Here is a 57,671-nt window from a genome sequence, read left to right as displayed (position 1 = left end):
GAGCTGATGCGGACCGAACTGTTCAACGACTTTCTGCGTCGTGACGGTTTGCACTGGGGCATGAACGTTTATGCGTGGGCCGGCGATTCCAATATTGGCGACTTGCGTATCTGGCGAGGCAAACATCGGGATGACTTCTCCGATCATGACCTCGCCATGGCCGAGTTCATTCGCCCGGCTTTTACCGCAGCGCTCGCGCGAGCACGCACCGCAGCAGGGTTGACAGAGCCGTCCGGCCCGCAAGCCAGGCCGATTTCAGAAGACGTGCTGAAGAACCTGACGGCGCGCGAGCGGGATGTGGTCCGGCTGGTGGTGGAAGGCTTGCTCGACAAGGAAATCGCGTTCCGGCTGGGCATTTCTTATACAACTGTCCGTACGCATATTGACCGTTCTTTCCACAAGCTGGGCGTTGGAAGCAGGTCCAAACTGATTCGCGCAGTGCAGACGAACGGCCGATAACGCGCCGCGCAGTCTAAAATCACTCCAATAAATAGCCAATGGCCAGAAAATAACCCGCGCTGAATGCTGTGCGCAGTCGACGCGTTGCTTTAATTAGAACATGGTGTTCGAATAACTGCTTCAGCAAAAATCCGATGATAATGCCATCCTGGCATACAAACGCAATTGAATTCAGTTTGCTTATCTCCCGTTCTGGACAGCATTCCGCTTTTCCCTATAATGGCCCTTTGTGACGCCGGCGCGGTGCGCCTATGCACCCTTGCTTATCGGTTTTGGCCGAAAATAATTACTAGAGGTTACCGTCTAGTTAAAATCCTCAAAATTGGGGATTCGCTGTAGATAAAGTCACGGTAATGTCGGGTGCTTTGTCTTTGTTACTGGAGCATGAGCCGTGAGCTTTGACCAGACCTTCCCAAACGCCGGCCGACATCCGTTATTGATTGAGCAGGAGATTGCACACCTGGCGCGGATTGTTCCGCGCTGGAGTGAAGGGGGCCGCGGTTCGGTACTCGGCCAGGCTTATTGGCGCAAGCGTGTAATTGATCTGGCGCGTTTTCCAGAACTGACGCCAACCCAGCACGCCATCGTGCAGCGAATACTCGAACGCGTGAACACGGCAGTTTGATCGTGGCGCTTGAGTTGCGGGACCGCTCGAATTGAAAGGACGGGTGCACGCAAAATTCGATTACCCGGGCTTTGGTTTACGTTTTGGCATATTGATTCGTATGCGCTGCGCATCGATGCCTCGACATCGGGAACGTCTCTGGTTTTTTTCCTGGTTCCATTGCCTCAAACTAAGTTGAGAGAGTTGAATATGGAAATGCAATACCGAGGATCGACCATACGGCCCGTGGTTGCTCCCGCCCAAGGCGCCTTCGATTCATTCGTGATCATTCGGGACGAGCATGGAAATCAACGTTCGCACGGCACGCTTGGCCGTTTCGCTTCGCATAATGCCGCCACGAATTTTGCGGTCACCTGGGCAATAGCCAGCGTGGACGGAGAGGCAGTACCGAGGGCGCCGTTTCAGCTCATCTGACAGCGGCAATCATGGAAGGCTTGATAAGGCTGCTGCCCCGTTGGTAGCGGCCCGCTTCTACGGTCTCGCCGCAAGGCGCTGCGCGCGGCGGCGCAAATAAAGGTTGTTGCGAATCAGCGCGGCGCCGGTCATGCAAGCACCTGCAATCTGCATGTGTGTCGGGATCAATCCGCTGATCGCCGACACAACAAATGTGGTCACGGGAAGCACATCCATGAACAGCACGCCATTGAGCGGCGTAAGGATCCTGTTCCCCATGTTCCAGAACAGAATGGCGATAAAACCCGCTACAGGTCCCATATAAAGCAGGTGCGGGAGAATGGCGATCAGCGTGGCCGCTGTCGGAACGGGCACCGCATGCAGCGCAAATAACAGCAGGTTGAGCCCCATGATCGTAGTCAGGCCGAGCCAGGTTGTCATGGTCGTGTATTTGAGCGCGGACCATGTCTTGAAGTACGACGCACTGAACGTGTAGATCACCCAGCACAGCGCACCCGCCACAATCAACGCGTTCGCCGAATAGTGCCGAGGCTCGCTCAGGAGCGCAGCGATATCGCCCTTCGTCACCACCAGCGCGACCCCGGCAAACGACATCAGGATAAACAGGAACGAATACAGCGGCGGCAGGACGCCGCGCACGACGGAATTCACGATCAAGCCCATCATAGGCTGGGTTGCCATCATGATCGATGCAGTCAGCGCGCCGTCGCGTCCGGCCAATTGCTGCCCAAGAAAAACGAAGGAACCGAATCCGCAAAAGCCGATCGAGCCCAGCAACCAGGCAAGCGCGACAGGTTCTCCTTTGAACCGGAATGCGCTTCGACCCTCCTTCATCCGCAGCAGGATCAGAAACGCGCTGCCGGCAATCAGGTAGCGCAACGACGTGAACGTGAATGGATCGACGTGCCGCAGTGCGCTTGTCATGATGGGAAACATGACGCCCATCAGAACGGTCGCGCTCATGCATAGCAGCACGCCTTTCAGGTATCCGGCGCGCATGGCGGCAACGGGAACGCGTGGGACCGGAGCCGGCTGACCTGCGGCAGTCGCTTGATGCTCGAATAATTTATTCATGACTTATCGTTCAAAAATTATGGAAAAATTTTTAGAGCAGCGCGCGCAGGGTCATGTCGACGATGCCGACCAGCTTCTTTTCACTTACTTCGACTTTGCCCAGCACCCGCAGCCCCTGCACGATGCATAGCAAGAAAGTGCCAACGGCGTTTTCGTCGAGATCCGCATTGAAATCTCCCGCTTGCTGGCCGCGGATCACGGCTGCAGTCAATTGGGCACCGATGCGCTGCAGGGTAGTTTCGATGTAAGGCCGCAATACGTCGTCGGCGGGAAGCAGTTCAAGCGCCGCGTTGGTGATGAAACACCCGTGGCGCCCGGCGAGGTCGGCGCTGAGCCGGGTGTAGTGGAGCAACGCCTCCCGCAGGCATTCACGCGGCGGCAGATCGGCTTCAAGACGCTCCTTGAGCCGGGCAACCGCGCCGTCGGCATAACGTTCGAACGCGACAATCAACAACCCGTGCTTGTCGCCGAATGCACCGTAGAGGCTGCCGCGCAGCAGCCCGGTTGCATCGCATAAGGTCCCGACCGAGGTCGCGTGATATCCCCCCTCCCAGAACACCCGGCCGGCGGCAGCAACGACTTCGTCGAGATCAAATTCACGGGGTCGCCCGCGCTCTTGTGAGCGCTCGGCGGCCTGTGGCAGGGAGGCAGGTTTTGTCATGCGTGGATATTATGACCTATCGTTCAACAAATCAAGGCCGCACTGAAAACGACTTGAATCCCGGCACCTCTCAATCGTTCATCGAGGCAGAACGGCGCAGACGGACCCGGCGAATTGCACGGTGACGGTTTGCTCATTTCGCGTATGCCGCTGGACGAGGCCGATTTCGCGAGCGAAGGTCTCGTCTCCAAGAGACAAAGCACGGACGGTCTCCGGCATGTGCAACGCGGACGACTGCGGGATAAGCGCAATACCTACCCCGTGCGCCACGAGCCCGACGATCCCCTGCAATTCATCGAGTTCGACCACGTCCTGCACGGTCACGCGAATCCTCCTGAGAAAGCGGTCCACGAGGCGGCCGCCAAAGGAACTCCGGTCGTACCGGATAAACGGCTCCGACTTGAGCAGCGAGCGCCACGGCCGGTCCGCCAGCTCGCTCGGGACCAGCAGCACGAAGGTTTCGGTGAGCAGGGTGCGCCAGTGCAGTTCGGCGGGCAACGCGAAAGGGGGCTTGATGATCACCGCGACATCGACTTCGCCCGAGTCCACCTGCGCCAGCAGGTTGAGCGACACCCCGGGAACCACGCGGATTCGCCACCCGGGCGAGGTCTGCCGGAACAATTCGATGGCACTGACCAGAAACGACGCCTGAGCCGAAGCAATAGCCCCAACCCGCAGCAGGCCGGACTGTTCCGCTGTGCCGCCGCGTGCGGCGAGGCGGGCGTAGACCGACAACAATTCTTCGGCCGATTCGACCGTCTGCCTGCCCGCTGCGTTGAGCGTGGCCGAGCGGCCCGTCCGGTCGAACAGGGGAAAACCCAGGTCTTCCTCCAGCCGCTGGATCTGCGCGCTGACAGCCGATTGCGTCAACCCGATATGCGCGCCCGCACTCGCGAACGTTCCGAAACGCACCACGGCCAGAAAGGTTTTCAGCTCTCGCATCATGGTTTTATCGACCGGCTCAAGGGTTTTAATTGATCGATTTTAGTGATGCTGAGCCAAAAAAACTATCGCTATTCAACTATTATCGTTGCCCCTACACTGTCTTTTCGTGGCGTGACATTCATTTTTCACACGCCATGAGGGCGGCGCGGACAGAACGTGTCCGTGTCGTCGAAGACGACTTACTCAATCGATATCCGGACCCCGCCATGAGCAATACCACTGCTGCCATTTCCCCTTTTCATCTCGCCTTTCCGGTTCACGACATCGCGGCCGCCCGTGCGTTTTATGGCGACCTGCTTGGCTGTCCGGAAGGCCGCAGCGCGCCCGACTGGGTGGACTTCAATTTCTACGGGCACCAGATCGTCGCTCACCTTGCACCGGACGAAATCGGTCATCGGAAGACGAGCGAGGTAGACGGCGATGCAGTGCCGGTCCGGCACTTCGGCGTCGTGCTGCCGATGGACCAGTGGCAAGCGGCATCGGACAAACTCACGGCGGCCGGGGTGGAATTCATCATCGAACCGCATGTGCGCTTCAAGGGCGAAGTCGGCGAACAGGCGACCATGTTCTTCCTGGACCCGTCGGGTAACGCGCTCGAGATCAAGGCGTTTGCGAACATCGCCTCGCTGTTTGCCAAGTAGTCCGGCAGCCATTCTCCCCACGCACTGAACTGCGGCATCCGCCGGTTTGCCGGCCGATGCCGCGTGGCCGTTCCCCGGTCATTTATCCGCGGATGTGGTCCAGCAGGCATACCGGTCAGCCGGGATCGCGGCAATCTACCGCCATTACCGGATACAGCCGCCTGGTCAGCGTTTCCCACGGTCGCGTTGCAGCTCGCCATTCCCGGCGAAGCGACCCGACGGCAACGCACAAGGCACAGCGGGACTCGTGACAGAGTCCGTTGCATTCAGGCGTATTCGCGTGAACCGGGGAGCAAGAGATGAATAACGAAAGCACCCGCAAGCTGTTTCGCGAGGCCATGGCGTACCTGTCTGCGGCGGTCAACATCATCACCACCGACGGCCCGCGCGGGCGCTGCGGCATGACCGCAAGCGCGGTGTGTTCGGTCACCGACACACCGCCGACCATGCTTGTCTGCGTGAACCAGTCAAGCTCGGCGCATGCCGTGCTTGCGGGCAACGGCAACGTCTGCATCAACGTGCTGCCCGCTGATCACCAGGAGCTGGCGCGCCATTTCGCCGGCATGACCAAGCTGCCGATGAACGAACGATTCGAGCAGCAGGCGTGGACCGCGGGACGCCTCGGCTTGCCCGTTCTCTGCGATGCGCTCGCTAGTCTTGAAGGCCGTATTGTCGATACGAAGACCGTGGGCTCGCACTCGGTGATGTTCGTGGAAGTAGCGGACATCGTGGTGCGGGGCGACGGCGACAGCCTGATCTATTTCGGCCGCCACTTCCATCGGCTGGCTCGTACGGCGCCCGCACTTTGCTGAGCCTGCTTGAGTACGTCGTGCTGTTTTATTGAGGCTCACAGACCACGCTGAACCTCACCAGCGTGGTGGCGCCGAAGGTGTTGCTCAACGCGACATCGGCGGCGTCACGGCCTCGCGCCATCAACACGCGGCCGGTACGCGGCGCGTTATTGCGGGGATCGAACGTGTGCCACGAGTTGCCCAGGTACACCTCGATCCAGGCGCAGAAATCCATGGGTGCATAGGGCGGCGGCAAACCGACGTCGCTGATATACCCCGTGCAATAGCGTGCCGGAATGTTCATCGCGCGGCATAGCGCGACGGCCAGATGCGCAAAGTCCCGGCATACGCCCACGCCTTCCTGATACGCCTGGAATGCCGTCTTGGTTGGACGCGCGCAGTTGTAATCAAAGCGGATGTGCCGATGAACAAAGTCGCAAATAGCCTGCACCCGGGCGCGTCCGAGCGGTGTATGGCCGAACATCTGCCAGGCGGCGTCGGACAGCAGGTCGGTCTCGCAGTAGCGGCTGCCGAGCAGGAACTGCATGCACTCGTCGGGCAGTTCTTCAACGGCGTGCTGATAAGCGTTTTGTTCCGGCAACTCCGGATAAGGCGGCACGTCGATCAACCCCTGCGTGGACAGCGTGAGCCAGCCTTGCGGCGCGACCAGCCGGCTGCACAGATTGCCGAACGAGTCGCGATACTGCGAGTAGGGTACGCCCGGGTCAACCCTCAGGATGTCGGGTACAAGGATGTTCTGCGCACGTGACGCGTGCATGTTCAGCATCAGCAGCATCGGAGTCGGCTGCACGCATTCATAGACCAGTTCGTAACCAACGCGGAGCTTCATCGGACTGACCTTTCTGGGTTGGGCGCGTGAGTGGCCGTGGAGCCACTGGCATCGTCCTGGCGTGTTTCACCATGGGCGATGGTTGAGACAGAGTCAAATAGCTCGAACTCCTGATTATTTGCCGATCAACTGGTCGCCGCAGACTGTTCCTGCGGGTCTTGGTCGATCTCCGGCTTGATTTCTTGCTGAACGTCAGCGCTCGGTTCGTTCGCTGGCTTCCGGGCACCGGCGCCTGCGATCACTTTATGCACGAAACGCAGCTTGGCGACGACCTTCGGCGAGAGCGTGAACGGGTATGCATCGGCCAGCCCCAGGCTTCGATTCAAGCTGTTCAATGCGTACATCAGCGGAAACCATTGCTTCATGAGTTTATCGAAACTGGTGTTCTCGATCGGCTCGATCTCGGTAAGCGACGGTTCGTTGTCGGACTTTGGATCGAGCTTGAATCCGCAGGCGGCAGCAGTGTCCACCGTATCGACGATATGCAGGTAATGAGCCCACGTCTCCGCCCAGTCTTCCCACGGATGCATGGTGGCGTAGGCGCTCACATAAGACTGGTCCCAGTCGGCCGGCGGTCCATTGTCGTAATGCGCCTGCATCGCCTGGGCGTAGTCAACGCGTTCGTCGCCGAACATCTCTCGAAACGGCGCTTCCCAGTTCGTATTCGTCACCAACCGGTCGAAATAGTAGTGGCCTATCTCATGCCGGAAATGTCCCAGCAGCGTGCGGTACGGCTCGTGCATTTCCGCGCGCATGCGTTCACGCAGCGCGTCGTCGGCTTCGGCTATGTTCATCGTAATGAGGCCGTTGTCGTGACCGGTCAGGACTTTCGGCCCCATGTCACCGTCCTCAAGAAACTCGAACTGCAAACCGGTGTCCGGATTGGTCCGCCTGGAATCCGTGTTCAGGCCGAGTGCCGAGAGCGCAAACAGCAAGCGCCGCTTGGCCGTCTCCAGCTTGTACCAGTAGACGCGATTGTCAGGCTGGGAAAGATTGGGGATGGTTCGCGTCAGGCTGCAAGCCGGGCACAATATGTCCGGCGAATCCGCCGGGATCATCCAGTTGCAGACATTCTCCAGCGCGTAGTTATTGCACTGCCGGAACAGCGCACCGTTCGCCGATGGATTCAACGCACGCCACAGCGCAATACCGGACGAATCGCCGGCCGTGTTGCCAGCCGGTTCGAACGCGCAAACTTCGGACAATTCAGGGACGAAGCCCAGCAACGCCGCACAGGATTCGCATTTCACGTTCTCGAAAAAAACGTGATGCTGGCAACGGCCGCAATGGAATGTTTTCATATTGAAGAGATAGGCTGGCAAGCAAGGCGCGGTGACTGCGATGCTGGCTTTCCAGCAAGGCACGTGCCGCCGCGAGAACGGTCCGGTCCAGACGCAAAGGGCGTTTTACGCGCCAGTTTGGTGCATCAGCGGATGCTGAGAACGGTTTAAACGCAGTATTGAGTGCATGGAAGTTGTCGGGAGCCTTGCCCGATGGTGCGTTCGACCAAACGGCATGGAGTTTGCTTTTGAACATTGCCAAAATTCGTCCAGGAGTCAGGTGTGTCAATCCGTGTCGCGTTGAACCATGTCACGCACTACCGTTATGACCGCCTCGTCGGCCTTTCCCCGCAGGTCGTGCGCCTGCGGCCTGCGCCGCATTGCCGTACCCCAATCGTTTCGTATTCGATGCGGGTCGAGCCAGCCGACCATTTCATCAACTGGCAGCAGGACGCGTTTGCCAACTATCAGGCGCGGCTCGTCTTTCCCGAGAAGACGAAGGAATTCAAGATCACGGTCGATCTGGTCGCCGAGATGGCGGTGTACAACCCCTTCGACTTTTTCCTCGAGCCCTACGCCGAGAAATTCCCGTTCGAGTACGAACCCCAGCTCGCGGCTGAGCTTGCGCCGTACCTGATCAAGCGCGAGCCCACGCCGTTGCTGGCCAGGTTTGTCGAGAGCATCGACAGGACACCCAAGATAACGGCCGATTTCCTGGTCGAACTGAACCAGAGGCTGCAGCACGATATTGGCTACGTGATCCGCATGGAGCCAGGCGTCCAGACGCCGGAGGAAACGCTCGAAAAGGCGTTGGGATCGTGCCGCGACACGGGTTGGCTGCTCGTTGAAACCTTGCGGCAACTCGGGCTCGCCGCGCGTTTCGTGTCGGGGTACCTGATCCAGCTCACGCCTGACCAGAAGTCACTCGATGGCCCGAGCGGTACCGAAGTCGACTTCACCGACCTGCACGCGTGGTGCGAGGTCTTCCTGCCCGGCGCGGGCTGGATCGGGCTCGACCCCACCTCCGGGTTGCTGGCAGGAGAGGGACATATCCCCGTCGCCTGCACGCCCGAACCGGGCAGCGCCGCGCCTATCTCCGGAGCGGTCGATGAAAGCGAAGTCGAGTTCGAGCACATCATGCAAGTGCAGCGCGTGCTCGAAACCCCGCGCGTCACGAAACCGTACACGGAAGAAGTGTGGTCGGCGGTGCAGAAGATGGGCGCCCAGGTCGACCAGCAACTGACCGACATGGACGTACGCCTGACAATGGGCGGCGAGCCCACGTTCGTCGCCGTAAGCGACCGCGATGCGGCCGAATGGAACACCGACGCACTGGGGCCGACGAAGCGTGGGTATGCCGTCTCACTCATGGACAAGCTGCGTGCGCGTTATGGCGTGGGTGGTTTCCTGCATCTGGGCCAGGGCAAGTGGTATCCGGGCGAGCAATTGCCGCGCTGGGCGATGTCGCTGTTCTGGCGCGCGGATGGCGAGCCGATCTGGGAAGACCCGAAGCTCTTCGCCGATGAACGCGATCCCGGCCAGTACACCGCAGAAGATGCGCGGCGGTTTATCGAACATCTGGCTGGCAAGGTCTCGCTGGATCCTTCGTATATCCAGCCCGGCTACGAAGACACGTTCTACTACCTGTGGCGTGAACGCCGCCTGCCGGTGAACGTGGACCCGTTTGAATCCGAACTCGACGACGAGATGGAGCGCATGCGCTTGCGTCGCGTGTTCGACGCGGGCTTGTCGCAAGTGACGGGCTACGTGCTGCCTATCGCGCGTGAACGCGATATCCCGATGCGAGAGCCGGCATGGGTCAGCGGCCCCTGGTTTTTCCGCGATGGCCGCATGTACCTGATCCCCGGCGACTCGCCAATGGGGTACCGCTTGCCGCTGGAATCGCTGCCGTGGGTGAGCGCCGGGGACTATCCGTATCAACATCCGCACGACCCGTTCGGGCCGCCCGCGCCGTTGCGTCAGGCGATGGAATTGCGCATGCAATATCGCGGCGAAGCGGTTCCAGCGGACGGTATGGAAGGAAGAGCGGGCGAGGGTGCCGGAGCGGGAGCGGGAGCGGGTACAGGCGCAGCAGCAGGCACCGGGCAACGGCCTGCAACCTCAACCCGCGAGCCGTCGCGCGGCGAGTCCGCTTCGTGGATCCGGCGTACGGCGTTGTGTGTTGAGGCGCGTGATCCGGCGCGTGCTGCGGGACCGGACGTCGAAGCGGAATCGTTTGGAAGCGGCAAGACCCTGCTGCATGTGTTCATGCCGCCGCTGACCGAACTCGATGACTACCTCGACCTGCTCGCGGCCATTGAGGCAACGGCCGCCGATCTGCGCATGAAGGTGGTGATAGAAGGGTATCCGCCGCCACGCGATGCGCGTCTCAAGATGCTGCAAGTGACTCCTGACCCGGGCGTGATCGAAGTGAACATTCACCCGGCTTCGAGCTGGGATCAACTCGTCGATCACACCGAGTTCCTGTATCAGTCGGCGCACGAAAGTTATCTCAGCACCGAGAAGTTCATGACCGACGGCCGTCACACCGGCACCGGCGGCGGCAATCACTTCGTGCTTGGCGGCGCGACGCCTGCCGACAGCCCGTTCCTGCGGCGTCCGGACCTGCTGGCCGGCCTGATTGCGTACTTCATCAACCATCCGTCGATGTCGTACCTGTTCTCGGGATTGTTCCTCGGGCCGACGAGCCAGGCGCCGCGTGTTGACGAAGCCCGCAACGACCAGCTTTACGAGCTGGAGATTGCGTTCAAGGAGATCGAACATCAGCTCGAACGCCTGGGCGGACGCGATAGCGCGCTGTTGCCGCCGTGGCTGATCGACCGGACGCTGCGCAACCTGCTGATCGATGTGACCGGCAACACGCACCGCGCGGAATTCTGCATCGACAAGCTCTATTCCCCCGATGGTCCGACCGGCCGCCTCGGCCTGCTGGAACTGCGGGGTTTTGAAATGCCGCCGCACGCGCGCATGAGCCTCGTGCAGCAATTGCTCCTGCGTGCGCTCGTCGCGCGGTTCTGGGACAAGCCGTACACCACGCGTCTCACGCGCTGGGATACGGAACTGCATGACCGCTTCATGCTCGGCACGTTCATCGAAATGGATTTCCACGATGTCATCGCGGACCTCAATGAAGCCGGTTATGCATTCGATGCCGCGTGGTTCGCGCCGCATTTCGAGTTCCGTTTCCCGATGGTGGGAGCGGTCCAGACGAACGGCATCGAACTGACGGTGCGCAGCGCGCTGGAGCCGTGGCACGTGATGGGCGAGCAGGGGTCGCCGGGCGGTACGGTGCGTTACGTGGATTCGTCGGTGGAACGGCTTGAAGTGCGGGTGCTCGGGCTCAACGACAACCGCCATGTGGTGACGGTCAACGGCGTGCCGCTGCCGTTGCAACCCACCGGGCGGGTGAGTGAACATGTGGCCGGCGTGCGCTTCAGGGCATGGTCCCAGCCGACGGCGCTGCATCCGTCAATTGGCGTGGATGCGCCGCTCACCTTTGACATAGTTGACACCTGGAGCAACCGGTCGGTGGGCGGATGCCGGTATCATGTAGCCCATCCGGGTGGCCGCAACTACGTGACCTATCCGGTCAACGCATACGAGGCGGAAAGCCGGCGGCGTTCGCGCTTTTTCAGGATCGGCCATACACCTGGACGGATGGTCGTGGAGGAACCAAAGCGCAGCCTGGAATTTCCGTTCACACTCGATTTGCGCCGACGGTAGCCTTATCAACGAAAACTACTCAATTTGGCCTTCCAATCCACGCTTCCGTTTGAAGCAATCACGAACCGCGCGAGTGTGTCGTCACACCTTCGCGCGGTACCGGCCCGGGAGGGCCATTGGGACGAACTGCGCGACGCGTCGGGCCAGTTGCGTGCTCCCTGGCAGCAATTCTTCGATCTGCTCGGCGACGACGGCATAGCCGACCTCGACCGGGCGACCGCTTCCATCGCGCAGCAGGTCCGCGACAACGACATCAGCTACAACGTCTATGCGGACGGGGGCGAGCCTCGCCCTTGGGCGCTGGACCTGCTGCCGTTTCTGATCGATGAAGGCGAGTGGGCAGTGATCGAGCGCGCGGTGACGCAGCGCGCGAAGTTGCTCAACGCCGTCGTCGCCGACATCTACGGGCCTCAGACCCTGCTGCACGACGGCCTGCTGCCGCCCGCGCTGGTATTCGGGCATCCCGGGTATCTGCGCTCGGTGAAGGGCTTCGTGCCGCCCGGCGCGCAGTATCTGCAACTGGTTGCCGTGGACCTGACGCGCGCTCCCAACGGCACATGGACCGTGATGGCGCACCGGACGGAAGCGCCGTCAGGACTCGGTTATGCGCTGGAAAACCGGTTGATCGTCTCGGATGTATTCGCCGAGCCGTTCCGCTCCATGAAGGTCCAGAGGCTTGCGCCGTTCTATTCGCAACTCATCGCCGCGCTGGTCCAGGGCGGCCGGGCGATGATGTCCGGCGAAGGCTCGCCGCACATTGCGCTGCTGACGCCCGGGCCGTTCAGCGAAACCTTCTTCGAGCATGCGTTCCTGGCTCGTTACCTCGGCGTTACGCTGGTTGAAGGCAAGGACCTGACCGTGCGCGACGACATGCTGTTCCTCAAGACCTTCGCCGGACTGGAACGGGTTCATGTGCTGATGCGCCGCCTGGACGATGCATTCTGCGATCCGGTCGAATTGCGCGCCGATTCCACCATCGGCGTGCCGGGTCTGCTGCAGGTAATGCGCGCCGGCAACGTGATGGTGTCCAACGTGCCGGGCTCGGGTTTTGTCGAGTCGCCGGCGCTGCATGGTTTCCTGCCCGCCATCTCGCGGGCGCTGCTGAACGAGCCGCTGGAACTCGCCAGCGTGCCCACGTGGTGGTGCGGTGAACAAGCAGCGCGCGAAGCGGTGCTGGCACGTCTGGACAAGGCTTTCGTGATTCCCACCTGGCCGGGCTTGCCGCTCAACGGCGGCGGCCCGCGCGGTTTCGGCGACGGCCTGCAACCCCTCGCCGGCTGGCGCGCGCGGATCGACGCCATGCCGGACGCGTTCACCATCCAGAACCTGTTTCCGAGTTCGCACGCGCCGCGTTATGAAGACAACACGCTGACCGGCCGGCCCTCGGTGCTGCGGGTTTATGCGATTGCGAACATCGACGGCGGCTGGTCCGTGATGCCCGGCGGGTTCACGCGGCTGGGGGCGGAGCGCCAACCCTCGGTATCGATGCAATACGGCAGCAGCAGCGTCGACACCTGGGTGCTGTCGAGCAAGCCGGCTTCAAGCCTCTCGCTGCTCCCCACGCCAATAAAACCGGCTGACCTTGCGCGCAAGCATCGGACGGTATCGAGCCGGGCAGCGGAAAACCTCTTCTGGGCCGGACGATACGGAGAGCGCGCCGAGAACAATGTGCGGCTGCTGCGCGTGATCCTCTCGTCGATAGACAACAACGACTCCGAGGGCATGCTGGAGACCATGGTGGACCTCGCGTGGCAATGTGGCCTGCTGCCCCCCGGCACGCCGCTGCAGGGGCACACGGCGCGCGGACTTGAGCGGTTGCTGGTCGCCAATATTGGCGAGAACGGCGCGGCGGCGAGTATTGGCCAGAACCTGGCGAGCCAGGTGCGCGCGAGCGGCGAGATTCGCGGACGTCTTTCGACCGATCACTGGCGCACGATCCTGGCCGCGCGCAACGATTTCCGCGACGCCATCCAGAAATTCAAGCCAGGACCCGGCGTGGAGCGTTACGACCGCGTGAAGCTGACGCGCACGCTCGAGACTCTGTCGACGCAACTGCTCTCGATCAGCGGTGCGCAGGGCGACCGCATGACGCGCGATGAAGCATGGAAGCTGGTGTTCGCCGGACGGCATATCGAACGCGTATGGACCATGACCACCTTCCTGCGCGTGGCCGCCGAGCATGGCCAGATGACGACGCCGGCCGGGTTCGATCTGCTGCTGCAATTGTTCGACAGCACGCTTACGTATCGATCGCTGTACCCGGGCCGTTTCGAGGTTCCCGCGCTGATCGACCTGCTGGTGGTCGAGCCGACCAACCCGCGCGGGCTGTACGGCGTGTACTCGCGCTTATGCACCAAGCTCAACGAGATTTCGATTGCAGCCGGCAACACGAACCACGGCGCATTCAGCGACGCAACGCAGCTGCTGAAGTCCCTGCGCGGACTCGAGCAACTGTGCACGACCGACGAAGACGGCAGTTATGGCGAACTCGTGCGGGCCTGTGAGGAACTCGGCGATCACGTCAGCGCCGCTGCGCATGAAATCAGCGCACGTTACTTCAGCCACGCGAATACGCAGGCATTGCAGGTGTCGTCGTGAAGATTCCGAAAACCGTGTTGTGGGTGTCGCACCGGACGACCTACCGTTATTCAACGTACGTGGAAACGGCTCAGCATCTCGCGACTATCCGGCCGCAGAACTGCGCGTGGCAGCGGGTGATCTCACACACCGAAAGCATTGATCCCAAGCCGCCTTACATCAACAGCCGCGTGGACACCTTCGGTAACGACGTACTGTATTTTTCGCTCGAGTCACCGCACCGCTCATTGCAGATGGTCAGCGAAACGACCGTCGAACTGACACCGCGATGGGCCTCGCTCGATCCGGCGACCACCCCGGCGTGGGACGAGGTCGCGAAGGGCATGCGTTTTAGCGCTCGTGCACCGTTTCGCCCTGAGGCGGAGTTTTGCTTTGCATCGCCGAATATCAGTCTCGGGCAGGACCTGCGGGATTACGCGCTGGAGAGTTTTCCCGCGGGCAAGCCCCTGGCGGAGGGGGCGATCGACCTGATGCACCGGATTCATGGCGAATTCAAGTACAAGCCCCTGGCGACGTCCTACGACACGCCGGCTCATCGCGCGTTTGAAATGCGCCGGGGCGTCTGTCAGGATTTTGCGCAGGTGATGATTGGCTGCATGCGCTCGCTCGGGTTGCCGGCCCGGTACGTGAGCGGATATTTGCGCAATGATCCCGCGCCGGGGCAGGAGAAGCTGATCGGTGCGGATGCATCGCATGCGTGGGTGTCGGTGTTTTGCCCCGGCAGCGGGTGGATCGATCTTGATCCGACCAACGACGTGCTCGCCGATCTCGAGCATGTGACGCTTGCTACGGGACGGGACTATAGCGACGTGTCGCTGCTGCGGGGGATGATTCTCGGCGGCGGGTCACATCGGGTCGATGTGGGGGTGACCGTGCTGGCGCTGGATCCCGAGTCTGACGCCGACGCTGATTAAGGGCGCGTTGTACATACGCGCCGGACGGGGTTCAGTCAGTCTGAGGCGGCTGCCCGTCTCCAACGTTCATTCCGGCGGCGTGCTTTCGAACGCGGGCTGCCGCTCGGCGAAAGCCGAGAATGATTGCAGGTTGGGATACTCTGCAGCGACAACAATCTTCGGCACCATCATCTGGGTGAATCTCCAGGCGACCGCGACTATCACGCCCGCCTGTCCAAGCCGTCCCGCGTCGAGGGGCAGGGTACCCAAGCCCAGTTCAGCTTCGAGCACCGCGTACGCCGCCAGCAATTGAGTGCTGACTCGATCGATCCATGGCTCGTGCTGTTTTTCGGCAGGACGCAAGTTGCGTTCATAAACAATCTGAACCGTCTTGTCACACGCGGCCAACGCGAGCCCGGTGAGCCTGGTTGCGCGCAAACGATCCTCAGCGTGCTCCGCCGCCGACGTGATGTCGGACTTCGCAATGGCTGTCACATAGTCGAGGATCAACGTGGAATCCATCAGGCTTTGACCATCGTCGAGGATCAGGGTTGGTGCTTTCACGACCGGGTTGAGCTTGCGGAATTCCTCGAAGCCACTGAATACCGAAACGGAATGATGTTCGAAATCAAGCTCAAGCAGCTTGAGGCCGATTGCCACCCGGCGCACATAAGGCGAGTCCAGCATTCCGATCAGTTTCATACGCTTCCCGTTAGAATATCTATCATGCAGCCGTTGTTGCGCCTTCGTCCAAGCGTGCTGATGCAAGGATATAAGACGGCTATTTCCATCAGGTTAAACATTTAGCCGGCGCATGAAAAGCGACATATACAAACGTCTTCGGTAAGAAAAACTTACATGAAAAACATCCCGCCCATGACCGCGCTCAAATGTTTCGAAGCGGCAGCCAGGCTCGGTGGCGTCACGCTCGCTGCCCGCGAACTCCACGTGACGCACTCGGCAGTCAGTCAGCAGATCAGGATTCTCGAAGACACCATGGGCGTTGCGCTCTTCGTGCGTGAAGCGAGAGGGTTGCGGCTGACGGAAGAGGGACGTCTCTATGCGCTCGAAATACGCTCGGCGCTTCGCGACATTGCAAACGCGACGCTTCTGGCCCAGGCCCGCCCGCAAGAGAGCGAACTGGTCATTGCAACGCTGCCGTCGTTTGCGTTGCATTGGCTGCTGCCTCGTCTGTCCGGTTTCCGCGAGCGCCATCCGTATTACCGTGTCCGCCTGCAGACGAGTCTTGAGATACAGGACATGCGGCACGGTCTGGCCGACGTCAGCATTCGAATGGGGCAAGGCCACTGGCCCGGTCTCGCCCAGAAAGAGTTGTTCAGCGACGAACTGCTGATCGTGGCTGCACCGCATTTCAACGGAGGTCAGCTTCCTCGCTCCGCTGAGGAGACCCTGGCGTGTCCATTGATCAGAAGCACCGATGCACCCTGGACCGACTGGTGCCGCGCGGCCAACGTGCGCGAACCTGACAATGCAAGCGGGCTCTTCGCGAACGATTCGAACGTCGTATTGGGCGCCGTGCGGCTGGGGCAGGGCATTGCGCTTGAACGGCGCACGCTCGTTGCAGATGCCATGAGTCGCGGCGAGCTTGTTCAGATCACCGATATCCACGTGCCATACCCGTATCCGTATTGGCTCGTCTGGCAGCAGCGTGAGGTGTTGAGCGTGAAGCAGGCCCATTTCATGGAATGGATCGACGCCGAAGTAAAGCGCTATCTTGCCCACGCCGCTTGATGGGAAACGGTGCGCTCGCCGATACTCCGACAATATCAATCGCAGACCTGAACGATGAAGAAAATCGAAACGATAGTCCTGGTAGCCGATCTTGCGGGCACGGCCGTGTTTGCCGCCGAAGGGGCGATCAGCGCCATGCAGGGCGGACTCGACCTGCTCGGGGTGATGGTCCTGTCGTTTGCCGTGGCGCTTGGCGGCGGCGTGATTCGCGATCTGCTGATCGGCGCGACGCCCCCTAATGCCGTGCGCGACTGGCGCTACCCGGCGCTTGCGTTCCTCACGGGCTTGCTGACTTTCATCTTTCATAGCGAGGCCCGCACCCTCTCGGCGCCCTTGCTCATGGCGCTGGACGCGGCCGGGCTTGCGCTATTCGCCGTCGCCGGCGCGCAGAAGGCGCTGAGCTACGGCATCGGGCCATTTATATCAACATTGATGGGTACGATCACCGGCGTGGGCGGTGGCGTGGTACGCGACATCCTGCTGGCCCGCGTGCCGATGGTCCTGGTCGCCGATATCTATGCGAGCGCCGCGTTCGCGGGAGCGGTCGTGCTGGTCGTCAGCCGCCGCTTCGGGCTTTCGCCGATGGCCGCCGCGCTCCTCGGTGGCGCCGCGTGTTTCATCTTGCGCGTGGCTTCTGTGACCTACGGGTGGCAGTTGCCGAAGGTCGCCCACTGGTGAAAGACATCGCTCGGCAGCTTCAACCCGCGATCATCCCGGGAATCTCGGCGACCAGTGCGTCAATAGCGCGGCGCGTCTTCGAAGGCAGGTAGCGCGTCTGCGGCCACACGGCATGAATATCCTGCGGCAGCATCCCACAGCTATTCATGACGACCACCAGTTCACCGGTCTTCTCGTAACGCGACAGCAGCCAGCTAGGCAGCCACGCCAACCCAAAGCCTTCGATGGCCGCCGCGGCTATTGCCTGCACATCACCAGGCTCACCTGCGGCTGGATGCGCGCCTGCCGCACCTGGCCGTCGACATCCCGAACCTGCCAGGGCGACAACGCGCCGGCGCGCGAGTAAGCAATGCCTGCATGTCCGTCCATCTCTTCGAGACTCGCGGGCAGCCCGTGCCGTGCCACATACGCCGGCGCGGCGCCAATGCTCGAGTACTGCGTACCCAGACGGCGCGCGGCGAGGCTCACGCTGTCGCGTAATTCGCCGATCCGAACGGCAAGGTCGAAACCTTCTTCCACCAGATCCATTTGCGGGCTGGCGCAGAGCGTTTCGGTATTGATTGTGAGCCGCTTTCTTCAAGGGATAGCCGGCGGGGCAATGCTGATTTGCCAGGTAGCGGTTTTATCGCATCAGTTCCAGGAAGGACAGGCCCGTACGAGAGCCTTTGGCGCCTGGGGAATCATATTCGGGATTGGCCTGGGTTTTGGGCCGATTGTGGGCGGGGTAATCGTGGCGGTATCGGATTGGCAGTGGGTATTTCTAATCCACGTTCTGATCGCAATGGTGACGTTGGCCCTCGTTTTCAAAGGGGTTAACGAATCCAGCGATCCGCAGGCCAAAAAACTGGACCTGCTGGGAATTGTCACGCTTTCCCTGTCGGTTTTCGGCCTGGCGCATTTCATTACGCAAGGGCCGGACCTTGGTTTTACCAGCATCACGGGAATTAGCAATTCTGATTGCGGCGGTGATCAGTTTTATCCTCTTTATATTCGCGGAGAAAATGAATGTTCATCCCATGTTCGATTTTTCCGTATTCAGGATACGCAATTTTTCGGGGGCGCTGTTTGGATCGATGGGCATGAATTTCAGCTTCTGGCCATTCATGATTTATCTGCCGATCTATTTTCAGAGCAGCCTCGGTTACGACAGCGTCACTGCCGGATCAGCGCTTCTGGCTTATACGCTTCCCACGCTGGTGATACCGCCGCTGGCCGAACGCCTCTCGTTTCGATACCACCCGGGTGTAGTCATTCCGCTGGGCCTGTTCACGATTGGCACGGGTTTTATCCTGATGCGGGCGGGCAGCGCCGCGGAGCATGCCAGCTGGCTGACCATGCTGCCGGGTTGCCTGTTGGCCGGCATCGGATTGGGACTGACCAATACGCCCGTTACCAATACGACGACCAGTTCGGTTCCGAGCACGCGCGCGGGCATGGCTTCGGGCATAGACATGAGTACCAGGCTCATCTCGCTGGCCATCAACATCGCCTTGATGGGATACATCCTGATAGAAGGGATCCTGTCGTCTTTGAGAAGCTCGTTGTCAGGATCTCTCGATGCACGGCAACTGCGCGCCCTGGCGGAAAGAATAGCCGCGGGCGATCTTGGGGTGCTTAGCCAGGGGTTTCCAGGATCAGGCTCCCTGGATTCTTCAGGAACGGCCGTTCATGCAGCGCTCGTGCATGGATTTGGTCTCGTGATGCTGTACGGGTGTATTGGCGCCTGGGTGTTGGCCGTGGCCAGTTTCGTGATGTTCGGTCCGAGAGAAAGGGTGCGCGAGATAAGTCCCATGGTTTGAAGTGCAGGTTGCGGTTCTTGGCTGACGGGCACTCAACGCGCACGGAACTGCCTGAGTTCGCCCGCAGAGGTCTTGGTCTTGATCGCCTCATTTTCACCTCGTCACCTGATTCTTAGATCATTTTTCGACATTTCGATCCCGTGGGAACGTCGAAATGGATGGTTAAAGAGCCCAAAAATTTGATGACGACCGCTTACTCTTAAGCCTCTGTTTACCTATCATGGAAATGCAAGGGCAGAAGACGTGGGAGGCATCATGGACGAGTTTGTCAATACGGTAATGGACATTGTGGGAACCGCGTCGCGATTGACCTTGCACAGTTCCGCCATCGATTTGATCAACGTTCTGGTTGGCCTTGGCGGCTTGGCGCTCGTAGCAATTATCCTGTTAGTTAACGAGTCGAAATCGCCAGATAAAAAACGCGGTCACACGGCCGATCACCACCGGCATTGGTGGATGCATCATCGGCACTGAGCAGGACCCGTGCCGTCGTTTTCGGCACGGGTTGAGCAGACCCCTGTGTCGGTCGCAGGAGCAGTGGATTTGCCACTGAAAAGCGCTCCGAATAATAATCAGGATACCTACTGTTTACCTCGGTGACTCTATCTCGCCAGGCGTCCATCTCTCGCGTCTAAATGCTTCCGTCCGTCGCAGTAAAAGCAATTCGGCATGCTTCGAATTCCCTGAGTGCGCGGCTGCACAAACAGGGTCTCCAACCTCCGGATAGTTGCGCTCCGGCCCCGCTCAGGGCAAACCCTCTTAATGAAAATACATTTTTTTTGAGAAAAATTTTGTGCAAATATACTTTCATTGTTACTTCTTCGGCTTCCCGCTGATTTTTCTTCATGGCAGATCGTCCGTCCGCGGCATCCGCTCCGTCCGGACTGAGCATCGCGGCACTTATCGTGGCGGCAATGCCGGGCCTGACGCCTATCCATCGCCGGATGGGCGCGTATGTGCAGGCCAACCTGTTCCGCGCGGCGACCATGCGTATTGATGAACTGGCAGATGCTGTCGGCGCTTCCGTGGCGACCGCAAACCGCTTCGCACGCGCGCTTGGCTTCGACGGTTACCCGGCATTTCGCGGCGCGCTGGTGCGCGGTTTCGAAGCGACGCTTGCGCCGGTCGAGCGCTTGCGTTCAGCGCAGGAATCACCCGCGAGCGGCGACGAGTTGCTCGGCGCGTCACTTGAACAGGCCGCGGTCAATTTGCGTTTGACACGCACTGACATTAACGGCGCCGCGGCGGATGCGGCAGTCGAAGCCATTCTTGCCGCGCGTCGCGTGTTCGTGCTCGGCGCAGGCTCGAGCGCGTTTCTGGCCGGGCTGATGGAGCACGGCCTGATGCCTTATCACGACAACGTGCAATCGCTTGCGTTCGTTGGCGGGCCGACGCACGCAGCGCGCCGCCTCTTCAGCGCAGGCAAGGGTGATCTTGTGATCGGCATTGCGTTTCCCCGTTATGTAGACGACACCATCCAGCTCGCGCGCCGCGCCGCGAGCCTGGGCGCGCGCGTGCTCGCGTTGACCGACAGCGTCAACTCGCCGCTTGGGCAATTCGCGGACCTCACGCTGTGCGTCCGCTCGGAACGGCGGCTCGCGGCGAACTCCGACGCAGCGGTGCTGGCCGTGATCGAAGCACTCTGCGACGCCGTTGCGTACCGCACCAAACGCTCGGCAAAAGCCGCCGCGGACATGACCGAATTCGTGTTGCCGTGGCTGACCGAGACACCGTCCGGCGAAAGCAACTCGTCAACGCCAGGCACGTCGAATCGTCCCGCGAGAAAGGCCCGGAAATCCAGTACTCCACGATCCAACAGGCAGCCGAAACGATGAACCAGACCGCAGTCATTGCCATTCATGGCGGCGCAGGCACGATCCTGCGCACGCTGATGGACCCGGACGCCGAGCAGCGCTACCACGCAAGCCTGCGCGACATCCTGGCGGCAGGCCAGAGCATCCTGGCCGGCGGCGGCAGCGCACTCGACGCCGTGAGCGAAGCCGTGCGTCTGCTAGAAGACAACCCGTTGTTCAACGCCGGGCGCGGTGCCGTTTTCACAGCCGATGGCACGCATGAACTCGACGCTGCGATCATGGACGGCAGCACGCTCGAAGCAGGCGCGATCTGCTGCGTGACGCGTCTGCGCAACCCGATCCTCGTCGCGCGCCGCGTGCTCGAAGCCAGCGACCATGTGATGTTCACCGGCGCCGGCGCGCAAGCATTTGCCGTGGCGCAGGGGTTCGAATTGGTCGACCCCGCATATTTCCATACCGACGCCCGTCACAAGCAATGGCTGCTCGCACGGGGCGAGCAGCGCGTGATGCTCGATCACGACGGCGCCACGTTGGCGGATGGCGAGACAGAGCCGACGCCGCACGAACCCATCGATCCGAACAAGAAGTTCGGCACGGTCGGCGCCGTCGCGCTTGACCAACGCGGGCATCTGGCAGCCGCCACATCAACAGGCGGTGTCACCAACAAGCAGGCCGGGCGGGTGGGCGATACCCCGTTGATCGGCGCTGGCTGCTACGCCGACGATGCAACCTGTGCGGTGTCCACGACGGGCTCCGGCGAGATGTTCATGCGGATGGTCGCCGCTTACGACGTCGCGGCGCAAATGGCGTATCGCGGAGTATCGCTGGAAGAAGCGGCCGCCGATGTCGTGATGAAGCGCCTGCCGCGTATTAATGGCCGAGGCGGACTGATCGCCGTCGACGCGCGCGGCAACGTCACGTTGCCGTTCAATACCGACGGCATGTACCGCGGTTTCGTGCGGGTAGGCGTTGCACCGGTTACGGCAATCTATCGCTGACGCTTGTTCGTCTGTTGCCCGGCACGGCGCGAATCATCGTCCGAGCCGCGTTCATTCCTTGAGGAAAACATCGTGGCGACTTCACCGCACATTGCGCACCCACGTCTGGACACCTTGCCGCCTCAACGCGTGCTGGCCGTCGACGATCTTTCGATCGCGTTCCGCCAGGGCGACAAGGCCTTCAACGCGGTGCGCAACCTGTCGCTGACAGTGGATCGCGGCGAGACCCTGGCGATCGTCGGTGAATCGGGGTCCGGCAAGTCGGTGACGTCCCTCGCACTGATGCGTCTGATCGAGCATGGCGGCGGCCGTATTGCCGGGGGTTCCATTGCGTTCCGGCGGCGTGACGGCCAGGTGCTTGATCTCGCGCGCGCTTCGTCCGGCACGATGCGTTCGATCCGTGGTGCCGACATCGCGATGATCTTCCAGGAGCCGATGACGTCGCTGAACCCGGTGTTCACCGTGGGCGACCAGATCGGCGAGGCGATCGCGCTGCATCAGCACAAGAGCCGGAGTGCCGCCCGCGCGGAAACCTTGCGTTTGCTCGAACTCGTGCGGATTCCCGAAGCGCGCCGCGTGGCCGCGCGGTATCCGCATCAGTTGTCAGGCGGCATGCGCCAGCGGGTGATGATTGCGATGGCGCTGTCCTGCAGACCGGCGCTGCTGATCGCCGACGAACCGACCACCGCGCTCGACGTCACGATCCAGGCGCAGATCCTGCAACTGATCCGCGGCTTGCAGGACGAGATGAACATGGGCGTGATTTTTATCACGCATGACATGGGTGTGGTCGCCGAAGTGGCCGACCGCGTGCTGGTGATGTACCACGGCGAGAAGGTGGAGGAGGGCGAATCCGGACCGCTGTTCGCCGCACCGTCGCACCCCTATACGAAGGCGTTGCTGGCTGCTGTCCCGCGTCTTGGCGCAATGTCGGGCACCGACTCGCCGGCCAAGTTCCCGATTCTCACGGTGGAACAGGCCGGTGCCGATGAAACACTGGTTCCGGCGCCGGCGGTCGCGCACGAAGCGCAGCCGCCTATTGCGAATACCACGCCGCCGATCCTCCGCGTGCGCGATCTGGTGACGCGCTTCCCGGTCCGGACAGGATTGTTCGGACGCTTGACGGGTCGCGTGCATGCCGTGGAGCGAGTCAGTTTCGACTTGCGCCCGGGCGAAACGCTCGCGCTGGTGGGGGAATCAGGCTGCGGCAAATCCACCACGGGCCGTTCGTTGCTGCGACTCGTGGAAAGCCAGAGCGGCTCCATCGAGTTTGACGGCAATGAGATCAGTTCGCTGACCGGACCCGCCTTGCAGGCATTGCGCCGCGACGTCCAGTTTATTTTCCAGGACCCGTTCGCGTCCCTGAATCCGCGCCTGACGGTCGGCTTCTCGATCATGGAGCCTCTGCTCGTGCACGGCGTATCGCAAGGCGCCGAGGCACAGGCGCGGGTTGCATGGTTGCTGGACAAGGTGGGTCTCCCGGCCGAAGCCGCGCGCCGCTATCCGCACGAGTTTTCCGGCGGGCAACGCCAGCGCATAGCCATTGCCCGTGCGCTCGCATTGAACCCGAAAGTAGTGATCGCCGATGAATCCGTGTCGGCGCTCGATGTGTCCGTGCAAGCGCAGATCGTGAACCTGATGCTCGATCTGCAGCGTGAACTCGGCGTGGCTTATCTGTTCATTTCGCATGACATGGCGGTAGTCGAGCGGGTCAGCCATCGCGTGGCGGTGATGTATCTCGGGCAGATCGTCGAGATCGGGCCGCGCCGAGCGGTGTTCGAAGCGCCACAGCATGCCTATACGAAAAAACTCATGGGCGCGGTGCCGGTTGCCGATCCGGCGCGACGTCACGCGAAGCGCGTGCTGGCCGCCGATGAAATGCCGAGCCCGATTCGCGCGCTCGACGACCAGCCGGTGTTCGCCCCGCTGGTCATGGTCGGTCCGGACCATTTCGTAGCCGAGCATCGCATTGGCGGTGCGTACTGAACGTTACTGATTGTTCGGCATGCAAACCGTTTCTGATTGCAACCTTGTTTATCCGCATTTATTACCAAGCTGCCTGGAGCCCACCCCTATGAACTCGCATGTCCCGTCTTCTCCGTTTCGTTTGCGCGCGTTGCTGGCCGGCAGCGCGGCAGTCTTCGCCATGCTCGCGAGCGGGGCGGCGCACGCCGAACAAACCGCCGTGATGGCCGTTGCATCGACCTTTACAAGTCTCGACCCCTACGACGCCAACGACACGCTCTCGCAAGCCGCCGCGAAGTCGTTCTATCAAGGCCTGTTCGGTTTTGACAAGGATATGAAACTCATCAACGTGCTCGCGACCAGCTACGAAGCCAGTCCCGATGCAAGGGTCTATACATTCAAGCTGCGCCAGGGCGTCAAGTTCCAGGACGGCACCGACTTCAACGCGGCGGCGGTGAAGGCCAACTTCGACCGGGTGACCGATCCGGCGAACAAGCTCAAGCGCTACAACCTGTTCAACCGCATCGATAAAACCGAGGTGATCGATCCGTACACGGTCAGGATCACGCTCAAGACGCCGTTCTCGGCGTTCATCAACGTGCTCGCGCATCCGTCTGCGGTCATGATCTCGCCGGCTGCCATGACGAAATGGGGCAAGGACATCGGCTTTCATCCGGTCGGTACAGGTCCGTTCGAATTCGTGAAATGGGACCCGGCGGGCGACCTGACGGTGAAGAAGTTCACCGGCTATTGGAAGACGGGGTATCCGAAAATTGATGCGATCGACTGGAAGCCTGTTGTCGACAACAACACGCGTTCCGCGCTGATGCGCACCGGCGAAGCCGACTTCGCCTTTCAGGTGCCCTATGAACAGGCTGCCATGCTCAAGGCCGACCCCAAGGTCGACCTGTTCGCGGGACCGTCGATCATCGTGCGTTATATCAGCCTGAACGTGATGAAAAAACCGTTCGATAACCCGAAGGTCCGCGAAGCGCTGAACTACGCGGTGAACAAGGACGCGCTCACGAAGGTTGCGTTCTCCGGCTACGCCACGCCGGCCGATGGTGTCGTGCCCCAAGGCGTGGATTACGCAACGAAAACCGGACCTTGGCCGTACGATCCCGCCAAGGCGCGCGCCCTGCTGAAAGAGGCCGGTTATCCGGACGGTTTCGAGTCCACCCTCTGGTCGGCGTATAACAACTCGACCTCGCAGAAGGTCATTCAATTCGTGCAGCAGCAACTCGCGCAGGTCGGCGTGAAGGTGCAAGTGGAAGCACTCGAAGCAGGGCAGCGTGTGGCGAAGGTCGAGAGTGCACCGGACCCGGCAACCGCGCCCGTTAGGATGTATTACGCCGGCTGGTCGTCGTCGACCGGTGAAGCCGACTGGGCGATCTCGCCGCTGCTGGCCTCGGTTTCAATGCCGCCGAAGCTTACGAATACCGCTTACTACAAGAACGACGCAGTCGACACCGACCTGTCGAAGGCGCTCGAGACTCCCGACCGCGCGCAGAAAACGGCGCTGTACGCGGACGCGCAAAAGCGCATCTGGGCCGACGCGCCGTGGATCTTCCTGGTCCAGGAAAAGCTGCTCTATGCGCGCAGCAAACGTCTGTCGGGGGCCTATGTAGCGCCGGACGGTTCGTTCAACTTCGACGAGATCGCGATCAAGTAAGGTTGTTTGCCCGGGTCCGGTAGTTTTTCTAGTTGTGCCGGACTCCTCCGTATTCTTTTTGCTGTTGTGCGCAGTGGCCGGCAACATCCTGCCACTGCGGCTGCATCACAGCCGGATCGCCGTCATGCTGAACTTTCTCGCCAAACGTCTGCTGGGCCTGCTGCCGACGCTTTTTATCGTCGCCGTGCTGGTGTTTCTATTCGTGCATCTGTTGCCGGGGGACCCGGCGCGTCTTGCCGCCGGTCCCGAAGCCGACGACGCCACCGTCGCCCTGGTACGCAGTGACCTCGGTCTCGACAAGCCGTTGCCGCAGCAATTCGTGCAATTTTTCTGGCGCATTGCGCATGGCGATTTTGGCGTCTCGACACGCAGCAAGCGGCCTGTCAGCGCCGAGATCGGTGAGCGGTTCATGCCGACCCTGCTGCTGACGCTGGTGAGCATGGTGTGGGCAGTAATCTTTGGAATGGCCGTGGGGATAACGTCGGCGGTGTGGCGTAATCGATGGCCTGACCGTCTCGGCATGACGCTGGCGGTGTCGGGCATCTCGTTTCCGGCGTTCGCGCTCGGCATGCTGCTGATGGAAATCTTCTCGGTGAAACTGGGCTGGCTGCCGGTGGTCGGTGACGGTTCATGGCAAAGCTACGTGCTGCCTTCGCTGACGCTGGGCGCAGCGGTCGCAGCAGTCATGGCGCGCTTCACGCGAGCGTCTTTCGTCGAAGTGATGCATGAGGATTTCGTGCGCACCGCGCGCGCCAAAGGCGTGCCGGAGTGGCTGGTGATCGTGAAGCACAGCCTGCGCAACGCAATGATTCCGGTCGTCACCATGATGGGGCTGCAGTTCGGTTTCCTGCTCGGCGGTTCCATTGTGGTCGAGGTCGTATTCAACTGGCCGGGACTCGGGCGCCTGCTGGTCGATGCCGTTGCCATGCGCGACTATCCCGTGATCCAGGCGGAGGTGCTGCTGTTTTCGCTTGAGTTCATTGTCATCAATCTGGTTGTCGACGTGCTGTATGCCGTCATCAATCCGACCATCCGTTTCAAGTGAGGTCAGCATGAGCACGACAGGCAGTGAGGCGAATATCGTGGCGCCGAGAACGCAGGCGGACAGCGCGATCCGCACGCCTTGGGGCGAGTTCTGGCGCAAGTTCCGTAAGCAACATGTGGCGCTTGCGGCGGGCGTGCTGGTGCTGCTGCTCGTGGTGGCGGCGATCGTTGCGCCGCACATTGTTCCGTATGATCCGGAAAACTATTTCGACTACGACGCGCTGAACGCGGGGCCATCGATGGCACACTGGTTTGGTGTCGACTCGCTGGGCCGGGACATTTTCAGCCGGATCTTGTCGGGTACGCGCATCTCGCTTTCAGCGGGTTTCCTTTCGGTTGCCATCGGTGCAGCGATCGGTACGTTCTTCGGACTGCTTGCCGGTTACTACGAAGGCTGGTGGGATCGCATCACCATGCGCGTGGCGGATGTCCTGTTTGCATTTCCGGGCATCCTGCTCGCGATCGGCGTGGTGGCCATTCTTGGCAACGGCATGGTCAACGTGATCTGCGCGGTGTCCATCTTCAGCATTCCGGCGTTCGCGCGGCTCGTGCGCGGCAATACACTGATGCTCAAGCAACTGACCTATATTGAAGCAGCGCGAAGCATAGGCGCGTCGGACTGGACCATCATCATGCGGCATATCCTGCCGGGAACCATATCGTCGATCGTCGTGTATTTCACGATGCGCATTGGTACCTCGATCATCACCGCAGCGAGCCTGTCGTTCCTCGGTCTTGGCGCACAACCGCCTACGCCGGAGTGGGGCGCAATGCTCAACGAGGCACGCGCAGACATGGTGACGGCGCCGCATATCGCGTTGTTTCCGAGCCTCGCCATTTTCGTGACCGTGCTTGCGTTCAACCTGCTCGGCGACGGCTTGCGTGACGCGCTCGATCCAAAGCTCGACCGGCAATGAGCGATATGCTCCTCGCACGCCGGCCCTCTATTGGGGCGTATTGCCGTGCGGGCCGCGACGGCCATCGACGTCTTTCATTACTCGACGCCGCGCCCGATCTCGCGCGGCTGTTGATCTGACCTGGTCTAAATTTTCCCGATGAACGTCCTGATTTCAGTCGATATAGAAGGCATTGCCGGTGTGTTCCATCCCGAGCAAACGCGTGCGGGCAATGGCGAATATGAACGCGCCCGCCGCTGGATGACGCTTGAAGCCAACGCCGCTATACAAGGGGCATTTGCCGGCGGCGCAACCCAGGTCCGGGTCAACGATTCGCATGGCGGCTTCCGCAACCTGCTGCCGGATCTGCTGGATGCCCGGGCGCAGGCCGTGCTCGGCAAGCCCCGGACGCTTGGCATGATGGCGGGGCTGGAATACGGAGCCGAACTCGTATTCATGATCGGATACCACGCGATGTCGCAGAGCCGCGGCATTCTCGCGCACACCATCAACAGCTTCGCGTTTGCGCGGGTGTTGCTGAACGGCGTAGAGACCGGTGAAGCAGGGTTGTATGGCGCGCTGGCGGCGGAATACGGTGCGAAGGTCGCGCTGCTTTCGGGCGACGATATTTTCGCCGAGGAAACGCGAGCGCAATTTCCCGACGCAAGCTTCGTCATTACCAAGAACGCGACCGGTCACGCGAGCGGCATGACACAGACGCCGGAAAGCGCGTGCGTGGCGATCGAGCGCGCGGCACGTGCGGTGGTTGAACGTCACGTCGCGGCCGGCGCAATCCGCGACTCCGACCGTGTGTTACCCGCACCGGTTGAATGCGAGCTGCGTGTGCAGACTACCGCGCTTGCCGATCTGTTTTGCCAGTGGCCGTCGCTTACGCGGATGGATGGCGTGACGCTGCGCTTTAACGCAGCGTCCGCCGAACATGTGGTGCGGATGTTGAACTGCCTGTCGGCGATGTCGTTCATGCTGAGATGAGTGCTCGGAGTCTCACGCAGGGCGTTACGGGGCGGTCCATGTGGTACTGACTGCACGCCTCGGCGGCGCGTCCGCCTGGTCCGCCTGGTCCGCCTAATCCGAAGAGGCGAGGCGAAACGATCCTTCCATTACGCTGACACATTTGCCGCCAATCCGGATCCTTGTCTTGCCGTGGTGCGTATCCACACTGGCGATCAAGACGCTCGGCCGCCCCATGTCTACCCCTTGACCCACGCGCAGCACCAGGTTCGACACGCCCCGGACCTGGGCAACGAGTGCGGCCATGGCCCCTGTCGCACTGCCCGTTGCCGGGTCTTCGGTCATGCGTGGCGTGAACATACGGGCTTGCAGATCGCAGTCGGCGTTGGTCACGTCCTGGCCTGCATCGCGCGTATAGGCGTAGATAGACACCGCCCCGTCGATTGGCAACACCCTTTTGTAAGCGCCCAGGTCAGGCGTACATCTGCGGAGTGCGTCCCGGGACCTAAGCTCGGCAATGACGAACGGGAGGCCGACCGAGGCCACTTGAGGCAGGTGAGCGTCGACCAGGATATCGGCGGGGTCGAGTGAAAGACAGGCTGCTACACGGTCTTGCGGCACGTGCGACAGCCGGGTTAGCGGCTCCGGCGCAACGAGTTCCGCTCCGACCAGCTTCCCGTCCTCTTTCAGTTGAGTGACCGGCACCAGGCCCGCTGCCTCCTCAAACACGAGTTGATCGGGTAGAGGTGTTGGACCCGATACCGCTCTTGCGGCCAGGACAAATGCCGTACCGATGTTCGGGTGCCCCGCGAATGGAATCTCGCGGCTTGGCGTAAAGATTCTTACCCAGGCAGTGTTGGCGGGATCGCGAGGCGGCAAGACAAAGGTTGTTTCGCTATACCCGAATTCGGCCGTAATCGCCTGCATCTGATTCGTCGACAAGCCCTCGGCGTCCAGCACGACAGCAATCGGATTGCCCTTGAATTTTTCGTCCGTGAATACATCTGCCGTGACATAGCGCCGGTTCATGATTACTCCCTGGGTTCGTTAAGCTTGATTGAGCTCGATTAAACTCACCAACGGCGACCCCCATTGTTACGCGATGAACGGTCAACGCGCCCTGTACAGATACGCAATGATGAATCGGGCCAGTAGCGCCAATTCAATGCGCTCATGCGCGACTGCCTTGCATGCTGCTCTTGAGACACTCCAGCCGGTCAATGATCTCTTTGGGCAGGCGCCTTGCCCGCGCGATGTCCACCGCATCGCGGCCCGCGGAATCCGCTATAGCCGGGTTCGCGCCCGCTTTGATGAGGAGGTCGAGTGTCTTGAGCCGCTTAAGCCGGGCGGCATAGAAAATGGGTGTCTCACCATGCGCTCTGAGATTGAGATCAGGCTGGGATTTGAGAAGCGCGCGACATAGAACATCGTCGTCGCGCCATACTGCCGCCCAAAGTGAATAGCTGGCGTTCGCGCCGCGTTGCAAAAGGAATTTGACCAGAGGCAGGTTCTCCCCTCGGGCGACTGCATACCATAGCGGCGTTGCCCGAAAATCCCCTTCGTCCTCGTTCATGGGCACTTCGCGTTCAAGCTCCGCACCGGCTTCGAGAAGGGTGGTCACGGTGCTGATCCCGTTCGGTTCGCGGAGTTGGGGACTACTCCCAGGCTTGACCGCGCAAGCACGATGCAGGGCGGTACGTCCCTGCGGATCGGTGACCCCGGCCAACTCCGGCGCCGAGGCCAGCGCCGCTTCGATCGAAGCGGCGTCCCACAGGCTGGCAGCGGTAAACAGTGATGTTCTGGAAGGCTTGGCCATCTCCGAATCCCGTATGCGACTGGCGCAAACATGACGCGCTGTATTTCCAGCAGAAGTGACTCGAGTCGTGACCCCGGTCGTGATCCTCGCTACTCTTTACGAAGCCTTCATTCCTCCCGCAGCAAACCCCGTTTGCGCAACATCGGCTGGGCGCGCGGATCACGTCCGCGAAATGCCTGGAACGCCGAGCGTTGTTCGCGGCTGTCGCCTGCGCTGTACACATACCGCTGCAGTTTGTCTGCCAGCGCGGAATCGAATGCGTTGCCGGCTTCTTCGAATGCATCGAATGCGTCGGCTTCGAGGACCTCGGCCCACATGTAGACGTAATACCCGGCCGCGTAATAAGCGCCGCTGAAGATATGGCCGAAGTGGGGCAACCGGTGGCGCATGCCCACCTCGCGCGGTACGCCGATACGCTCCCGCTCCGTCGCCTCGAAGCGGGCGATGTCGATACCCGCAGGTTCCCTCTGCAGATGCAGCGCCATATCGATCAAAGCCGACGACGTGTAGGCCACCGTCTCAAACCCCTGGTTGAAGGTCTGTGAGGCCCTTATCCGCTCGATCAGTTCAGCCGGAATAGGCTCGCCAGTCGTCACGTGAAGGGCATGCTTCGCAAGCACTTCCGGCACGGTGGCCCAGTTCTCCATCAACTGCGAAGGGAGCTCCACATAGTCTTGCGGGACGTTGGTACCCGACAGACGGCCGTAGTTCACATCAGAGAGCAAGCCATGCAGGCCGTGGCCGAATTCATGAAACAGCGTGCGCACGTCGTCGAAACTGAGCAGCGTCGGACCGTTGTCAGTGCGGGCAAAATTGTTGTTGTTCACCACGATCGGCGTCACCTTGCCGCCATTGCGTGTTTGCCTGCGATAGATGTGCATCCACGCGCCGCCCTGTTTGTTGGGCCGGGCATAGTTGTCGCCGAGGAAGATACCCACCTGTTCACCACCGCGGCGCACCTCCCACAGGCGAACGTCCGGGTGATACAGCGGCACGCCGGTTTGCTCGCTGGTTTGCTCGACAAACTGCAAACCAAACAAGCGTCCCGCGCAATCGAACATGGCGGCCAGCATCGCGTCCAGGCTGAAGTACGGTTTCACTTGTGCATCGTCGAGTGCATAGCGGGCGACCCGTACTTTTTCGGCCAGGTAATACCAGTCCCAAGGTTCGATCGATGTGGGTTCACCCAGTACGGCAGCTTGCTCCGCCAACGCCTGCCGCTCCTGCCCGGCGCTGGCCTTCGCCGGCTCCCATACCTGGCTAAGCAGTGCGTGAACCGCGGAGGCGTTGCCGGCCATGCGATCGGCGAGTGCGTAGTCGGCGAAGTTCTCGTAGCCTAACAAACGCGCCTGCTCCTGCCGCAGCATCAGTATTTCGCGAGCGAGCGGCCGGTTGTCGCGTGCCGGGTTTTCTCCACGGCTGGTCCACGCGCGCCATGCGGTCTCGCGCAGATCCCGACGGGTCGACCATGTGAGGAAGGGCTGCACCAGCGAACGCGAAAGCGTGATCACGTAGCCCTCCACACCGCGTTCCCTGGCGGCGCTCTGTGCCGACTCACGCAGAAAATCGGGCAAGCCGCCCAAGTCCGCTTCGGAGACCAGCGGCAACTGGTAGGTGGATTCGTCGGCGAGTATGTTCTGCGCGAACTGCGTCTGCAGCTCAGCAAGCCGCGTGGCGATGGCCGCGAAACGCTCGCGTGCAGCCCCTTGCAACGTGGCGCCCGTACGAACGAAATCAGTATGCAGGCGTTGCAGCAAGCGCTGCTGCTCCTCGCTGAGATCCAGCATGTCGGCTTGCTGGTGGACAGCGTCGAGCCTGGCAAAGAAACCGGCGTGCATCGCCACCTTGCTGTCGTAGGCCGCCAGCAGCGGCGCCATTTCGCGCTGCACCGCCTGCAACGCGGGTGGCGACTCGGAGGAGCACAGGTTTTCGAACGTCAGCCTGACACGATCAAGCCGGGCGCCGGCTGCATCGAACGCGGCTACGGTATTGTCGAATGTCGGCGCGGCCGGGTTTTCAGCCAGTGCATCGATTTCCGCCAGATGCCGCTCGAAGAGCACCGCGAAGGCGGGCGCGAAGTGTTCGCACCGGAGCTGCTGGAACGGCGGCAACTGATACGGCGTGTGCCAGTCCTGTAGCAGCGGGTTACCGTTGTCGGTCATGTCGATCCGCCTCGCGCGGTAGGGATGGTCGGGAAGTGAACATGATATGACATTGCCGATGAACGTTTTCGGCGCGGTCAGCCCGGCGCTTTGGAGGCCCAGGCTGCACGCCTGCTTCAAAAGTTGGATGATTGACCGTGGGGCATCATTCATGTTCACCTGGGATGCTCAGCGAGAATCTGCTTCAGGAACCGTTATCGGGTTGCCAATCACCTCGTGCTGCATTCTAATGCTCCGTTGCACCATTGCCGGGAGGCCGGCGCCGTCAAGATAATTGCGTTGTGTACGCTATTTATCCTGCGGTTTTCGCGGCCAGTTTGTTCGTGTATTTTTTTGATTCAGTAAACTGAAGAATGCCAAGTGAATATTGAAACGAAGCCTGGTTTCAAAGGGGTGCACCGGGCGATATCACCCGGCATGCTTCACGCATGAGAAATGAAAATAACAGGTGTACGCTCTTTTTGACTGTGTAATCTAAAGCAATTGATCCTCTCTCTATCCTGGTCCGGAGTAACCAATGAAGTCATTCATCACGCGTGCGGTCACGTCGTTTAGTGTGTCACTGCTCCTCGCAGCCGCTCCCGGGCGATTCAACGTCGCGCATGCTGATGAAATCTCGGTAACGCAATGGGGCAGCAGTTTATATGGGCTTCCGTATGCAGTCGCCATGCATGACGGACTCTTCAAGAAGGCGGGCGTCGACATCACCGGCATCCTCAGCTCCGGCGGCGGAGGCACGACCGTTCGCAATATTCTCGCCAGTAAGACACCCTACGGCGAAGTGGCTGTTTCGGCGGCGCTCGCGGCTCAGCGCCAGGGACTCGACCTCGTTATCGTGAATGTGGGGACACGCAGTGTCGCCGAGGCCTCGATGGTGACCATGCCCAACTCCGACGTCAAAAATGTAGGCGACCTCGCCGGCAAGAAGGTCGCCATTACATCGCCGAAAGGGGTATCTGAAATGTTGCTGCTGATGGTCCTCAAGGAAAAGGGCATAGACGCGAGCAAGGTCACGCGGATCGCATCGGGCGGGTATGTCAACGGCTTGACGCTGCTGGAGCAGGGTGGCGTGTCAGGAGCCGTATTGATCGAACCTCTTTCAATCATTCGCAACACTAAGTACCGCACGGTCTATCGCGCCGGCGATATCCTCCAGCCCATGACCACCTCGGTTGGCATCACTACCCGCGAGTTTGCAAAAGAACATCCTGATACCTTGCGTGCGATCATCGCCGGACGGCGCGCGGGTGTCGATGCGACCTACGCCAATCCAGCCGCCGCGGCAGCATTGCTGCAGGAGAGTTTCAAACTGACGCCTGAAGTGGCAAAGACAGCAGTGGACAACATGGTCAAGTCGCACATGTGGAGCACCGGCGAGTTCGATCGTACAGAACTCGATCGCATGACAGACGGTCTCAAGCTGATCGGCGAACTCAACGGTAACGTGGATTGGCCCAAGCTTGTTGACACAAGTTTCCTTCCCGCAGACTTGAAGGCCAAAGGAAAACTATGACCGCGGCGAACACATCCTTGAACCGGTCGGCGCCACTCAGGGTCCTGGACACGTTGCCATCGCAGACGCCTGAGGAGGTGCATGCGACGCTCACCGGCGTTACGCGGCATTTCACGAAGAATGGTTCCAAGGAACTTTTTCATGCGCTGGGCCCGATCGACCTGACCCTGATAAAGGGTGAATTCTTCTCGGTGGTCGGGCCCTCGGGCTGCGGCAAGTCCACCTTGCTCGACGCACTCGCGGGCCTGTCCGAACCGAGCAGCGGAACCGTCATGTTCGAGGGACGCCCGGTCAAGGGCGTACCGGATGGCGTGGGCGTCGTCTTTCAGGAAGACGCGTCGTTCCCCTGGCTGAATGTGCGCGACAACATTTCGTTCGGGTTACGCATGGCGGGCATGGACGGCGCCGAAATCAAGCGCAGGACCGACTACGCGATGGGCTTCATGGGCCTGAAGGATTTCGCGGGCGCTTATCCGGCGCAATTGTCGGGGGGCATGCGCCAGCGCGTGTGCATCGCCCGTACGCTTGTAACGCAACCGAGACTGATCCTGCTCGATGAACCCTTTGGCGCACTCGACCAGCAAACGCGGCTGCTCATGGGAGACGAATTGCTGCGGCTGTGGCGCGAGACTTCCGCCACCGTTCTGCTGATTACGCACGCGCTCGACGAAGCCGCGATGCTGTCCGATCGTGTCGGCGTGATGTCGGCACGCCCCGGTTTGTTTATCGACGTTGTGGAAACGGGTTGGAACCGGTCGCGCGACAGCCGCATTGTCTCAACGCCGCGTTTTGGCGAAGTCAACGCACGGTTGTGGGAAAAGCTGCGCGTTGAATCTATGAAGGTGATGGGCACGGCCGCCGCCGCGCACTAACCAACCGGAACTCAACGTGAAGACCGAGAACATTTTGCGGGCGGTGGTGGTCATCAGCTTCATCGCGCTGATCGAAGTGCTATGCCGCCTGGGCGTCATCCCGGCGAGCGTGCTGCTGGCCCCTTCGGCAATGGTGACGCACGGTGTCGAGTTGCTGCGCGCAGGCAAGTTCAATCACGACATAGGGATCAGCCTCCTGGAGATCGTGACGGCATCAGTCGTCTCGGTACTGCTGGGCTTTGTTGCCGGTTTGAGTATTCATGCGTTACCGCGGATGCGTCGGGCGCTTGAGCCCCTGTTGTCCAGCTACTACGCGGTGCCTACGTTCATATTTTATCCGGTGTTCATCGTGGTGCTGGGCGTGGGCCCGCTGCCGATCATCGCCATCGCGGTATTGCTCGCCGTGGTGACCATGATTACCGCGACCCTTGACGGCCTCGATCGCATTCCCCGTGCGCTTCACAAAAGCGGGCTGGTCATGCGCCTGCCGGCATGGCGCTCGGCTTTTTTCATCAAACTGCCCGCCGCGCTCCCGTATCTTTTCACGGGGGTAAAGCTGGCGGTGGCGTATTCGTTCATCGGCGTGATTGCGTCTGAATTCATCTTGTCCGGATCGGGCGTTGGGTATGCGATCGGCTACGCCTATAACAACTTCCAGAACGACGACATGTACTCGCTGATGTTGCTGATCCTGATTACCGTGACCCTGGTGAACATGGTGCTGAATCGCATCGATCACCGGTTCCAGTCCCGCCGTCAGCGCTAATCAAACCTCACGCCTCATGCCATCCGCCGGAGCGCCCATGAAACATACCTACGACCCGTTGATTGTTGCAGTGGTCATTGTTGCTTGCTGGCAAGTGCTGCATCTGACGGTTGGGGACGGTTCGCTGTCCTCGCCCTGGTCGACGCTGACCGAACTCGCGCATATGCTTGGCACTCAAGCCTTCTGGTCCAATGCAAGCGAGACCGCAAAGGCGCTTGGGCTGGCGCTCATTATTGCGCTCGCGGGAGGCATTCTGCTGGGTGTGGTGCTCGGCGTGAACCGCATGTCCGGCGTTGTCGCCGAGCCGATTTTGCTGAACCTCTATTCGCTGCCGAAAGTGACGCTTTACCCGCTGGTGCTACTCGTGTTTGGTCTTGGACTGTCGGCCAAGGTCGCGTTCGGCGTCATGCACGGATTGATCCCCATTTTGATGTTCACCATGAATGCGATCCGCCAGATGCGGCCGGTGTATCTGCGCACGTCGCGGACAATGCGCCTGCCGCTGCATCGAACGATCCTGCATGTGGTGCTGCCCGCTGTGTTCCCCGAGATTGTCTCGGGACTGCGCCTGGGATTCTCCCTGACGCTGCTGGGTGTGCTGATTGGTGAAATGTTCGCGTCACAGCGTGGGCTTGGCTACATGCTCACCAGCGCAATGAACCTTGGCGATATTCGCACCATCATGGCCGTCGCGTTGTTCCTTACCTTGTTTGCGCTGCTGTGCAACGGCCTGCTGTTGATGGCGAACCGCCGTCTGCATCATGGTTAACTGTCATGATTCATCGTCATCATTGAGGTTGACCATGATGTACAAGGTCCTCCCGACGGGACCCACGCTTTGCGTTTTCCACTCGACTGTTTATGCCGCGCCCGGAACAGGTGATCGGGCACGAAACAGCGAGTGCTACTCTGGATAAGTGACGATGCAAACTATCATTGTGTCGAGTTGGCAAGAGTTCATGGACCTGACCATTGAACTCGATGGTTGGGCGTTTCGGGGTCAGCAAGACGCCCGATGGCAATTGCAAAGCTCGTTATCGCGCTACCTGTCCGCGTTCGTTCCGGACCGCTCGGCGTGGCGCATTCAGGAACAGCGCGCCATTCGCATCTTCAGGCGCAAGGCGCACAACTATCTTTCCGATGTTCGCGCGCTGTCCGACGACCTGCGTTGCCTTGGCTTGATGCAGCATCACGGCGCACCAACCAGGCTGCTCGATTTCACCAAGTCGCCCTTTGTTGCCGCGTTCTTTGCGCTTGAGCGAGCGGTGTCCAACGCCGCTGTTTTTGCAGTCAATACGCCGGCACTGTGGACGGATCGCGCCGTTCCCGTTTCGGCGCCGCATCTGGTGCGCGAGATGATCGACCCGCGTCTGGCCGGGAACTTCGAAAAGTTTTATCTCAGCGACGAAAACCCGGTGATGTGGTTCGGGGAGCCCGCCGAAATGGATCAGCGGCTGATTGCGCAAGCAGGCACCTTTGTGTTGCCCGGCCTGTTGCGCCAGCCGCTGGACATGATCCTCGATCAATACACCTGCAGTGACGAACTGCTGCGCAAGATCGTGTTGCCGTCGGATCTACGGGACGAAGCCATGCGTTCGCTCTACAGGATGAACATCACGAACGCATCGCTGTTCCCGGACCTTGAAGGACTCGCGCGTTCAATTGCGCTTGAACTGGAGATCGTATGGCCTGCAATCGCGCGACAGCACACTGTCAGGAATCCTCCTTAAATTACTCGTGGGCTCACGGGAATGCCGGGGTGGCACTTTCGTCTCAACGCGCGCGCTCTGACGTTCTGCCCGATAGATAAAACCGAACGATTAATATAGAAAGCATTTCGTAATATTGCATCCTTGCAATGCATTGTGAACGACTGCGGGAACGCCATTAACCGCCCGCGTCGTAGCTCTAAAGTTTGAGCCGAGCACATTATATTTTTCGATAGATATTATGATTTGTTTGATAATTCGCTAATACCATTTATGATCCGGTCAACCTGTATCTCGCGCCGGCTGTGCGCTGAAAAGTGCCCTGGAGTAGAAGCAGCCGGCAAGCGAGGCACGTCGGCATGGTGAGTGCCACGCGCACGGCGGGCGCCTGAGCGCGACGTTTAATATCTGCGTTTTCACACGTTTCACACGATGTTGCGTAAGCATGCTGCAGTTGTGGTTTGAACCCAAACAATGCGTAGCGTGGAGACGAGAACACATGCCCCATGCTTGGCGCTCCCAAGCAAAACAAGAATTCCCCGCTGATCATCGGCCCAATGGCACAACTAATCGAGCTTCGCCAATCCAGCGACCTGAAAATATGCTTGGGGCGACGTGCGCCTCAATCGATCATTAAGTGTTTATCAGCTTATTCATCAGACAATATAACCAACACTCTTCAAGTGCTGCGCGACAGCAATTTAATGGATTCCAGCGGCCGTCTTCACGCAAAGACTGGTCTTTTGCGGAAATCCCGCTGCATCTAAAAATGCTGGACTCCCGCCGCACAGGCGGGGGCTTTCATCTTTCCGCACCGAAATGAACAATGATAAAACTCGATAAAGTTTCGATGTTTCTTGTGACCACCAGCGTGTTTCTAAGCGCATGCGGAGGCGGCGGAGGGGGCAGCGACGCCTCCAGCGCATCGGGTCAACCCAATGGCGTTTCCGGCTCGGCAAGTAGTCCGTCTGCCGCCAGCTCGCCGGCCAGCAGCGCAAGCAGCCCTGCCGCGGCTTCAAGTTCCTCAGGCGCTGCAACGGGGTCATCCAGTCCCGCGTCGGCGGCTAGCAGCCCGGCGGCATCAACGCCCGCTCAAACCTCGTCAGCCGGTTCGAGCACGTCGATGCCGGGCGCCATTGTCATGCCCCTGGAAGTGATGAGTGCCAGCAGCGGCAAGATCATCAGTGCAACGCTTAGTGTTCCAAACGGCGCGTCGGCTAAAGTCCTGACCATGCAGGTCAACAATCTGTCGTACGACGCTAAGGGGTCCATTCAGATAAATGGCGGAAACTGGATTGATCTGACCAATGCGAACGTCACGGTGCTGGGCAATGCAAAATTGTACGGCGGCATAGGAGGGGGCTACGACACAATCAGCTTGAATGTGCCCGTCTCCGGTGCGGTCAATGGCAGCAACGTGGTTAACTTCCGGTTCAACACAACGGATGGCGTCAGTTCCGGATACAGGGTTTTGTCGTTCAACCTGCAGGATGGCTCCGGGCAAAATTTAATCCCGGCCAGTGCTTTCACTCAAGACGATCCTACCCAATGGACTGCGCCACTTCCCGGAGCCAGTGACATCAGTGCAGGCCAGACACTGTGGCAAAGCGCCACGTTGATAGATTCCCCAATCAACGCGGGTCAGCAACTTAAGGCTCACTGCATGGACTGTCATTCCGCCAGCGGCAGTGACTTGTTCAAATTCAATTTTTCGAATAATTCGATTGTTGTGCGAAGCGAATATCACGGGTTGACTCAAAACCAGGGTCTGCAAATCGCCAGCTATATCCGGAGCCTGGCGAACCGGTACCCCACGCCGGGTCCCAAGTGCAGACCGTGGAACCCGCCTTATCAGCCGGGGCCGGGGTTGGACAGCGCTCCCGTGAGCGACTGGACATGCGGCGCCGGAATTGACGCGGTATCCGAGAATGACCTGGACACGCTTGCCGCGATCTTTCCGAGCGGGATAAATAAAGCCGCCATAGCGACCAAAGGTCAGATCAACATTCGCGAAATACCCATCGGTTTTCAGTTGCCAGACTGGAATCACTGGGTTTCGCACATTCATCCCAAGGACGCGTGGGGCGACTATTTCACCAACAGCAACTTGAACAAGTTATATGCGGGTGAGGGTACGGGGAACGGAACATACAATATGAAAACGCAGCTTGCGACGGGCGGGACGCCTTACGCGCAAGGCAAGACGGGCGATATTTTCAACGATCTCTATTACTGGGGAGTCGCGCTCGGCGAAAACTTCGCCCCACCCAATGCGGGGGTGTCAGGAAGCTATACCATTCCTCAACAAGAAAATCTCTATGGGACGGTGCAGTGGCAGCTTGTGAAGTCCTGGGAACTGGCCCAGGACTACTCCCTGGAAGTCAATTGCCCGGTCGCATGGGTCAATGAGGAGCAAGCTCCCAAGGCTGAAGCACGAGGCTGGTGCGGATATTGGCGGTTCATATTCAATGCCTCCCCGCAAATACAGAATTTTCCGGTTGCCAACAGCATGTTCGGTAGTCCCGTTGCCCATTACGTGAAGGCAAATCAATGGTACTACCTGCAGATTTTGCTGAACCCTGGATCGGGAGCTCACAACGTTCATTTGCCGACCGACTGGCAATATGCGTATGGCCTGCTTAACAACCTCTATCAGAGCAGCGGCAGACCCGAGCCGATCAGGAATTTCCTGTATGTCCTGAAGGGCGCCCAGGAAATGGATAACGGCGTAGGGGTCACCAACGTCGACCGTGGCTGGACCATTCGGGATTCCAGCCCCCTGGATGTGTGGAACGGCGGACAGACCGGCGTTTGGAAAGGCACCAGCCTCGCGACGGAGCAGGCGATTGTCGGTGCATTCCTGTCGAACTGGATGGATACGACTACAAGCTTCGGCATCAACACGTGGCAACGTGAGGGCCAGCCGAACGCTGTACCCGGTGAAACGACCTGCTACTGGAGCATGAGGAGCTTATGCGAGATCGGCTATGTCCACGGAACGCTGTCCGGCGGCACGGTCGAAAACTTCCCCACCTGGACGTGGAACCAGATCCCTCTGATGCAAGGCGAGGGAATCGACAAGGTGCAGGTGAACCGGCTGGCGACGTGGCTGAACACTGCCTATCCGAGCGGCAATTACCTGAGCCTGCTGCAGAACTGACTAGCCGCTGCGCGTCAGGTTTGAGGCTCGCGCGGCAAGACACGCGCAGGATGCCCGATCAGTTCTATCGGGCATCCTGCGGCATTGTCGTGCAGCGGCCATTGGCGAAAGGGCGCGTGTCCGGCAGTGCGCTTGACGAATCCGATCTGGGAGTTGCCAGGAATACGGTCAGGATGACGAACAGGCCTCCGGCTGGTTAGCCGGAGGCAATAAGCTATTCATGGAGCGCTATTTGAAAGGAGAGGATTGCGATGTAATCTCCGCAGGGACGAATTCTTGTCTGTACATTCCCCGGCTCTCCGATGGTCCCTTTGCGGCCGTTTGAGGCGTCTGTTGTTCAACGTAAGACCATAGCTGTTCCGCAGCTCGACCTCTCTGCTTGCCGGAACGGTACAGACGTATTTCCAGTTCGGTAGTCCACGCGTCAGAGCTTGCCCGGACAAGCGTGCCGTCGCTCAATTCCTTGGCAATGCAGCTCTCGGGCAGCCAGCCGATACCGTGACCAGCCACCACCATACCTTTCAAGGCTTCGGACATGTGGGTCTCGAAGCATCTGTACAGGGCGTACGGCTCGGTTGCATTCAGCAACAGCATTTCGACCACGTTCCCGAGGAACGCTCCGGACGAATAAGCCAGCAGAGGCAGGGGTTTGCTGCTTTTTCCAGGTAGCTCGAATAACGGTTTACCGTTGCTGCCCGCGGCAGAGACCGGCAGAACCCGCTCGACACCCAAGGTAAGGAACGGAAAGAGATTGGGGTCCAGTCCAATGGGAAGGTGCGGATGGTGGTAGCCCATCAGCAGGTCGCTGTCACCGGCGAGGAGATGTTGCACGCCTTCTGGGACATTGACCGCCTGGACCCGGGCCATGATGTCGCCGAACTTGCCATTAAGCCGCTTGAGCCAGTCCGGGAAAAGCGTGAACACCAGCGTGTGAGCAACCGAAAAATGAATCACATGATCACTGTCGGCAAACTGTTCATAACCGCCCACCATATTACGGGCAGCATACATACTCTTCAAAATGTCCGTTGCCAGGCTGCGGAATATCCGGCCCGCGGGCGTGAGCGAGATCGGGTTGACGCTGCGGTCCACCAGTTTCGTGCCCATCCAGGTCTCGAGGGCGACAATGCGCCGGCTAAATGCCGACTGCGTTAAATCCCGGTTGCGGGCTGACCGGGAAAAGCTTTTTGTCTCCGCAAGACTGAGGAAATCTTCCAGCCATTTCGCTTCCATAGTCATCGCTCTTTTAAGGACGTCGACCGCTGCCATGGGTCAATGAGTTTCTCTAGCGTGCCACAGGTCGACTAACTGCCAATATCTATTTTCGAATGGCGTTAGTCGAAAATTGCATAGGCATTGCACCCGCCAATTTGGCACCCTAATTTGGGGCTTCCCTGGCTAAGTCCCCATGTCGCCCGGCATGTCGATCAGGGTCTACGTCACTTGATAGCGTTTGCAAGACTGAGCCGGGAGGCTTTGGACAGGCACGACCATACCGCCAAAGCTCAGCGCCAGTCTGTCAAATTTTGAAAACCGTTCTTGAGCAGGAGATGATTATGGCTACAGCACCCGATCAATCATCGGTTCAAACGCCTGGTGAGTTGGATAAGCAAAGCTGGCTGGAATCCCATGAAGCGGGATACCACAAGACTTTAGGTAATCGTCAGGTTCAGATGATTGCAATCGGCGGCGCCATTGGCACCGGACTATTCTTGGGCGCGGGCGCGCGTTTGCAAATAGCCGGTCCGGCCCTGGCGCTGGTCTATCTGGTGTGCGGTGTCTTCTCATTCCTGATCCTGCGCGCTCTGGGCGAACTGGTCATGCACCGGCCGAGCAGCGGCAGCTTTGTCTCGTACGCGCGTGAGTTCCTGGGGGAGAAGGCGTCGTTTGTCGCCGGCTGGATGTACTTCCTCAACTGGGCAATGACCGGCATTGTCGACATCACCGCGGTCGCGCTGTACATGCATTATTGGGCGGCATTCAGCGCCGTTCCCCAATGGTTGTTCGCATTCCTTGCCTTATGTATTGTCGCCACGATGAACCTGATCGGCGTGAAATGGTTCGCCGAAATGGAGTTCTGGTTCGCCTTGATCAAGGTGGCGGCAATCTCGCTGTTCCTGCTGATCGGCGTCGCCATCCTGGGCACGGGTACACCCGTTGCCGGACACGCAACGGGCTCTCATCTGATCACGGAGAACGGCGGCCTGTTCCCGCACGGCCTGATGGCTGCGTTGGTCCTCGTTCAGGGTGTGGTGTTCGCATTTGCGGGGGTGGAACTGGTCGGCACGGCCGCGGGCGAATGCAAGGATGCCCGCAAGGTGCTGCCGCGTGCGATCAACAGCGTGATCTGGCGTATCGCGCTCTTTTACGTGGGATCCGTGGTCCTTCTCGTTTGCTTGCTGCCCTGGAGCGCCTACAAGGCGGGGCAGAGCCCGTTCGTCACGTTCTTTGGCGCGCTTGGCGTGCCTGGCGTCGGCTCGGTGATGAACATCGTGGTGCTCTCGGCGGCGCTGTCGAGCCTCAACTCGGGACTGTACTCGACCGGACGCGTATTGCGCGCACTGTCAATGGGCGGCTCCGCGCCGCACTTCCTCTCGCGCATGAGTTCGCAATCGGTTCCGTACGCCGGCATCCTGGTGACGGTGGCGATCTACATCCTGGGCGTGGTGCTCAACTATCTCGTTCCGTCGAGCGTGTTTGAGATCGTGCTCAATGTGGCGTCGCTTGGCATTCTCAGCACCTGGGGGTTCATCGTCGTCTGCCAGATGAAGTTGCGCCAGGCGGTGGCCCGCGGTGAAGCCGCGCCCGCTACCTTCAAGATGCCCGGCGCGCCGGTGACGTCCTGGCTGACACTGGCGTTTCTCCTGGGCGTACTGGTGTTGATGGCATTCGACTACCCGAACGGAACGTGGACTGTTGCGTCGATTCCCGTGGTGGTCCTGCTGCTGGTAGCCGGGTGGTACGGGGTGCGCCGCCGCGCACTGACCATGATGAAACCGACGATCCCGTCGGTCACCCTGACCCAGAGCATTCTCGAGGACAACCCGCGCTAGAGGCAGAGGCATGGCCGCGATCGCGGCGCCCAGATGCGCTGCGGCCGCGTGCTTTCCGATCGCGCCGGCTGATCTTCAGGCCACGCGAGCCCCCTCCAATCCAACAAAAACCGCGGAGAAGTTACGTGAAGCCATTCGACGAGATGCTGACAACCGGTGATGGAGTCCGCCCGCCGTATAACCTGCTCAAGCAATGGCTGGATACGCAGAACCCCATGAATCTCGCGCAGAAGGCGCGCGACGCAGAAAGCGTTTTCCGCAAAACGGGCATTACGTTCGCCGTGTACGGAGAAGCAGAGGCAGTTGAACGCTTGATACCGTTCGACATCATTCCTCGTATCATTTCGGATACCGAATGGAATCGCCTGTCGCAAGGGATTGAGCAGCGTGTCATTGCGATCAATGCGTTTCTTCACGACATCTATCATCGGCAGGAGATCGTGCGGGCCGGGATCATTCCCAAGGAACTGATTGCCCATAACGAAGCCTTCCTGCCGGAGATGATCGGGTTTCGACCGCCGGGGAATGTCTACACGCACGTCATTGGCGTGGATATCGTGCGCACGGCTGAAAACCAGTTCTATGTGCTGGAAGACAATGCCCGCACGCCATCGGGCGTCTCCTACATGCTGGAGAACCGCGAGACGATGATGCAGCTTTTCCCCGAGCTTTTTCAAAGGGTCAAGGTGCGTCCGGTCGAAACCTATCCGCAACTGCTGCGGCAGTCGCTGGCGGCCGTGTGTCCGCCTGGCGGTAACGAAGCCAATCCGGCCATCGCCGTGCTCACGCCCGGCATCCACAATTCCGCCTACTACGAACACTCGTTCCTCGCCGACCAGATGGGCGTTCATCTGGTCGAGGGCAGCGACCTTCAGGTGGTGGACGGCAGGGTAGTCATGCGCATGACGGAAGGCTTTCGCCCGATCGACGTGCTGTATCGCCGGCTGGATGACGCCTTCCTCGATCCACTGACCTTCCGGCCCGATTCGGTACTGGGCGTGCCGGGCATCATGGATGTCTACCGCGCCGGGAATATCACCATTGCCAACGCGCCCGGCACCGGGATCGCGGACGACAAGGCGATCTATTCCTACATGCCCGAGATTGTCGAGTTCTATACGGGCCGCAAGTCGATCCTGGTGAACGTGCCGACCTGGCGCTGTGCCGATCCGGACAGTCTTCGATACGTGCTGGACCATCTTGAAAAGCTCGTCGTGAAGGAAGTCCACGGTTCGGGCGGTTACGGCATGCTGGTCGGGCCGGCTGCATCGAAGCTGGAGCGGGAAGAGTTCGCCGTCAAGCTCAAGACCCGGCCGGGCAACTACATCGCGCAACCTACGCTTGCGCTCTCCACCACGCCGATCCTGACCGAACAAGGCCTCGCGCCGCGCCACGTCGATCTTCGTCCGTTTGTGCTGGTGTCCGACCGTATCCGCATTACTCCCGGTGGATTGACACGGGTGGCATTGAAGGAAGGCTCGCTCGTGGTCAATTCGAGCCAGGGCGGCGGCACCAAGGATACCTGGGTGCTGGCTGAATAAGCCGGTTGAATGAGCCGGCTTGCGCGGCGTTGCATGTCATTCGTGCCGGGACGCGAGCGGGCCTCGCAGAGGGTCCACGGCACTAAACAAATATTGGAGTTGGACAGGACATGCTTCTTGGACGTACTGCAAGCGGTCTCTACTGGATGCACCGCTATATCGAGCGCGCTGAAAACATGGCGCGGATTGTCGACGCGGGCCTACGCATGGCGCTGACCCGAACCTCCGATGCTCCCGCGGAATGGTCATCCGTCGTGGTGAGCGCGGGTACCGAGGACGGCTTCAGCAAGAAGCACGACGTCTATTCCGCCGGCACGGTCTCCGACTACCTGCTGCGCGACAGCGACAATCCGTCGAGCGTCCTGTCATGCATCGAGGCGGCGCGCTCGAACGCCCGCATGGTTCGCACGGCGCTGACTCGCGAGGCCTGGGAGAGTGTCAACGAAGCGTGGATGGTGATCAGGAGGGCACTGGGGAGCGCTGTGCCGGCCAGTGATCTACCGGTTGTGCTTGACCAGATCAAGCGCGAGACCGCGCTCATTTGCGGCACCTTCCACGGCACGATGCTCAGGAACGAAATCTTCGACTTCGCGCGCATTGGGACGTTCATTGAACGCGCCGACAACACGGCTCGCATCCTTGACGTCAAGTATCACCTGCTGTTGCCGTCGGTGTCATATGTAGGCACGACCCTCGACAACTATCAGTGGGAGTCGATCCTTCGTTCCGTCGCCGCGCACAGGTCGTACCGCTGGGTCTACGATGTCCAGTACAAGCCCGTGCATATAGCCGACTATCTGATGCTCAACGGGCGCATGCCGCGTTCGCTGCATTTCTGCTATCTCAACATTGTCGAGAACCTGGGCTATCTCGCTGAAGACTACGGTATCCGCCACGCTTGCCACGAGACAGCTGACGACACACTGGCCACGCTCAAGGGCAACACGACCCAAAAGATCTTTGCGGATGGCCTGCACGAATTCCTGACCCGGTTCATCGGCCAGAACAACCGTCTCGGCTTCGATATTGCCGAAACCTACAACTTCGATTGAGCCCGGCCATGCGTCTCGCGATCCGTCATATTTCCCGGTATCACTACGATCAGCCCGTGCCTTACGCGCTGCAGCTGCGGCTTCGTCCCCAGTCGGGTCCGGGGCAAAACGTCGTCGACTGGCAGGTGAGCGTCGATGGTATTGAGCCGACAGTGTCATATGTTGACGGGTTCGGTAATCGCGTCGATCTCGTCCGTCACGAGCGCAATACACGGAAGATCGTGATTGTGGCGGCAGGGACGGTGGAAACCGAAGACACAGCCGGAATATTCGGCACGGCGGATGGCGTCGCACCGCCCTGGATCTTCGAGCGGGTGACTACGCTGACGCGTGCCGGAGAATGTATCGAGGCGCTCACGGCTTCCCTTCGTTCCGGAGGCACGCAGCTCGACTTGCTGCATGAGTTGATGAGCGGATTGCACAGCCGCATCGCTTACCGGCCCGGTACAACCGAAGTCGGCACGGACGCGGAGACGGCGTTACGCAACGGGCAGGGGGTTTGCCAGGACCACGCGCATGTCTTTATTGCCGCTGCGCGTCTTCTGCGAATTCCCGCGCGCTACGTTTCGGGCTATCTGCTGATGGACGACACGCCGGCGCAAACAGCGAGCCATGCGTGGGCCGAAGCGTACCTCGACGGACTTGGTTGGGTCGGGTTCGACGCAGCGAATGACACCTGTCCGGATGAGCGTTACGTGCGGATCGCGACCGGCCTGGATTATCGCGATGCAATGCCCATTTCGGGTGTGCGCACGGGGAAGGGTGCGGAGACGTTGTCAGTTGAGATCGAAATCGTGCGTTCGCCGGTTTGACGCTGACGGCGGTTGAGGGCTCGGAGCCATGACGCTCCCTTGGAACGATTGCTTTAGATGTTGTGTTTTCCTAACCATGAGTATGGAGGTACTAGCGTGTCAGATTCCTACAATGCGGTGAACGATGTGGATAAAACTCTGGAAACGGGGACACTTGACTCTCGCAAGGTACGTGCACGTCTTAAGCACGCCCGGAAAAAGGTGGCCGATGCCCAGGTCGTGGTCATCACGCGCGGGCGGGAATCGGCGAAGCTGGCGGACAGCTACGTGCACGAACGTCCATGGGAGACGGCTGGAGTGGCCCTGGGTGTCGGGTTACTCATTGGGTGGCTGGCCGGCCGGAAATAGCGGCCGGTGATGGAACAGTGACAGGCGCGCTCGGCCATCGGTTCAGCGGGGGGCGGGGTTGCCGAGCGCCAACCTGCGTCCAGCACCGCCCGTCTATCTGAAGCTCCCCACGGGCCAGGAAGCATGCCGCTCTCGTCTTGCATGTGCGCCCCGGAGCAACGGCGCATACTGGTGCAGCTCTCGCGGCGCGATGTCGAACGCACGGCGGAATGCGCGGGTAAAGCTCGACGCATCATTGAAACCCAGCCCCGAGGCGATGTCCTGCACCTCCACATGCGGAAAGCGAACCAGTTCATCGGCCGCCCTTCGCAATCTGCGGCTACGGATATAAGCGGCCAGGCCGCCTTCGTACTCGAATAGACGGTACACGCTGGCGCGCGATAACCGCAGCGATGCCAGCACGCTTTCGGGCGACAACCCCGGGTCATGCAGATTGGCCTCCACGTAGCGCCGCACGTGTTCATAGACTGCGGCGCGCAACGCCGCGCGGGCGTTGCCGGAAAGACCTACTTGCCGGCTGAACACCGCGGCCAGCAGCTCAACCGCGGTGAGCATGGAGTGATGCGCCGCGTCTTTGCTCAGGCCGGCGATTTGCCGATTGAGTGCCACCAGGTGCGCTATCAGCGTGCGCGCCAAGGGCGTGGTGGCCTGAACCAGGCGTCCATGCAGCGAGGCAGCGTCCGGAAACGCCTTTTCGATCATCGCACGCGGTACGAAAAGCAGCAGTACCCGGCCATGAGAACTCCGGATGGTGCATGGCTGATCCATGTCCAGCGCGAGGATGGTTGGCACAGACGGAACGTGCGGTACGTCGGACCGTTGCTTGTTGCCCAGGAAATGCCCGGGCGGACCTTCCAGGAACACGCTGAAGCTGACATCGCAAATGCTTTCCGTCGACACGCGCCCCAGGGATCGCACGGCCAGGTTGGGGCTGGTGCGGATATCGAAGAAACTCAGATTGTCGATCGAGTAGCGAGACAGTCCCGCGTCGAACGTTTCCTCACCGTGCTTCGATGAAGGCTGTAGGTCGTAGACGGGACTCATGCGTTCCTGCCAGGCCAGGAAGCTGTGACGGGCATCACCTTGCACGCTGAAGCTGCTGTGCACAATGCCCGGCGCAAGCGTGGGTGTCTCCGGCGGCAACAACAGGCGGCTCAGCGACATATCCGCGGGTGGCAGGCCTGGTCCATGGGTGTGCATTGCTGGTTTCGATCCAGTTGTGATCCGCCCGGCGCGGTGGTTTTCAGGTTGAGCCCCAAGCCCGCCCCGTGCGCGCTGATACGGGTAGCGAAGCTTATCCTGTCCAGGCTATCGAAGCCAAGGGGCGGCAGCGCGTGACACTACGGCTTGGCGATCCGCCAGAAACCCGCAAAAGATCAAGCAAACAGGGGGTGTCGAAACAAAATGATGATGCCAATGACGAGCAACATGACCGAGGCCGTGACCGTGGTCCTGGTCTTTAGTGCAGATGTCCCGGTTGAACAGTCTGCTTCCCGGGCGAGAAAAGCAAGGCCAATGACGGCGAGCAATAAGCCAACAACAGTTGCCAATATCATGTGTAGCCAATGCCGCGGGGAGTCATCGTCAAGTAAGGCAATTGCGAAGTTCAGTGTGCTCAGGCGGCAAGCAGTGGGTGAGCCAGGGTGCCGGCGGTCACCGGGAATCCCTGCGAGAAAGGGAAGTTTGAATCTAATTCGAAGGCAGCCCTGGCACCTTGACGCCGCAAGTCTGCAGCAGCAAAACCGTATTCAAAGCGAGAATAATTATGGTGGCCACGACCGCCACCATGTGGGTCAGACGGCTGTTGGCAAACTCGCCCATGATGTCCTTGCGGCGAGTGAAGAGGACCAGGGCCACCATGGGGATCGGCAAGGCGAATGACAGTACGACCTGGCTGAGCACCAGTGCCTGCGTGGCATTCACCCCAAGCGCGACAACAATGAAGGCAGGCACGATGGTGACCAGGCGCCGCAGCCAGACGGGGATGCGGAAGCCGACGAAGCCCTGCATGATCATCTGGCCGGCCATCGTGCCAACCACCGAACTGGAAACGCCGGAACTGATGAGGGAAATCAGGAACACGGCAGCAGCGCCGGCGCCCAGCAGCGGGGTGAGTGTGTGGTAAGCGGTTTCGATTTCCGCTACATCGCTGTGGCCGGCATGAAAAGCGGAACTCGCCATGATGACCATCGCCATATTGATGAGGCCGGCGATCGAAAGGGCAATGACGACCTCCCAGTTCGAGAACCGCAGCAGAATCCGCCTTTCGCGCGGATTGCTCCCCGGGACTCTCCCCTGCGTCAGCCCCGAGTGGAGGTAAATTGCGTGTGGCATAACGGTCGCTCCGACAATGCCGATCGAGATCGTCAGTGCTTCGGCGTTAGGCAGGGTCGGGACGACGGAATGAAAACCTACCAGTCCCCAAGCGACAGGCGCGATAAACATCTCGGCGAGGTAGCACAGCCCGATCACGCCCACGAACGCCCCAATGATGATCTCCATTGGCCGGAAACCGTTCTTTTCAAACAGCAGGATGCCGTACGTAACGATCGCCGTGATCAACATGCCGGCGATCAGAGGCAGCTTGAAAAGTAGTGACAGTGCAATCGCACCACCGAGAAATTCGGCCAGGTCAGTGGCCATGGCAGCCACTTCACTTACGCCCCACATTGCAAGAACCACCGGGCGGGAAAACTGCTCACGGCACATCTCGGCCAGGTTGCGGCCCGTCACTATCCCGAGTTTGGCCGACAATGCCTGGAACAGCATCGCAATCAAATTGGCCATCAGCACAACCCAAAGCAGCGAATAGCCGAACTTCGACCCTGCCTGGATATTCGTGGCGAAGTTGCCGGGATCCATATAAGCGATCGACGCAATCACCGCGGGCCCCGCGAACAGCAACACCGAACGCAGCCCTTGCCGCCGGCCTGCCAGCACGTCTTGAATCGCCTCTGTAGTGCGATCGGTCAGGGTACTGCTGCTCGTGCTACTCGACATGGGTATCCTTTGTTCGCGACGGCGCTTTGTTGACATCGATTGTCAATTGCTATGCAGCTGATGATCGAGAGCATCGTGTCGCCAAATTGCACGCCCCCGGCTAAATCAGTCGACCACTACCCGAGCTCATGTATCCGACCGATACGCTATGACTGGCCTTTAATTTCAGGACCGGCAATTCCACACTGATGGGGTAGTCGACGCACTTCGCCTGTAATGCATTACGTGTTCCTGGTGAATTTAGATGCAATCCAAATCCACCAGGAGTCGCTATGGCTCTACTATATACCCTTAGCTATATTACATCGACGATGCTTGTTTTCAACGGTCCGGAGCATGACTAGTTAACGTATACCCTCAAGAAAGAATCAAAGCGTATGCTATAAATATTGAAGATGTTGCATGATGGTCCACACTATAAAGAACACGGAAACATATGCGCGAATTCGTGCCACGTGAGAAGCCGCTTATCGATGCCGACAGCCATTCGGAAGGGTTTCGTCATGCACGCGAGGCCAGTCGTCTGGCGCTGGTCGAAGACTATGTTGAGCTGATTGCTGATTTGATAGAAGACGGCAATGAAGCACGGCAGGTAGATATTGCCGCACGGCTCGGCGTCGCGCAGCCAACCGTGGCGAAGATGCTGGCGCGCCTGACGGCGAAGGGCCTGATTTCGCGCAAGCCTTATCGTGGCGTCTTTTTAACCGAAGCAGGTCGCGAAGTCGCGCATCAAAGCCGGGTGCGCCACCAGATCGTCGAAGGTTTTCTTCTCTCGCTCGGCGTGAGCGCCGAAACGGCCCGGCGCGATGCCGAAGGAATCGAGCATTACGTCAGTGCGGAGACCCTTAAAGCGTTCCGTCGCGCCATGAGCAAGGTGCGGTGAGTCGAAGGCGATCAGGAGTCAAGGGCGCGCGCCGAGGACCATTAGCGGATGACTACGCACCCTGGAACTCGAAGACGCCCGATGATCGATGGTGGTGGTTGTCGACAATGACAACGGGTGAGGGCAGAAAAGAGCGTCTGTCATACGTCGGAGGAAACCATTCGAACGGGGTACCGCTGCGGGCATTAGAATGGCTTGGACGCTCTCCGTCGGATATCTCGACGAGAGACCCTGTCACATTGATTAAGAACTGGGAGAGATGTGGATATTTTTTATCATTGGAAGGACTTCGCGCTCGATGTGAAGGAGGGCCGCATTGGTACGCTCGGGTCTGACGGAGCCGCGCTGGAACAACTGAAGGAGCGCCTCCCGCGCAAGGTGTGGACGTTTACGACGCCGAAGGGGAGAAAGGATCGGCTACAACTTATCGGCTCGTTTTTAATCACCGAGTCGAAGCCTGTCTCATTTGTCCCTAAATGGAAACACAACCTGTTTTACGACGCAGCGTCACCCCGATCAGTCCTTTATACCGACTCGGATCTCCCGGAAAAAATCGACGAGGTGAGCGACTACTTCAATCGGCGATTCAACGCGACGGGCAAATTCAGTTTGCATGGGGAGAAGGGCATCCGGGAAATGGAAGCGGATGTGGTGCGCGGTTTCGAAAATCTGGTGCAAGGCTATGCGAGGGTGCAGTTAATGGATGGATTGGCCGGGATGCTCTGACTCCCGGATCAGGAACATGCAGTGGACGCATTTCGACGGCAAAGGTGCGAATGGAAAGTTCTCGTAACCGGAAAGCAATAACCGTGGAAAAGCGCTTCTGCATTCTTGATCGCCCAATGGGTAACTCCCGCCTCGCTTGAAATCTGCATGAAAGCGCTTGGGTGGCTGAACCCGAGCGCTTCAGCGGTATCGCTCACCGAACTTTCTGCCGCCAGCCATCAATCAGCGCCCGCAGCGGCGCGGTCTTCTCGAAGCACGGTTTGCATCCGCGTCACGTCCCGTTTCGGGGATGCGCCGAACATGCGTGCATATTCCCGGCTGAACTGCGACGGGCTTTCATAGCCGACCAGAACGGAGGCCGTCTCAGCGTTAACGGCGCTCGAAATCATCAGCCGGCGTGCATCCAGCAGGCGGAGCTGCTTCTGATACTGCAGGGGCGTTAATGACGTCAGCGCCTTGAACTGACGATGGAAAGCCGAAGGGCTCATCTGCGCGACCTCAGCCAGTTCCGCGATCCGAACCGTCTCCCTGAAGCGATTCCGCAAGCTGTGCATGGCGTTCATCACCCGCTGCGATGGTCCGTTCGCCAAGGTCATTCTGGCGACATCTCGCCCATGGGGACCTGTCAGTAGCCAATAGCAAATTTCGCGCATGACGACCGGATAGAGCGTGGGAATCGCCTTGGGCGTATCCAGCAGGCGTACCAGCCGCAGCGCGCAGTCGGCCAGCGGGCCTCGAAAATCCGTCACGAAGACGCCGCGGCCGGGTTCCCCGCCAGGCTTGGGCGGCGCATCCAATCCATCCGCAACGCTGCGCATGATCGCGAGGTCGAGTTCAAACGCAAGGACAAGACACGGCTCGCCTGGACTCGCTTCGACAACCCGGCCGATGGAGGGCGCCTCAACGCCTACTACGAGTGCCTGTCCCGCCCTGTACTCAAGCCGATTGCCGCCGAAGATTGCCCACTTGGCACCCTGGGCCACGATGCACATGGCTGGTTTGGACATCATGTGAGTGGGTGGCTTTGGATGATCCGACCGCAGGATGGCAAGTCCGGCGATCGGCGTCATAAACGGGCTCGTGCCGGGCTGACCATCTGTATAGCGCAGCAGCGCTTGCGCCAATTGATCTGGCATATCCGACCTTCCTTTTGCGTTGGAACCGCGGTCAAATGTATCTCTATCGCTAGGAATAGGCAAGAAAACGGCGTGTTTCGGCATTCCGGTAGCGGCCTTTGGCCGTCACAATGAATGAACGTAACCAGCCGCGATATACGCGATTCCTACAGGAAGATCAGTTATGCGAAATAGTAAGCTTGCGATCGTCACCGGCGGCAGCCGGGGAATTGGCCGTAACACTGTCCTCTGTCTTGCCAAGCGAGGGGTTCGCTCAATATTCACCTACAACTCGAATCGTGCAGAAGCCGACAAGGTCGTCGCACTAGCCGCGGAGGCCGGCGCGCAGACAATCGCTCTGCAGCTGGACACAGGAAATGTTGCCGCGTTCGACAGCTTCATTGGTCATGTGAAGGAAGCGCTTGCCGAACTGGAAGTTGAGCGCTTCGATTACCTCGTCAACAATGCCGGCACCTCATCCAATGCCAGCCTTGAGACCATAACCGAAGTAGAGATGGACGCGCTCTATAACGTTCACTTCAAGGGCGTATTGTTCCTGACGCAAAAATTGCTGCCGCTCATGAACGACGGCGGCCGCATCGTGAACATTTCCTCGGGACTGGCTCGTTTCGCCATGCCAAACCGTGTTGGATACGGTCCGATAAAAGCGGCTGTAGAGGCGCTGACCCGCTACATGGCCGTTGAGCTGGCACCCCGCCGGATCGCGGCCAATGTGATCGCACCAGGCGCCATCGCCACCGATTTCAGCGGTGGCATTGTCCGGGACAATCCACAGGTCAACAAGGCGGTCTCCGATCACACCGCGCTCGGACGCGCCGGCATGCCGGAGGATGTTGGGCCGGTGATCGCTGCGCTACTGTCTGACGACTTCGGCTGGGTCAATGCCCAGCGGATCGAAGTCGCGGGCGGCATCCATATTTAACGCGCCGCCATGCAAGCACCACCCCTGAAAAACGCCGCCAGTCGCAAGGCGTACATCATCACCGGTCCGACTTCGGGCATGGGTCGGCTAGCGGCGCTCGAACTGGCCACCTACGGCGTGGTCGTCCTGGTCGGCCGCGACCGCCAGAAGCTCGAGGAGGTCCGAAAGATCATCGAGGAAGGAGGGCAGCGCGCGGTGTCGGTGGTATGCGACCTGGCGGATATTCCGAGCGTGCGGCGCGCGGCGGCGGAGATCGTTGCGCTGGATCTGCCGATTGCCGGCCTGCTCAACAATGCGGGCATCATGTCGGCGCGCGCGATGAAAAACGCGATGGGGTGGGACATGACGTTCGCGACGAACCACCTCGGCCCGTTCGCGCTGACAGATGCGCTCGCTCCCCATCTGCCCGACGGCGCGCACGTCGTTTTCGTCGCCTCCGGTGTTGAAGACCCTGAGCGAAAACTCGCCAAGGCCGCTGGATTCCGTGGAGGCCGCTACCTCTCCGCGGAGGCTAGTGTGCACGGAGAGTGGAGCCCCGGCGGCTCCAGGAATGCCGGCTTTGATGCCTACGCGACGTTGAAGCAGTGCATCCTCGCTGCATCGATGGCGCTCGCACGAGAGAACCCGCGGTTGCGCTTCAATGCGATCGAGCCGGGCTTTACGCCGAACACGAGCTTGGGACGCGACGCCAACGCTGTGCAGAAATGGGTGGCGAACACCATCCTTCCGCTGCTTGCGCCCTTCATGAAGTATTGGAGTACCCCGAAGCGGGCCGCGCGACTTGAGGCCAAGGTGCTGACCGATCAATCCGCACAGACCGGCATTTACTATGACGAGAGGGGACATCCGATGATCAGCTCCACGCTCGTACAAGATCCGAAGTTCCAGGACCGAGTGGTCGCGGAGACGCGCGCCTTGCTGGCGTCGATTTGACCATCACAAAGAAGCGGAAATCGCTAACGACCTTGCACCGGGCGCAGACATGCCGGTATCGATACGAGGGCCTGCTTCGCTCATATCGCACGGTCCGAGGCGTACCGGGAAACTTCCAGCTTTATGCGTGCTTGAACGACGATTAGTCCACGAGTAAAGCGATTGCCGACACCACGTCTGAGCCGATCCCCGAGGAGATCTGAAATCCTGCGGTCGTTGCAGATTTCGGTATATTTACAGCAACGGGAACTCGTCAAGGAAATCGACATGCAGCCACTTTCCGTCGCCATTTTTGCCGGTGCATTGCTGCTGAACGCAGCGACTCCCGGCCCAAGCATCGCCGCGCTGGTCTCGCGCGTCATCACCACCGGATGGCGCGGCGTGATCCCCTTCATCGCTGCCATGTGGATTGGCGAGGTGATCTGGCTCAGCATGGCAATGGCAGGGCTGACGGCGCTCGCCCAGACCTTTCAGTCGGGTTTTCACATCATCAAATGGCTTGGGTGCGCTTATTTGTGCTGGCTTGCCTTCAAGATGTGGCGGCAACCAGTCGGGAAGACGGAGAGCGACTTACCCCGTCGGTCTTCGCCACTATCAATGTTCGGAGCGGGCATGGCCGTCACCTTGGGTAACCCCAAGCTCATGGTGTTCTACATCGCCCTGTTGCCGTCGCTCATTGATCTCTCGTCCGCAGGTTTTCAGGAGTGGGCCATTCTTTCGTTCGTCACGCTCGTCACGTTGGCTACGATCGACTTGAGCTGGACATTTCTGGCCCATAAAGCGCGCCTCCTTTTGCAGACACCTCGCGCGGTTCGCATCGCCAATCGTGTTGGCGCGTTTGCACTCGGCGGTGCAGCGGCCGCTATTGCGAGCCGCAACTGAAGGAGGCGGAGGAATGCAACTGGAAAGCAGGGAGGTCGGCCCAACGGACCTTTCGGTCGGAAACCGGGCTACCTTGAAACAGGACGGCGTGCACATCTGACGCGCCTCGATTCCACGATTGTCGACATGGCGAAAGCCCCTGACCTGAAGACCTTGCTTCTTCAACGGCGACTCCATTCGAGGAATCGGTGACAACTTTATTGTGGTCTACGCCATCGGAGTCAAATGCGCAATCCCGATCAAACCAGCCGCCCCGCCACTCGCTATGCTGGGTTCATGCCGACATGAGAGTTGATATGAACCCGGTCGAAAAGGCGCTCTGGTATATCGAAAGCTACTATCCTCACGAACTGACGCTCGACGAAATCGCGAGGTCCAGCTGCGTCTCGCGCTATCACCTGTCGCGCGCCTTCGAAGCGGCAACAGGCCGCTCGGTAATGCGCTACGTACGGACACGACGCCTTACCGAAGCGGCGCGGCGTCTGGCAGGCGGTGCGCCCGATATTCTGGCGGTAGCGATCGAAGCGGGGTACGGATCTCACGAGGCATTCACGCGCGCGTTTCGCGAGCAGTTCGGGCTCACGCCCGAGGCGCTGCGCGCGCAGGGACATCTCGACAACCTCCCTCTCGTGGAGCCAATCAAAATGGATCCATCCAGTCTTGCCAACCTCGCGCCGCCTCGCTTTGAAGACGGCAGGCTGCTACTCATCGCAGGCTCGGCCGAGCGCTATAACTCCGACAACTGCGTGACGATTGCGGCCCAGTGGCAACGCTTTGGCGAATACTTCGGCAAGGTACCAGGCCAAGTCAGCAATGTTGCCTACGGTGTCTGCTATAACACCGACGATACTGGCAATTTTGACTATCTCTGTGGCGTCGAAGTGACTGATTTTTCTAACTTACCTGCTACGTTGACGCGCATGCGCTTGCCACAACAACGCTACGCGGTTTTCCCGCACCGCGAGCATATAGCGATAATCCGACGCACATGGATGACCATCTGGGCCAAATGGCTGCCGGAGTCAGGACACACTCCCGCGGACGCGCCGAGCTTCGAACGCTACAGCGAGCAATTCGATCCCATCACGGGATTGGGGGGCGTCGAGGTCTGGCTGCCGCTCAAGACTTGATGGTTCTCCGATGAGCATCGAGATTTCGTTCACGAGATCGTGAATTCGCTGATGGTGGAAGCTGCCATCATTCACCCGATGCCGTTCGTCGTCTTCCGGATGCAGGTACTGGTTAGTAGTCGAGATCGATTGTAAGCGCGCGATTTCGCACACCTAGCTTGCGTTGTTGAGAAGGCTCACGATTGCGTCCGCAACCTCACTTTGCGGACGCAATCCATGACAGAAGATGACCTCAGCTTTTTGCCTCTACGCGTGACGCGTGTTGGTGTCGGCGGCAAGCGAAGCTTCGATCCAACGGACAAACGACGACTCGTCGAAGCCTGTCTGCGGCCAGGCGCTTCGCTATCGGGCCTCGCCCTGAAGGCAGGCGTTAATGCCAACCAGTTGCATAAATGGGTTCAGGCGAGTAATCGCGCCCGGCCCCCGATCGGGTACAACGAGCCGGTCGCACCGTCAGCGTTTGTTCCGGTCGTAGCGATCGACGAGCCGACAGCGGTCATGGCGTCCGCGCCCGCGTCGCACCACGCCACCAGAGCAGGATCATCCCGCGTTTCGCCACGCTCAACACGACTGGCACGGCTGTCTGCCCACCTGCCCAACGGCGTGAAGCTCGAGCTCGAGCTCGAATGTTCAGCAGAGGACGTGGCAATCGTCAATGCGATGGTTGCCGCATTGGGAGCGCGTTGATGT

At 60.0% G+C, this 57,671-nt stretch carries 50 protein-coding genes and 2 pseudogenes (1 of these 52 running past the window's edge); 37 read left to right on the top strand and 15 right to left on the bottom strand.

Features of this window, described 5'->3' with window-relative positions:
* Both AWB69_RS30385 and AWB69_RS30380 read left to right on the top strand, forming a co-directional pair.
* Nucleotides 1-459: the 3' portion of a helix-turn-helix transcriptional regulator gene (locus AWB69_RS30385; RefSeq protein ID WP_062090527.1), read on the top strand. 306 nt of this gene lie to the left of the window's left edge; only the last 459 of its 765 coding nucleotides appear in the window; its start codon lies off the left edge, out of view; its stop codon occupies nt 457-459.
* A gap of 391 nt (nt 460-850) precedes the next feature.
* Nucleotides 851-1,084, top strand: a complete 234-nt coding sequence (locus tag AWB69_RS30380; RefSeq protein WP_062090526.1) for a hypothetical protein — start codon at nt 851-853, stop codon at nt 1,082-1,084.
* A gap of 471 nt (nt 1,085-1,555) precedes the next feature.
* On the opposite strand, the gene AWB69_RS30370 is transcribed toward AWB69_RS30380, so the two are convergent.
* From AWB69_RS30370 to AWB69_RS30360, 3 genes are all read right to left on the bottom strand, one after another.
* Nucleotides 1,556-2,572, bottom strand: a complete 1,017-nt coding sequence (locus AWB69_RS30370) for a DMT family transporter (RefSeq protein ID WP_231937285.1) — start codon at nt 2,570-2,572, stop codon at nt 1,556-1,558.
* Nucleotides 2,573-2,603: 31 nt separating this feature from the next.
* Nucleotides 2,604-3,233, bottom strand: a complete 630-nt coding sequence (locus AWB69_RS30365) for a TetR/AcrR family transcriptional regulator (RefSeq protein WP_062090524.1) — start codon at nt 3,231-3,233, stop codon at nt 2,604-2,606.
* Between the two features lie 78 nt (nt 3,234-3,311).
* Nucleotides 3,312-4,178: a LysR family transcriptional regulator gene (locus AWB69_RS30360; RefSeq protein ID WP_062090523.1), complete on the bottom strand. Its 867-nt coding sequence runs from the start codon at nt 4,176-4,178 to the stop codon at nt 3,312-3,314.
* A 206-nt stretch (nt 4,179-4,384) separates the two neighbouring features.
* Here AWB69_RS30360 and AWB69_RS30355 point away from each other — a divergent pair, with 206 nt between their 5' ends.
* Nucleotides 4,385-4,819: a VOC family protein gene (locus tag AWB69_RS30355; RefSeq protein ID WP_062090522.1), complete on the top strand. Its 435-nt coding sequence runs from the start codon at nt 4,385-4,387 to the stop codon at nt 4,817-4,819.
* Between the two features lie 299 nt (nt 4,820-5,118).
* A complete protein-coding gene (gene hpaC, locus AWB69_RS30350) occupies nt 5,119-5,631 on the top strand; it encodes a 4-hydroxyphenylacetate 3-monooxygenase, reductase component (protein WP_062090521.1) in 513 nt (170 codons plus the stop codon).
* Between the two features lie 25 nt (nt 5,632-5,656).
* Here the strand turns inward: hpaC and AWB69_RS30345 are convergent, their stop codons facing one another.
* The 3 genes from AWB69_RS30345 to AWB69_RS48065 form a co-directional block, all read right to left on the bottom strand.
* Nucleotides 5,657-6,460 carry a transglutaminase-like domain-containing protein gene (locus tag AWB69_RS30345; protein ID WP_062090520.1) on the bottom strand — a complete coding sequence of 268 codons (804 nt, stop codon included), beginning with the start codon at nt 6,458-6,460 and terminating at the stop codon, nt 5,657-5,659.
* Nucleotides 6,461-6,585: 125 nt separating this feature from the next.
* Nucleotides 6,586-7,761, bottom strand: coding sequence for a zinc-binding metallopeptidase family protein (locus AWB69_RS30340; protein ID WP_063977944.1), 1,176 nt, complete (start codon nt 7,759-7,761; stop codon nt 6,586-6,588).
* Nucleotides 7,667-7,996: a hypothetical protein gene (locus AWB69_RS48065; RefSeq protein WP_156529009.1), complete on the bottom strand. Its 330-nt coding sequence runs from the start codon at nt 7,994-7,996 to the stop codon at nt 7,667-7,669. The genes AWB69_RS30340 and AWB69_RS48065 overlap by 95 nt, the downstream gene beginning before the upstream one ends.
* Nucleotides 7,997-8,022: 26 nt before the next feature.
* On the opposite strand from AWB69_RS48065, the gene AWB69_RS30335 reads away from it, so the two are divergent.
* The 3 genes from AWB69_RS30335 to AWB69_RS30325 are packed head-to-tail and all read left to right on the top strand — an operon-like array spanning nt 8,023 to nt 14,996.
* Nucleotides 8,023-11,484 (top strand): transglutaminase family protein, encoded by a 3,462-nt coding sequence (locus tag AWB69_RS30335; RefSeq protein ID WP_062090519.1) that lies wholly within the window; start codon nt 8,023-8,025, stop codon nt 11,482-11,484.
* Between the two features lie 24 nt (nt 11,485-11,508).
* Entirely contained in the window at nt 11,509-14,082 is a 2,574-nt protein-coding gene (locus AWB69_RS30330) for a circularly permuted type 2 ATP-grasp protein (RefSeq protein ID WP_062090518.1), read from the top strand.
* Entirely contained in the window at nt 14,079-14,996 is a 918-nt protein-coding gene (locus AWB69_RS30325; RefSeq protein ID WP_062090517.1) for a transglutaminase family protein, read from the top strand. Before AWB69_RS30330 ends, AWB69_RS30325 begins: the two co-directional genes overlap by 4 nt.
* A gap of 66 nt (nt 14,997-15,062) precedes the next feature.
* Here the strand turns inward: AWB69_RS30325 and AWB69_RS30320 are convergent, their stop codons facing one another.
* Nucleotides 15,063-15,677 carry a glutathione S-transferase gene (locus AWB69_RS30320; protein ID WP_062090516.1) on the bottom strand — a complete coding sequence of 205 codons (615 nt, stop codon included), beginning with the start codon at nt 15,675-15,677 and terminating at the stop codon, nt 15,063-15,065.
* A gap of 156 nt (nt 15,678-15,833) precedes the next feature.
* Here AWB69_RS30320 and AWB69_RS30315 point away from each other — a divergent pair, with 156 nt between their 5' ends.
* Both AWB69_RS30315 and AWB69_RS30310 read left to right on the top strand, forming a co-directional pair.
* Nucleotides 15,834-16,727 carry a LysR substrate-binding domain-containing protein gene (locus tag AWB69_RS30315; RefSeq protein WP_062090515.1) on the top strand — a complete coding sequence of 298 codons (894 nt, stop codon included), beginning with the start codon at nt 15,834-15,836 and terminating at the stop codon, nt 16,725-16,727.
* A 54-nt stretch (nt 16,728-16,781) separates the two neighbouring features.
* Nucleotides 16,782-17,405, top strand: coding sequence for a trimeric intracellular cation channel family protein (locus tag AWB69_RS30310; RefSeq protein ID WP_062090514.1), 624 nt, complete (start codon nt 16,782-16,784; stop codon nt 17,403-17,405).
* A 19-nt stretch (nt 17,406-17,424) separates the two neighbouring features.
* On the opposite strand, the pseudogene AWB69_RS50580 reads toward AWB69_RS30310, so the two are convergent.
* Nucleotides 17,425-17,933: pseudogene (locus AWB69_RS50580) on the bottom strand (LysR substrate-binding domain-containing protein); the annotation flags it as partial.
* On the opposite strand from AWB69_RS50580, the pseudogene AWB69_RS30295 reads away from it, so the two are divergent.
* The 10 genes and pseudogenes from AWB69_RS30295 to AWB69_RS30255 all read left to right on the top strand — a co-directional run.
* Nucleotides 17,923-19,204: pseudogene (locus AWB69_RS30295) on the top strand (MFS transporter); the annotation flags it as partial. The pseudogenes AWB69_RS50580 and AWB69_RS30295 sit on opposite strands and share 11 nt — an antisense overlap.
* A 255-nt stretch (nt 19,205-19,459) precedes the next feature.
* On the top strand, nt 19,460-19,678 hold the full coding sequence (locus tag AWB69_RS30290; RefSeq protein ID WP_062090511.1) for a hypothetical protein: 219 nt from the start codon (nt 19,460-19,462) through the stop codon (nt 19,676-19,678).
* Nucleotides 19,679-20,049: 371 nt separating this feature from the next.
* Nucleotides 20,050-21,039, top strand: coding sequence for a MurR/RpiR family transcriptional regulator (locus AWB69_RS30285; protein ID WP_062090510.1), 990 nt, complete (start codon nt 20,050-20,052; stop codon nt 21,037-21,039).
* The gene (locus AWB69_RS30280) at nt 21,036-22,016 is read left to right on the top strand and encodes an isoaspartyl peptidase/L-asparaginase family protein (RefSeq protein ID WP_062090509.1); all 981 of its coding nucleotides are present in this window, start codon (nt 21,036-21,038) and stop codon (nt 22,014-22,016) included. The genes AWB69_RS30285 and AWB69_RS30280 overlap by 4 nt, the downstream gene beginning before the upstream one ends.
* Nucleotides 22,017-22,088: 72 nt before the next feature.
* Nucleotides 22,089-24,002 (top strand): dipeptide ABC transporter ATP-binding protein, encoded by a 1,914-nt coding sequence (locus tag AWB69_RS30275; RefSeq protein ID WP_062090536.1) that lies wholly within the window; start codon nt 22,089-22,091, stop codon nt 24,000-24,002.
* Nucleotides 24,003-24,090: 88 nt separating this feature from the next.
* Nucleotides 24,091-25,653 carry a glutathione ABC transporter substrate-binding protein GsiB gene (gene gsiB, locus AWB69_RS30270; protein WP_062090508.1) on the top strand — a complete coding sequence of 521 codons (1,563 nt, stop codon included), beginning with the start codon at nt 24,091-24,093 and terminating at the stop codon, nt 25,651-25,653.
* Between the two features lie 124 nt (nt 25,654-25,777).
* Nucleotides 25,778-26,698 (top strand): glutathione ABC transporter permease GsiC, encoded by a 921-nt coding sequence (gene gsiC / locus AWB69_RS30265; RefSeq protein WP_062090535.1) that lies wholly within the window; start codon nt 25,778-25,780, stop codon nt 26,696-26,698.
* Between the two features lie 7 nt (nt 26,699-26,705).
* Nucleotides 26,706-27,614: a glutathione ABC transporter permease GsiD gene (gene gsiD, locus AWB69_RS30260; protein WP_062090507.1), complete on the top strand. Its 909-nt coding sequence runs from the start codon at nt 26,706-26,708 to the stop codon at nt 27,612-27,614.
* Nucleotides 27,611-27,733 carry a hypothetical protein gene (locus tag AWB69_RS50445; protein ID WP_269447503.1) on the top strand — a complete coding sequence of 41 codons (123 nt, stop codon included), beginning with the start codon at nt 27,611-27,613 and terminating at the stop codon, nt 27,731-27,733. Before gsiD ends, AWB69_RS50445 begins: the two co-directional genes overlap by 4 nt.
* Nucleotides 27,734-27,752: 19 nt before the next feature.
* A complete protein-coding gene (locus tag AWB69_RS30255; RefSeq protein ID WP_062090506.1) occupies nt 27,753-28,586 on the top strand; it encodes a M55 family metallopeptidase in 834 nt (277 codons plus the stop codon).
* Nucleotides 28,587-28,679: 93 nt separating this feature from the next.
* On the opposite strand, the gene AWB69_RS30250 is transcribed toward AWB69_RS30255, so the two are convergent.
* The 3 genes from AWB69_RS30250 to AWB69_RS30240 all read right to left on the bottom strand — a co-directional run bounded on the left by AWB69_RS30250 (nt 28,680) and on the right by AWB69_RS30240 (nt 32,543).
* A complete protein-coding gene (locus tag AWB69_RS30250) occupies nt 28,680-29,594 on the bottom strand; it encodes a PhzF family phenazine biosynthesis protein (RefSeq protein WP_062090505.1) in 915 nt (304 codons plus the stop codon).
* Between the two features lie 142 nt (nt 29,595-29,736).
* Nucleotides 29,737-30,381 (bottom strand): ankyrin repeat domain-containing protein, encoded by a 645-nt coding sequence (locus tag AWB69_RS30245; RefSeq protein WP_062090504.1) that lies wholly within the window; start codon nt 30,379-30,381, stop codon nt 29,737-29,739.
* A 107-nt stretch (nt 30,382-30,488) separates the two neighbouring features.
* Entirely contained in the window at nt 30,489-32,543 is a 2,055-nt protein-coding gene (locus AWB69_RS30240; protein ID WP_062090534.1) for a M3 family metallopeptidase, read from the bottom strand.
* A 517-nt stretch (nt 32,544-33,060) separates the two neighbouring features.
* On the opposite strand from AWB69_RS30240, the gene AWB69_RS30235 reads away from it, so the two are divergent.
* From AWB69_RS30235 to AWB69_RS30210, 6 genes are all read left to right on the top strand, one after another.
* A complete protein-coding gene (locus AWB69_RS30235) occupies nt 33,061-34,056 on the top strand; it encodes an ABC transporter substrate-binding protein (RefSeq protein WP_062090503.1) in 996 nt (331 codons plus the stop codon).
* Nucleotides 34,053-34,928, top strand: a complete 876-nt coding sequence (locus AWB69_RS30230; protein ID WP_062090502.1) for an ABC transporter ATP-binding protein — start codon at nt 34,053-34,055, stop codon at nt 34,926-34,928. Before AWB69_RS30235 ends, AWB69_RS30230 begins: the two co-directional genes overlap by 4 nt.
* A 16-nt stretch (nt 34,929-34,944) precedes the next feature.
* Nucleotides 34,945-35,694: an ABC transporter permease gene (locus AWB69_RS30225; protein ID WP_062090501.1), complete on the top strand. Its 750-nt coding sequence runs from the start codon at nt 34,945-34,947 to the stop codon at nt 35,692-35,694.
* 37 nt (nt 35,695-35,731) lie between these two features.
* The gene (locus tag AWB69_RS30220; RefSeq protein ID WP_062090500.1) at nt 35,732-36,463 is read left to right on the top strand and encodes an ABC transporter permease; all 732 of its coding nucleotides are present in this window, start codon (nt 35,732-35,734) and stop codon (nt 36,461-36,463) included.
* 154 nt (nt 36,464-36,617) lie between these two features.
* On the top strand, nt 36,618-37,424 hold the full coding sequence (locus AWB69_RS30215; RefSeq protein WP_062090499.1) for an FRG domain-containing protein: 807 nt from the start codon (nt 36,618-36,620) through the stop codon (nt 37,422-37,424).
* A 1,102-nt stretch (nt 37,425-38,526) separates the two neighbouring features.
* Complete coding sequence (locus AWB69_RS30210) at nt 38,527-40,563, top strand: hypothetical protein (RefSeq protein WP_062090498.1); 2,037 nt, start codon at nt 38,527-38,529, stop codon at nt 40,561-40,563.
* Between the two features lie 228 nt (nt 40,564-40,791).
* Here the strand turns inward: AWB69_RS30210 and AWB69_RS30205 are convergent, their stop codons facing one another.
* The gene (locus AWB69_RS30205) at nt 40,792-41,796 is read right to left on the bottom strand and encodes a LysR substrate-binding domain-containing protein (RefSeq protein WP_082913650.1); all 1,005 of its coding nucleotides are present in this window, start codon (nt 41,794-41,796) and stop codon (nt 40,792-40,794) included.
* Between the two features lie 323 nt (nt 41,797-42,119).
* On the opposite strand from AWB69_RS30205, the gene ansP reads away from it, so the two are divergent.
* From ansP to AWB69_RS30180, 5 genes are all read left to right on the top strand, one after another.
* Complete coding sequence (gene ansP / locus AWB69_RS30200; RefSeq protein ID WP_062090497.1) at nt 42,120-43,616, top strand: L-asparagine permease; 1,497 nt, start codon at nt 42,120-42,122, stop codon at nt 43,614-43,616.
* Between the two features lie 125 nt (nt 43,617-43,741).
* Complete coding sequence (locus AWB69_RS30195) at nt 43,742-45,157, top strand: circularly permuted type 2 ATP-grasp protein (protein WP_062090496.1); 1,416 nt, start codon at nt 43,742-43,744, stop codon at nt 45,155-45,157.
* A 110-nt stretch (nt 45,158-45,267) separates the two neighbouring features.
* Nucleotides 45,268-46,209: an alpha-E domain-containing protein gene (locus tag AWB69_RS30190; protein ID WP_062090495.1), complete on the top strand. Its 942-nt coding sequence runs from the start codon at nt 45,268-45,270 to the stop codon at nt 46,207-46,209.
* Between the two features lie 8 nt (nt 46,210-46,217).
* Nucleotides 46,218-47,021 (top strand): transglutaminase family protein, encoded by an 804-nt coding sequence (locus tag AWB69_RS30185; RefSeq protein WP_062090494.1) that lies wholly within the window; start codon nt 46,218-46,220, stop codon nt 47,019-47,021.
* A 96-nt stretch (nt 47,022-47,117) separates the two neighbouring features.
* Nucleotides 47,118-47,369 carry a DUF883 family protein gene (locus tag AWB69_RS30180; RefSeq protein WP_062090493.1) on the top strand — a complete coding sequence of 84 codons (252 nt, stop codon included), beginning with the start codon at nt 47,118-47,120 and terminating at the stop codon, nt 47,367-47,369.
* A gap of 93 nt (nt 47,370-47,462) precedes the next feature.
* Here the strand turns inward: AWB69_RS30180 and AWB69_RS30175 are convergent, their stop codons facing one another.
* The gene (locus AWB69_RS30175) at nt 47,463-48,569 is read right to left on the bottom strand and encodes a helix-turn-helix domain-containing protein (RefSeq protein ID WP_082913649.1); all 1,107 of its coding nucleotides are present in this window, start codon (nt 48,567-48,569) and stop codon (nt 47,463-47,465) included.
* Between the two features lie 489 nt (nt 48,570-49,058).
* Entirely contained in the window at nt 49,059-50,369 is a 1,311-nt protein-coding gene (locus AWB69_RS30170; RefSeq protein ID WP_062090491.1) for an Nramp family divalent metal transporter, read from the bottom strand.
* Nucleotides 50,370-50,805: 436 nt separating this feature from the next.
* On the opposite strand from AWB69_RS30170, the gene mntR reads away from it, so the two are divergent.
* Both mntR and AWB69_RS30160 read left to right on the top strand, forming a co-directional pair.
* The gene (mntR, locus tag AWB69_RS30165) at nt 50,806-51,252 is read left to right on the top strand and encodes a manganese-binding transcriptional regulator MntR (RefSeq protein ID WP_062090490.1); all 447 of its coding nucleotides are present in this window, start codon (nt 50,806-50,808) and stop codon (nt 51,250-51,252) included.
* A 261-nt stretch (nt 51,253-51,513) separates the two neighbouring features.
* Nucleotides 51,514-51,978 (top strand): hypothetical protein, encoded by a 465-nt coding sequence (locus AWB69_RS30160; RefSeq protein ID WP_062090489.1) that lies wholly within the window; start codon nt 51,514-51,516, stop codon nt 51,976-51,978.
* A gap of 218 nt (nt 51,979-52,196) precedes the next feature.
* On the opposite strand, the gene AWB69_RS30155 is transcribed toward AWB69_RS30160, so the two are convergent.
* Entirely contained in the window at nt 52,197-53,114 is a 918-nt protein-coding gene (locus AWB69_RS30155; RefSeq protein ID WP_062090488.1) for an AraC family transcriptional regulator, read from the bottom strand.
* Between the two features lie 163 nt (nt 53,115-53,277).
* Between AWB69_RS30155 and AWB69_RS30150 the strand changes: the two genes are divergently transcribed.
* The 5 genes from AWB69_RS30150 (at nt 53,278) to tnpA (ending at nt 57,668) form a co-directional block, all read left to right on the top strand.
* The gene (locus AWB69_RS30150; protein WP_062090487.1) at nt 53,278-54,036 is read left to right on the top strand and encodes an SDR family NAD(P)-dependent oxidoreductase; all 759 of its coding nucleotides are present in this window, start codon (nt 53,278-53,280) and stop codon (nt 54,034-54,036) included.
* 9 nt (nt 54,037-54,045) lie between these two features.
* On the top strand, nt 54,046-54,969 hold the full coding sequence (locus AWB69_RS30145) for an SDR family NAD(P)-dependent oxidoreductase (protein WP_062090486.1): 924 nt from the start codon (nt 54,046-54,048) through the stop codon (nt 54,967-54,969).
* A 267-nt stretch (nt 54,970-55,236) separates the two neighbouring features.
* On the top strand, nt 55,237-55,851 hold the full coding sequence (locus tag AWB69_RS30140) for a LysE family translocator (RefSeq protein WP_062090485.1): 615 nt from the start codon (nt 55,237-55,239) through the stop codon (nt 55,849-55,851).
* 296 nt (nt 55,852-56,147) lie between these two features.
* Complete coding sequence (locus AWB69_RS30135; RefSeq protein WP_062090484.1) at nt 56,148-56,981, top strand: AraC family transcriptional regulator; 834 nt, start codon at nt 56,148-56,150, stop codon at nt 56,979-56,981.
* Nucleotides 56,982-57,197: 216 nt separating this feature from the next.
* Entirely contained in the window at nt 57,198-57,668 is a 471-nt protein-coding gene (tnpA, locus tag AWB69_RS46120; RefSeq protein WP_075644015.1) for an IS66-like element accessory protein TnpA, read from the top strand.
* The last annotated feature ends 3 nt before the right edge of the window (nt 57,669-57,671 follow it).

The organism is Caballeronia udeis (assembly GCF_001544555.2).
GTDB classification, from domain to species: domain Bacteria; phylum Pseudomonadota; class Gammaproteobacteria; order Burkholderiales; family Burkholderiaceae; genus Caballeronia; species Caballeronia udeis.
This window is presented reverse-complemented; position numbering and strand designations above follow the sequence as displayed.

Bases quoted from the DNA above. Each gene is read 5' to 3' on its own strand.
- AWB69_RS30250 (WP_062090505.1), bottom strand. From the start codon at position 29,594: ATGAACCGGCGCTATGTCACGGCAGATGTATTCACGGACGAAAAATTC.
- AWB69_RS30190 (WP_062090495.1), top strand. From the start codon at position 45,268: ATGCTTCTTGGACGTACTGCAAGCGGTCTCTACTGGATGCACCGCTAT.
- AWB69_RS30240 (WP_062090534.1), bottom strand. From the start codon at position 32,543: ATGACCGACAACGGTAACCCGCTGCTACAGGACTGGCACACGCCGTAT.
- hpaC (WP_062090521.1), top strand. From the start codon at position 5,119: ATGAATAACGAAAGCACCCGCAAGCTGTTTCGCGAGGCCATGGCGTAC.
- AWB69_RS30365 (WP_062090524.1), bottom strand. From the start codon at position 3,233: ATGACAAAACCTGCCTCCCTGCCACAGGCCGCCGAGCGCTCACAAGAG.
- AWB69_RS30360 (WP_062090523.1), bottom strand. From the start codon at position 4,178: ATGATGCGAGAGCTGAAAACCTTTCTGGCCGTGGTGCGTTTCGGAACG.
- AWB69_RS30155 (WP_062090488.1), bottom strand. From the start codon at position 53,114: ATGCCAGATCAATTGGCGCAAGCGCTGCTGCGCTATACAGATGGTCAG.
- gsiD (WP_062090507.1), top strand. From the start codon at position 26,706: ATGAGCACGACAGGCAGTGAGGCGAATATCGTGGCGCCGAGAACGCAG.
- AWB69_RS30215 (WP_062090499.1), top strand. From the start codon at position 36,618: ATGCAAACTATCATTGTGTCGAGTTGGCAAGAGTTCATGGACCTGACC.
- AWB69_RS30290 (WP_062090511.1), top strand. From the start codon at position 19,460: ATGGACGAGTTTGTCAATACGGTAATGGACATTGTGGGAACCGCGTCG.
- AWB69_RS30235 (WP_062090503.1), top strand. From the start codon at position 33,061: ATGAAGTCATTCATCACGCGTGCGGTCACGTCGTTTAGTGTGTCACTG.
- AWB69_RS30320 (WP_062090516.1), bottom strand. From the start codon at position 15,677: ATGAAACTGATCGGAATGCTGGACTCGCCTTATGTGCGCCGGGTGGCA.
- AWB69_RS30210 (WP_062090498.1), top strand. From the start codon at position 38,527: ATGCCGGGCGCCATTGTCATGCCCCTGGAAGTGATGAGTGCCAGCAGC.
- AWB69_RS30175 (WP_082913649.1), bottom strand. From the start codon at position 48,569: ATGCACACCCATGGACCAGGCCTGCCACCCGCGGATATGTCGCTGAGC.
- AWB69_RS30310 (WP_062090514.1), top strand. From the start codon at position 16,782: ATGAAGAAAATCGAAACGATAGTCCTGGTAGCCGATCTTGCGGGCACG.
- AWB69_RS30255 (WP_062090506.1), top strand. From the start codon at position 27,753: ATGAACGTCCTGATTTCAGTCGATATAGAAGGCATTGCCGGTGTGTTC.
- AWB69_RS30340 (WP_063977944.1), bottom strand. From the start codon at position 7,761: ATGAAAACATTCCATTGCGGCCGTTGCCAGCATCACGTTTTTTTCGAG.
- AWB69_RS50445 (WP_269447503.1), top strand. From the start codon at position 27,611: ATGAGCGATATGCTCCTCGCACGCCGGCCCTCTATTGGGGCGTATTGC.
- AWB69_RS30370 (WP_231937285.1), bottom strand. From the start codon at position 2,572: ATGAATAAATTATTCGAGCATCAAGCGACTGCCGCAGGTCAGCCGGCT.
- AWB69_RS30185 (WP_062090494.1), top strand. From the start codon at position 46,218: ATGCGTCTCGCGATCCGTCATATTTCCCGGTATCACTACGATCAGCCC.
- AWB69_RS30245 (WP_062090504.1), bottom strand. From the start codon at position 30,381: ATGGCCAAGCCTTCCAGAACATCACTGTTTACCGCTGCCAGCCTGTGG.
- AWB69_RS30140 (WP_062090485.1), top strand. From the start codon at position 55,237: ATGCAGCCACTTTCCGTCGCCATTTTTGCCGGTGCATTGCTGCTGAAC.
- AWB69_RS30355 (WP_062090522.1), top strand. From the start codon at position 4,385: ATGAGCAATACCACTGCTGCCATTTCCCCTTTTCATCTCGCCTTTCCG.
- AWB69_RS30315 (WP_062090515.1), top strand. From the start codon at position 15,834: ATGAAAAACATCCCGCCCATGACCGCGCTCAAATGTTTCGAAGCGGCA.
- AWB69_RS30230 (WP_062090502.1), top strand. From the start codon at position 34,053: ATGACCGCGGCGAACACATCCTTGAACCGGTCGGCGCCACTCAGGGTC.
- AWB69_RS48065 (WP_156529009.1), bottom strand. From the start codon at position 7,996: ATGTTCAAAAGCAAACTCCATGCCGTTTGGTCGAACGCACCATCGGGC.
- tnpA (WP_075644015.1), top strand. From the start codon at position 57,198: ATGACAGAAGATGACCTCAGCTTTTTGCCTCTACGCGTGACGCGTGTT.
- AWB69_RS30220 (WP_062090500.1), top strand. From the start codon at position 35,732: ATGAAACATACCTACGACCCGTTGATTGTTGCAGTGGTCATTGTTGCT.
- gsiC (WP_062090535.1), top strand. From the start codon at position 25,778: ATGCTGAACTTTCTCGCCAAACGTCTGCTGGGCCTGCTGCCGACGCTT.
- AWB69_RS30145 (WP_062090486.1), top strand. From the start codon at position 54,046: ATGCAAGCACCACCCCTGAAAAACGCCGCCAGTCGCAAGGCGTACATC.
- AWB69_RS30280 (WP_062090509.1), top strand. From the start codon at position 21,036: ATGAACCAGACCGCAGTCATTGCCATTCATGGCGGCGCAGGCACGATC.
- AWB69_RS30150 (WP_062090487.1), top strand. From the start codon at position 53,278: ATGCGAAATAGTAAGCTTGCGATCGTCACCGGCGGCAGCCGGGGAATT.
- AWB69_RS30170 (WP_062090491.1), bottom strand. From the start codon at position 50,369: ATGTCGAGTAGCACGAGCAGCAGTACCCTGACCGATCGCACTACAGAG.
- gsiB (WP_062090508.1), top strand. From the start codon at position 24,091: ATGAACTCGCATGTCCCGTCTTCTCCGTTTCGTTTGCGCGCGTTGCTG.
- mntR (WP_062090490.1), top strand. From the start codon at position 50,806: ATGCGCGAATTCGTGCCACGTGAGAAGCCGCTTATCGATGCCGACAGC.
- AWB69_RS30135 (WP_062090484.1), top strand. From the start codon at position 56,148: ATGAACCCGGTCGAAAAGGCGCTCTGGTATATCGAAAGCTACTATCCT.
- AWB69_RS30205 (WP_082913650.1), bottom strand. From the start codon at position 41,796: ATGGAAGCGAAATGGCTGGAAGATTTCCTCAGTCTTGCGGAGACAAAA.
- AWB69_RS30345 (WP_062090520.1), bottom strand. From the start codon at position 6,460: ATGAAGCTCCGCGTTGGTTACGAACTGGTCTATGAATGCGTGCAGCCG.
- ansP (WP_062090497.1), top strand. From the start codon at position 42,120: ATGGCTACAGCACCCGATCAATCATCGGTTCAAACGCCTGGTGAGTTG.
- AWB69_RS30285 (WP_062090510.1), top strand. From the start codon at position 20,050: ATGGCAGATCGTCCGTCCGCGGCATCCGCTCCGTCCGGACTGAGCATC.